The sequence below is a fragment of the Tepidicaulis sp. genome (assembly GCF_965222285.1).
GTDB lineage: Bacteria > Pseudomonadota > Alphaproteobacteria > Parvibaculales > Parvibaculaceae > Tepidicaulis.
Window position 1 is genome coordinate 3,286,261 of record NZ_OZ244942.1, and the last position, 57,076, is coordinate 3,343,336.

Annotated in this window: 51 protein-coding genes, 1 tRNA gene and 1 pseudogene (2 of these 53 running past the window's edge); 28 read left to right on the forward strand and 25 right to left on the reverse strand. The window is 60.2% G+C overall.

Annotated features, from left to right (window positions below; all coding sequences use genetic code 11):
- The 6 genes from ACOQOT_RS15740 to ACOQOT_RS15765 all read left to right on the forward strand — a co-directional run.
- On the forward strand, positions 1-281 hold the 3' end of the coding sequence (locus ACOQOT_RS15740; RefSeq protein WP_420560135.1) for a hypothetical protein. Its footprint begins 388 nt before the window's first position; only the last 281 of its 669 coding nucleotides appear in the window; its start codon lies off the left edge, out of view; its stop codon occupies positions 279-281.
- Between the two features lie 200 nt (positions 282-481).
- Positions 482-1,120, forward strand: a complete 639-nt coding sequence (locus tag ACOQOT_RS15745) for a hypothetical protein (protein WP_420560136.1) — start codon at positions 482-484, stop codon at positions 1,118-1,120.
- Positions 1,121-1,316: 196 nt separating this feature from the next.
- Entirely contained in the window at positions 1,317-1,907 is a 591-nt protein-coding gene (locus ACOQOT_RS15750) for an RNA methyltransferase (protein WP_420560137.1), read from the forward strand.
- Positions 1,908-2,192: 285 nt separating this feature from the next.
- Complete coding sequence (locus ACOQOT_RS15755) at positions 2,193-2,678, forward strand: invasion associated locus B family protein (protein ID WP_420560138.1); 486 nt, start codon at positions 2,193-2,195, stop codon at positions 2,676-2,678.
- Positions 2,679-2,891: 213 nt separating this feature from the next.
- Positions 2,892-4,067: a 23S rRNA (adenine(2503)-C(2))-methyltransferase RlmN gene (rlmN, locus tag ACOQOT_RS15760; protein ID WP_420560139.1), complete on the forward strand. Its 1,176-nt coding sequence runs from the start codon at positions 2,892-2,894 to the stop codon at positions 4,065-4,067.
- A gap of 110 nt (positions 4,068-4,177) precedes the next feature.
- Complete coding sequence (locus ACOQOT_RS15765; protein ID WP_420560140.1) at positions 4,178-5,068, forward strand: MOSC domain-containing protein; 891 nt, start codon at positions 4,178-4,180, stop codon at positions 5,066-5,068.
- 236 nt (positions 5,069-5,304) lie between these two features.
- On the opposite strand, the gene ACOQOT_RS15770 is transcribed toward ACOQOT_RS15765, so the two are convergent.
- Entirely contained in the window at positions 5,305-5,898 is a 594-nt protein-coding gene (locus ACOQOT_RS15770) for a 2-hydroxychromene-2-carboxylate isomerase (protein WP_420560141.1), read from the reverse strand.
- Between the two features lie 218 nt (positions 5,899-6,116).
- Here ACOQOT_RS15770 and ACOQOT_RS15775 point away from each other — a divergent pair, with 218 nt between their 5' ends.
- The 4 genes from ACOQOT_RS15775 to ACOQOT_RS15790 all read left to right on the forward strand — a co-directional run bounded on the left by ACOQOT_RS15775 (position 6,117) and on the right by ACOQOT_RS15790 (position 9,989).
- Complete coding sequence (locus ACOQOT_RS15775; protein WP_420560142.1) at positions 6,117-7,415, forward strand: DUF3422 family protein; 1,299 nt, start codon at positions 6,117-6,119, stop codon at positions 7,413-7,415.
- Positions 7,416-7,627: 212 nt separating this feature from the next.
- On the forward strand, positions 7,628-8,857 hold the full coding sequence (locus ACOQOT_RS15780) for an argininosuccinate synthase (protein WP_420560143.1): 1,230 nt from the start codon (positions 7,628-7,630) through the stop codon (positions 8,855-8,857).
- Between the two features lie 10 nt (positions 8,858-8,867).
- Complete coding sequence (ppa, locus tag ACOQOT_RS15785) at positions 8,868-9,413, forward strand: inorganic diphosphatase (protein WP_420560144.1); 546 nt, start codon at positions 8,868-8,870, stop codon at positions 9,411-9,413.
- A 159-nt stretch (positions 9,414-9,572) separates the two neighbouring features.
- Positions 9,573-9,989: a hypothetical protein gene (locus ACOQOT_RS15790; protein WP_420560145.1), complete on the forward strand. Its 417-nt coding sequence runs from the start codon at positions 9,573-9,575 to the stop codon at positions 9,987-9,989.
- Here ACOQOT_RS15790 and ACOQOT_RS15795 read toward each other — a convergent pair.
- The 5 genes from ACOQOT_RS15795 to ACOQOT_RS15815 are packed head-to-tail and all read right to left on the reverse strand — an operon-like array spanning position 9,986 to position 14,103.
- Complete coding sequence (locus ACOQOT_RS15795; protein WP_420560146.1) at positions 9,986-11,491, reverse strand: serine hydrolase domain-containing protein; 1,506 nt, start codon at positions 11,489-11,491, stop codon at positions 9,986-9,988. The two genes, ACOQOT_RS15790 and ACOQOT_RS15795, sit on opposite strands and share 4 nt — an antisense overlap.
- A gap of 31 nt (positions 11,492-11,522) precedes the next feature.
- Positions 11,523-12,512 carry an aldo/keto reductase gene (locus ACOQOT_RS15800; RefSeq protein ID WP_420560147.1) on the reverse strand — a complete coding sequence of 330 codons (990 nt, stop codon included), beginning with the start codon at positions 12,510-12,512 and terminating at the stop codon, positions 11,523-11,525.
- A gap of 36 nt (positions 12,513-12,548) precedes the next feature.
- Positions 12,549-13,445, reverse strand: a complete 897-nt coding sequence (gene folD, locus ACOQOT_RS15805; protein WP_420560148.1) for a bifunctional methylenetetrahydrofolate dehydrogenase/methenyltetrahydrofolate cyclohydrolase FolD — start codon at positions 13,443-13,445, stop codon at positions 12,549-12,551.
- Positions 13,446-13,456: 11 nt separating this feature from the next.
- The gene (locus tag ACOQOT_RS15810) at positions 13,457-13,813 is read right to left on the reverse strand and encodes a DUF167 domain-containing protein (RefSeq protein WP_420560149.1); all 357 of its coding nucleotides are present in this window, start codon (positions 13,811-13,813) and stop codon (positions 13,457-13,459) included.
- Positions 13,810-14,103: a YggT family protein gene (locus ACOQOT_RS15815; RefSeq protein WP_045443115.1), complete on the reverse strand. Its 294-nt coding sequence runs from the start codon at positions 14,101-14,103 to the stop codon at positions 13,810-13,812. The genes ACOQOT_RS15810 and ACOQOT_RS15815 overlap by 4 nt, the downstream gene beginning before the upstream one ends.
- Before the next feature lie 178 nt (positions 14,104-14,281).
- On the opposite strand from ACOQOT_RS15815, the gene ACOQOT_RS15820 reads away from it, so the two are divergent.
- From ACOQOT_RS15820 to istB (ACOQOT_RS15845), 6 genes are all read left to right on the forward strand, one after another.
- Positions 14,282-14,357 (forward strand) — tRNA-Ala (locus ACOQOT_RS15820).
- Positions 14,358-14,617: 260 nt separating this feature from the next.
- On the forward strand, positions 14,618-15,691 hold the full coding sequence (locus ACOQOT_RS15825; protein ID WP_158597267.1) for a helix-turn-helix domain-containing protein: 1,074 nt from the start codon (positions 14,618-14,620) through the stop codon (positions 15,689-15,691).
- The gene (locus ACOQOT_RS15830; RefSeq protein WP_121881939.1) at positions 15,684-16,142 is read left to right on the forward strand and encodes a hypothetical protein; all 459 of its coding nucleotides are present in this window, start codon (positions 15,684-15,686) and stop codon (positions 16,140-16,142) included. The genes ACOQOT_RS15825 and ACOQOT_RS15830 overlap by 8 nt, the downstream gene beginning before the upstream one ends.
- A 313-nt stretch (positions 16,143-16,455) precedes the next feature.
- Complete coding sequence (locus ACOQOT_RS15835) at positions 16,456-16,641, forward strand: hypothetical protein (protein ID WP_420560150.1); 186 nt, start codon at positions 16,456-16,458, stop codon at positions 16,639-16,641.
- Positions 16,642-16,829: 188 nt separating this feature from the next.
- Complete coding sequence (gene istA / locus ACOQOT_RS15840) at positions 16,830-18,356, forward strand: IS21 family transposase (protein ID WP_420559770.1); 1,527 nt, start codon at positions 16,830-16,832, stop codon at positions 18,354-18,356.
- Positions 18,346-19,137, forward strand: coding sequence for an IS21-like element helper ATPase IstB (gene istB / locus ACOQOT_RS15845; RefSeq protein WP_121881981.1), 792 nt, complete (start codon positions 18,346-18,348; stop codon positions 19,135-19,137). Before istA (ACOQOT_RS15840) ends, istB (ACOQOT_RS15845) begins: the two co-directional genes overlap by 11 nt.
- A gap of 133 nt (positions 19,138-19,270) precedes the next feature.
- Here the strand turns inward: istB (ACOQOT_RS15845) and ACOQOT_RS15850 are convergent.
- The 3 genes and pseudogenes from ACOQOT_RS15850 to ACOQOT_RS15860 all read right to left on the reverse strand — a co-directional run bounded on the left by ACOQOT_RS15850 (position 19,271) and on the right by ACOQOT_RS15860 (position 21,993).
- Positions 19,271-20,559: pseudogene (locus ACOQOT_RS15850) on the reverse strand (ISL3-like element ISPpu12 family transposase).
- Between the two features lie 21 nt (positions 20,560-20,580).
- Complete coding sequence (lspA, locus tag ACOQOT_RS15855; protein ID WP_004863699.1) at positions 20,581-21,093, reverse strand: signal peptidase II; 513 nt, start codon at positions 21,091-21,093, stop codon at positions 20,581-20,583.
- Between the two features lie 3 nt (positions 21,094-21,096).
- Entirely contained in the window at positions 21,097-21,993 is an 897-nt protein-coding gene (locus ACOQOT_RS15860; protein ID WP_004574643.1) for a cation transporter, read from the reverse strand.
- Positions 21,994-22,088: 95 nt separating this feature from the next.
- Between ACOQOT_RS15860 and cadR the strand changes: the two genes are divergently transcribed.
- The 6 genes from cadR to ACOQOT_RS15890 all read left to right on the forward strand — a co-directional run bounded on the left by cadR (position 22,089) and on the right by ACOQOT_RS15890 (position 28,860).
- Positions 22,089-22,496: a Cd(II)/Pb(II)-responsive transcriptional regulator gene (cadR, locus tag ACOQOT_RS15865; RefSeq protein WP_004364961.1), complete on the forward strand. Its 408-nt coding sequence runs from the start codon at positions 22,089-22,091 to the stop codon at positions 22,494-22,496.
- Positions 22,497-22,599: 103 nt separating this feature from the next.
- Entirely contained in the window at positions 22,600-22,923 is a 324-nt protein-coding gene (locus tag ACOQOT_RS15870; protein ID WP_121881947.1) for a MerR family DNA-binding protein, read from the forward strand.
- A gap of 119 nt (positions 22,924-23,042) precedes the next feature.
- Positions 23,043-23,360, forward strand: a complete 318-nt coding sequence (locus ACOQOT_RS15875) for a hypothetical protein (protein WP_121881949.1) — start codon at positions 23,043-23,045, stop codon at positions 23,358-23,360.
- A gap of 54 nt (positions 23,361-23,414) precedes the next feature.
- Positions 23,415-24,707 (forward strand): TolC family protein, encoded by a 1,293-nt coding sequence (locus ACOQOT_RS15880; RefSeq protein ID WP_121881951.1) that lies wholly within the window; start codon positions 23,415-23,417, stop codon positions 24,705-24,707.
- A 5-nt stretch (positions 24,708-24,712) separates the two neighbouring features.
- Positions 24,713-25,684, forward strand: coding sequence for an efflux RND transporter periplasmic adaptor subunit (locus tag ACOQOT_RS15885; RefSeq protein ID WP_121881953.1), 972 nt, complete (start codon positions 24,713-24,715; stop codon positions 25,682-25,684).
- A gap of 11 nt (positions 25,685-25,695) precedes the next feature.
- A complete protein-coding gene (locus ACOQOT_RS15890) occupies positions 25,696-28,860 on the forward strand; it encodes a CusA/CzcA family heavy metal efflux RND transporter (RefSeq protein WP_121881955.1) in 3,165 nt (1,054 codons plus the stop codon).
- A gap of 356 nt (positions 28,861-29,216) precedes the next feature.
- On the opposite strand, the gene ACOQOT_RS15895 is transcribed toward ACOQOT_RS15890, so the two are convergent.
- The 8 genes from ACOQOT_RS15895 to ACOQOT_RS15930 form a co-directional block, all read right to left on the reverse strand.
- Positions 29,217-32,342: an efflux RND transporter permease subunit gene (locus ACOQOT_RS15895; RefSeq protein WP_121881957.1), complete on the reverse strand. Its 3,126-nt coding sequence runs from the start codon at positions 32,340-32,342 to the stop codon at positions 29,217-29,219.
- Positions 32,339-33,856 carry an efflux RND transporter periplasmic adaptor subunit gene (locus ACOQOT_RS15900; protein ID WP_121881959.1) on the reverse strand — a complete coding sequence of 506 codons (1,518 nt, stop codon included), beginning with the start codon at positions 33,854-33,856 and terminating at the stop codon, positions 32,339-32,341. The genes ACOQOT_RS15895 and ACOQOT_RS15900 overlap by 4 nt, the downstream gene beginning before the upstream one ends.
- Positions 33,849-35,108, reverse strand: coding sequence for a TolC family protein (locus ACOQOT_RS15905; RefSeq protein ID WP_121881961.1), 1,260 nt, complete (start codon positions 35,106-35,108; stop codon positions 33,849-33,851). The genes ACOQOT_RS15900 and ACOQOT_RS15905 overlap by 8 nt, the downstream gene beginning before the upstream one ends.
- Before the next feature lie 92 nt (positions 35,109-35,200).
- The gene (locus tag ACOQOT_RS15910) at positions 35,201-35,623 is read right to left on the reverse strand and encodes a hypothetical protein (RefSeq protein WP_121881963.1); all 423 of its coding nucleotides are present in this window, start codon (positions 35,621-35,623) and stop codon (positions 35,201-35,203) included.
- Positions 35,624-36,004: 381 nt separating this feature from the next.
- On the reverse strand, positions 36,005-36,223 hold the full coding sequence (locus tag ACOQOT_RS15915) for a hypothetical protein (RefSeq protein ID WP_121881965.1): 219 nt from the start codon (positions 36,221-36,223) through the stop codon (positions 36,005-36,007).
- A gap of 53 nt (positions 36,224-36,276) precedes the next feature.
- Complete coding sequence (locus tag ACOQOT_RS15920) at positions 36,277-37,596, reverse strand: APC family permease (RefSeq protein WP_121881967.1); 1,320 nt, start codon at positions 37,594-37,596, stop codon at positions 36,277-36,279.
- Positions 37,597-37,839: 243 nt separating this feature from the next.
- Positions 37,840-38,961: an acyltransferase family protein gene (locus ACOQOT_RS15925; RefSeq protein ID WP_121881969.1), complete on the reverse strand. Its 1,122-nt coding sequence runs from the start codon at positions 38,959-38,961 to the stop codon at positions 37,840-37,842.
- 9 nt (positions 38,962-38,970) lie between these two features.
- Complete coding sequence (locus tag ACOQOT_RS15930) at positions 38,971-39,243, reverse strand: metal-sensitive transcriptional regulator (RefSeq protein WP_121882047.1); 273 nt, start codon at positions 39,241-39,243, stop codon at positions 38,971-38,973.
- A 54-nt stretch (positions 39,244-39,297) separates the two neighbouring features.
- On the opposite strand from ACOQOT_RS15930, the gene ACOQOT_RS15935 reads away from it, so the two are divergent.
- The 6 genes from ACOQOT_RS15935 to istB (ACOQOT_RS15960) all read left to right on the forward strand — a co-directional run bounded on the left by ACOQOT_RS15935 (position 39,298) and on the right by istB (ACOQOT_RS15960) (position 45,667).
- Complete coding sequence (locus ACOQOT_RS15935) at positions 39,298-39,741, forward strand: hypothetical protein (RefSeq protein WP_121881971.1); 444 nt, start codon at positions 39,298-39,300, stop codon at positions 39,739-39,741.
- Positions 39,742-39,809: 68 nt separating this feature from the next.
- The gene (locus tag ACOQOT_RS15940) at positions 39,810-40,529 is read left to right on the forward strand and encodes a DUF2231 domain-containing protein (protein ID WP_147446353.1); all 720 of its coding nucleotides are present in this window, start codon (positions 39,810-39,812) and stop codon (positions 40,527-40,529) included.
- A gap of 2 nt (positions 40,530-40,531) precedes the next feature.
- A complete protein-coding gene (locus tag ACOQOT_RS15945; protein WP_121881975.1) occupies positions 40,532-42,394 on the forward strand; it encodes a copper resistance system multicopper oxidase in 1,863 nt (620 codons plus the stop codon).
- On the forward strand, positions 42,391-43,188 hold the full coding sequence (locus ACOQOT_RS15950) for a copper resistance protein B (protein ID WP_121881977.1): 798 nt from the start codon (positions 42,391-42,393) through the stop codon (positions 43,186-43,188). Before ACOQOT_RS15945 ends, ACOQOT_RS15950 begins: the two co-directional genes overlap by 4 nt.
- A gap of 171 nt (positions 43,189-43,359) precedes the next feature.
- The gene (istA, locus tag ACOQOT_RS15955) at positions 43,360-44,886 is read left to right on the forward strand and encodes an IS21 family transposase (RefSeq protein ID WP_420559161.1); all 1,527 of its coding nucleotides are present in this window, start codon (positions 43,360-43,362) and stop codon (positions 44,884-44,886) included.
- Entirely contained in the window at positions 44,876-45,667 is a 792-nt protein-coding gene (gene istB, locus ACOQOT_RS15960) for an IS21-like element helper ATPase IstB (RefSeq protein ID WP_121881981.1), read from the forward strand. The genes istA (ACOQOT_RS15955) and istB (ACOQOT_RS15960) overlap by 11 nt, the downstream gene beginning before the upstream one ends.
- A gap of 152 nt (positions 45,668-45,819) precedes the next feature.
- On the opposite strand, the gene ACOQOT_RS15965 is transcribed toward istB (ACOQOT_RS15960), so the two are convergent.
- From ACOQOT_RS15965 to ACOQOT_RS16000, 8 genes are all read right to left on the reverse strand, one after another.
- On the reverse strand, positions 45,820-46,272 hold the full coding sequence (locus ACOQOT_RS15965; protein WP_420560151.1) for a hypothetical protein: 453 nt from the start codon (positions 46,270-46,272) through the stop codon (positions 45,820-45,822).
- Complete coding sequence (locus ACOQOT_RS15970) at positions 46,272-47,804, reverse strand: thymidine phosphorylase family protein (protein ID WP_420560152.1); 1,533 nt, start codon at positions 47,802-47,804, stop codon at positions 46,272-46,274. The genes ACOQOT_RS15965 and ACOQOT_RS15970 overlap by 1 nt, the downstream gene beginning before the upstream one ends.
- Positions 47,801-49,159, reverse strand: a complete 1,359-nt coding sequence (locus ACOQOT_RS15975) for an MBL fold metallo-hydrolase RNA specificity domain-containing protein (RefSeq protein ID WP_420560153.1) — start codon at positions 49,157-49,159, stop codon at positions 47,801-47,803. The genes ACOQOT_RS15970 and ACOQOT_RS15975 overlap by 4 nt, the downstream gene beginning before the upstream one ends.
- Before the next feature lie 55 nt (positions 49,160-49,214).
- The gene (locus ACOQOT_RS15980; protein ID WP_420560154.1) at positions 49,215-50,213 is read right to left on the reverse strand and encodes a ribose-phosphate pyrophosphokinase; all 999 of its coding nucleotides are present in this window, start codon (positions 50,211-50,213) and stop codon (positions 49,215-49,217) included.
- A gap of 153 nt (positions 50,214-50,366) precedes the next feature.
- A complete protein-coding gene (locus ACOQOT_RS15985) occupies positions 50,367-52,727 on the reverse strand; it encodes a phosphoketolase (protein WP_420560155.1) in 2,361 nt (786 codons plus the stop codon).
- A gap of 4 nt (positions 52,728-52,731) precedes the next feature.
- Positions 52,732-53,955: an acetate/propionate family kinase gene (locus ACOQOT_RS15990; RefSeq protein WP_420560156.1), complete on the reverse strand. Its 1,224-nt coding sequence runs from the start codon at positions 53,953-53,955 to the stop codon at positions 52,732-52,734.
- Between the two features lie 64 nt (positions 53,956-54,019).
- On the reverse strand, positions 54,020-55,351 hold the full coding sequence (locus ACOQOT_RS15995) for an APC family permease (protein ID WP_420560157.1): 1,332 nt from the start codon (positions 55,349-55,351) through the stop codon (positions 54,020-54,022).
- A gap of 23 nt (positions 55,352-55,374) precedes the next feature.
- Positions 55,375-57,076 carry the 3' portion of a heavy metal translocating P-type ATPase gene (locus tag ACOQOT_RS16000; RefSeq protein ID WP_420560158.1) on the reverse strand. The gene runs 578 nt beyond the window's last position, so 1,702 of the gene's 2,280 nt are visible here — the last part of the coding sequence; its start codon lies beyond the right edge, outside the window; it ends in the stop codon at positions 55,375-55,377.

Consider the following 57,076-nt stretch of genomic DNA (forward strand, 5'->3'; position numbering starts at 1 on the left):
ATCAGACCACCGGCTGGCAGGCCCCGCGCCCGACCGATCCGGAAGCTGTTTCCAACGTGACCATCGAAAACGCCGCGAAGGTGGATGTCTCCGCTCTTGCCGCCTCCAACGCCTTCGCGCTGGAAAGCAATGCGCAGGAAATCAACCTCACCAGCGCGCAGCTCAACAACTCGCTGACCACCGCCGTCTCCAATGTCAGCATCGGCTATACGAACGCGCTGAAAAGCTCGAGCGTGGCCATCGGCAATCAGGTCTCCATCGCCCCGATCGCCATCAAATAAACCGCCCGCTCTTCAAAGCGCGCAAAGGACCGGGAACCGCAAAGGTTCCCGGTTTTCTTTTGCCCAAATGCCCGTCCCAAATCGGGACTCGGCCCGGTTTTCCGCAGTTTCCCGCGCTTGGCATGGCTCTCGCAATACCGTGATCAAGCGCCGTTCTCAGGCTCATATTGAAACAGCAGCCGCCCGATTGGAGGCACGACATGAAACCGACCCGTCTTTTTCTCAGCGCCGTACTGGCAACGTTCTGCGCCGCGCCGGCTCTGGCCGGGGACCCGGACCACACCGTGCTGAACGGTCAGATCAACCTCAAAAACATCGTCGGTGAGCTGAACATCTATGTCGATGACGCAGGCTCGCTCGGCCAGACCGCAAGCGCCCAGGGCAACAGCTTCGAAGCGGAGCTCGACGGCTCCTCCGATGTCGACACCTATCAGATCAATCATTCCAACGTCGAAGCCGACCTCAATCTTGAAGCCGGCTGGATCGAAGGCGAGGCGACGACGGTCTCCCAGTCCTTCACGAACTCCGCCACGATCAAGGGCGACGGTACGGGCGGCGTAGCCGTGAACAATTATCAGGAAGCCGATCCGAGCTGCGATTCCTGTTATGACGATGCCAAGACCTTCATCGCCGTTGACGGCGTGGGCACGCTGGACAGCTCCACCACCGCCGTTGCCAACTCGCTGAACGTCTATAACAACGCGCCGGGAACGAATATCAATTCCCAGCAGATCAACAATTCCAAGATGAGCGCCGTCTCGAACATCTATGTCGGCTACGCGGGCAGCCTCAATGCCTCCTCGGCCGCCGTCGGCAACAGCGTGATCGTCGGCAAGTAATCCTGCTGCCAAGCAGGGGAATGCGGCGCGGATGCGTATCAAGCCGCCGCCGCTCAAGGGAACCGGAGATGCGGGGGGCGCGTCTCCGGTTCTTCTCGTTCGGCTATAGGCTCAACTGGAGGCCTTGGCCCTTCTTGCCAAGCCCCGCCCAAGCCCTTATCCCTTGCCGCGACGGAAAACGAGCAGGCAAGACGAGATGAACCAAAAGGGACCGAGAGGATATTTCGGCTTCGGCGTGGAAGGCATTTCCAAGCCGATGAATATGGGCAGCCTGATCCGCTCCGCCCATGCTTTCGGCGCGAGCTTCGTTTTCACCGTGGGCGCGGCGCACAAAGTGCGGGCCGCCAAATCCGACACCTCCAAGACCCCGCAGCACGTGCCTTATTATGAATGGGACCGTGCGGGCGACATGATCCTGCCGCGCGGCTGCCACCTTGTCGGAGTGGAGCTGACGGAGGAGGCGGTCGATCTGCCCAGCTTCCGCCATCCCTTGAATGCGGCTTACATTATGGGCCCCGAGCGCGGCAGCCTGTCGGAGGAAATGACGGCGAAATGCGATTTCGTGGTCAAGATCCCCACGAAATTCTGCCTCAACGTGCAGATCGCCGGCGCCGTCATCATGTATGACCGGCTGCGCTCCATGGGCAATTATGCCCCCAGGGCGCTGATGCCGGGCGGCCCGGTGGACGGCGCGCGCGAGCACACCCATGGCGGCCCCATCATGCGGCGCGGCGGCATCAAAATGCCCATGAAGCGCCCTTATGAGGAAGAAGAGGACGCGGACTAACCGCTCCCGGAAAGTTGAGGGTGCACAAAACAGCCGGAAGAGCGCCCCCGGGCGCGGACATATTTCCGCCGCATCCCGCCTGCAGTTTCGCATCTGAAAGTCTGTCCGGACGCCGCTTGAGGCCCGCCCGCACCAAGGCGGCGGCAGCGGACCGGGGACACAGGTGGAAATGTATGGGGGGCTTGGGTAAGCTGCGCCCGGACCCCACTGGAAGAATCGAGTCGGAAGAAGATGCGCAAACGAGAAAGAGCCTTCCTTAAAGGTACGATTTTAGCGGCCCTGCTAATGAGCGCGGCCCCGGCGCTGGCCGAAGCGCCCAAACTGCTCGGCAAATTCAACGATTGGACGGCTTATACCTATGGTTCCGGCAAGGACCGGATCTGTTATGTCATGTCGGAACCCAAGGAGCAGCGCCCGCGCGGCGTCAATCGCGGCGACGTCTTCATGATGGTCACGCACCGGCCGGGCCAGAACGTGCGCAACGAGATCTCCATGCGCGCAGGCTATGTCTTCGATGAAAAGAGCCGGCCTTATTCGGAAATCGGCTCGGACAATTTCCAGATGTTCACCGGTGTCAATGAAGGCGGGGAAGCGCGCCATTGGGCCTGGCTGGAAAACTCCTCCGATGAAAGCCGCATGGTCAACGCCATGAAGCGCGGCTCGGACATGATCGTGAAAGGCACCTCGAGCCGGGGCACGCTGACGACCGACACCTATTCGCTGTCCGGCGTCACCGCCGCTATCGGCAAGATCGACGACGCCTGCCGCTAAGCGCCTGAATTAAGGGCCTAAAAGCCCGCAAAAAGCCGCCGCGCCTTGAAAGCCATGTGCCTTGAAAGCCATGGGCCTTGAAAGATAGCGCGGCGGCCTTTTCTTGTGCTATAGCAGCCCCAGATTGAACGGCAGGCGCGCGGGCCCCGAAACCGGCAGAATTCCGGCAAAGCCCCGCCTCCCCAACTCCTCGAGAAAATGCCGGATAGGCAAATGAGCGTAACACTGGACATATCCCATAAGGCGGAAGGCGCGGGCGACAGCCCGGCGGCGAACGAGGCCGCCCGCACGGGCCTCATCGGCCTGCCGCGCCCCAAACTCCAGGAAGCGCTTGAGGCGGCGGGCATTCCCGCCAATCAGACCAGGATGCGCGCCGGCCAGCTCTGGACCGCGCTCTACCATCAGGGCCTGACCGACTTTGCCGATATCACCACGCTCTCCAAAGCGCTGCGCGACGAACTGGCCAAACGCTTTACCCTAGAGCGCCCGGAAATCGTCACCGAACAGATTTCCACCGACGGCACGCGCAAATGGCTGATCCGTCTTGCCTCCAGCGATCCGCGCGCGCCCGCGCCGGAAGTCGAGGCCGTCTATATTCCTGAACCCGACCGGGGCACGCTCTGCATTTCCTCACAGGTCGGCTGCACGCTCAATTGCACCTTCTGCCATACGGGCACGCAAAAGCTCGTGCGCAACCTGACTGCGGAAGAGATCGTCGCCCAGATCCTCATCGCCCGCGATGCGCTTGGCGAATGGCCGACGCCGAAGGAAGGGCGCAAGATCACGAATATCGTGCTCATGGGCATGGGCGAGCCACTTTACAATTTCGACAATGTGAAAGACGCCATCGACATTCTTTCCGACGGCGAAGGCCTTTCCATTTCCAAGCGCCGTATTACGCTCTCCACTTCCGGCGTCGTGCCGATGATCGAGAAAGTGGGCTCCGATATCGGCTGCATGCTCGCGATCTCGCTTCACGCGGTGAACGATCCCACCCGCGACATGCTGGTGCCGCTCAACAAGAAATATCCGATTGCGGAGCTTCTTGATGCCTGCCGGAATTTCCCCGGCCTGTCCAACGCCCGGCGCATCACCTTCGAATATGTGATGCTGAAAGGCGTGAATGACAGCAAGGAAGACGCAAAAGAACTCGTGCGGCTTCTGAAAGGCATTCCGGCAAAGATCAATCTCATTCCCTTCAATGCCTGGCCCGGCGCGCCTTACGAGTGCTCGGACTGGGAAGAGATCGAAACCTTCGCCGATATCGTCAACCGCGCAGGCTATGCAAGCCCCATCCGTACCCCGCGCGGGCGCGACATCATGGCCGCCTGCGGCCAGCTGAAGTCCGAAAGCGAACGGCTGAAGGCCAGCCTGCGCGCGGCGCAATAGGCCCCATCTTTCCATTCCGGCAACAGGTCCTTTCCCGATTGTGAGGCGACAGCACCCCTTTTCCCGCGTTACGCTCCGGCAAACGCGAAAAGAAAATGAGGGAGGCCGTCATGACCGCATTCACGGTAAAAGAAATATGGCGCTATCCGGTCAAGTCCATGCAGGGCGAGCGGCTGGAGGAAACCGTGCTCACGAAAGGCGGCATTCCTTTCGACCGGGGCTGGGCGGTGCGCGATGAACAGACCCAGACCATTCGCGGCGCCAAACATATTCCCGGCCTTTTGCATTGCTCGGCCCGCTATATCGAAGGCACCTCGGCAGACGCCGTGCCGCATGTGGAAATCACGCTGCCCGATGGCAGCAAAACGGGCTCGCAAGAAGAAGACGTTAACGCCCGCCTTTCCAAAGCATTGGAGCGGGAGGTAACGCTCTGGCCGCTGCAGCCCGCCGACGACAGCGCCCATTACCGCATCAATGAAACGGCAGCTTCCCAGGAAGAACTGGAAGCGAATATGCGCGCCATGTTCGGTGTGCGTGACGATGAAACGCTGCCCGATCTCAGCGCCATTCCGGGCGAGCTTTTGTCGGAAGTCATGGAATATGCAAGCCCGCGCGGCACCTATTTCGATCTTTATCCGGTGAACCTTCTCACCGAAGCCTCGCTGCGCCGCTTTCAGGAACTCACCCCTTTCTCGAAGCTCGATGTGCGCCGCTTCCGCCCGAACTTTCTGATCGCCGATGATGAAAAACTTTCATCGCTCGCCGAATTCGGCTGGGTGGGCAACAAAGTCACGCTCGGCGGCGCGGCGCTCGATATCGATATCGAATGCATGCGCTGCGTGATGACCACCCGCGAGCAGGCCCCGCACGGACAAGGCGCTATTCCGCGCGATCCGGAAATCATGCGCACGCTGGTACGCGAGACGAAACACAATCTCTCGGTCTATGCGAATGTCGCAAGCCCCGGTGCGGTGAAGGTTGGGGATGAGGTGAGGGTATAATCTTGCATCAGCGCTCGGCGCGAAGAACCTATGCAGAAGTTGCAATGAGAAGAGACGCCACATGGACCCCGGGACAAGCCCGGGGTGACAGCATCATTCAGATAACAGGCGTTGCCTAACTGCACACACCGAGTGTCACCCCGGCTTTATGCCGGGGTCCATACCAATGCTTGCCGCAAGTTCGAAAGCCGGCAGTGGCCTCCTACTTGGCCCCTGCATCACGAGGCATAGATGCTTCACTTCCCCTTCGCCCAGTTGAAGGCCTGCTCCATGCGGTCATGGCCCCAGAAAAGCTCATCGCCGACGGTAAAGCTCGGCGCGCCGAAAATGCCGCGCTCCCAGGCTTCATCGGTCTGCGCCCGCAAAGCGTCTTTGTTTTCCTGGGTGAAGGCGGCGGCAAAGGCCTCTTCCGGCTCAACGCCGACAAGATCGAGCACTTCGGCGAGCACCGCGTCATCCGAAATCGTCAGCCCGTCGACAAAATTCGCCCGGTAAACAGCACGGCTGAAATCCTCGCCCCAGCCTTCCTTCATACCGGTAAGCGCGAGGCGCGCGGCCTTCAGTCCGTTCTGCGGAAAGTGTGAGGGCTTATTGAAGGGCAGCTTATAGGCCGCGCAAAGCCGCTCAAGATCGCGCCACATATAGCGCCCCTTCACCTCATAAACATTGAAAGGGGAATCCTGCAGGCCCTGCTCGAAAAAGATCGGCCCGAGCAGCATAGGCCGCCAGATAACCTCCACCCCCGCCTTTTTGGCGAAAGCGTCCACCCGCATCGCCGCCGGATAGGAATAGGTGCTCGCAAACTCGTACCAGAACTCGATTTTCGCCATGTCCATCCCCGCGAAAGGCTCACTATTGCCCTTTTCCTAGCACGCGGAGCCCTGCGCGGCGATCCTTCAACGGCGCGGTCTAGCTTGCGGAAATGACAGAGAAAGCACCCGACGTCCACCCGGCGGCTCCAGCCCGCCCTTGCGGAAAGCGCCCGATCCGCTCTATACCGGCCTTTCCTTCAACCCCGCCGGCCTTCAACCCCACCGGAACACCTGCCTTGGTCAAACTCAGCCCGTTTCACGAACATCCCCAGCGCGAGAAGCTGACAAACGAGGTGCATTCGCGTCCGCCCGCCGAAGTGCCGGGGCCGATGATCTGCACCCATTTGGCGCTGCTCACCGGAGAAAACGGCTTTGAAGGCGAGCGCATTCACTTGCGTGAACTGGCCGCGCTTTTCGGCGCGAAGGCCCCGGAAAAGTTCGGCAACCACCTGGTGCTGGAGCTCGGCAACCGCAAGCTCGTCTGGGAGCGGCATACGGAATTTTCCACCTATACGTTTTTCGAATATCTGAGCGAAAACCGGAAACCGGAAGAAGCCTTCGCCCATCCGCCCTTGAGCGCGCTGCCGGAAAACTGGAAAGAGAAACTCTCCGGCGAATTGCTCGTCGCCATTAATCTCGCCGTGGTCAGCGCCCCGCCCGAAGAGATCGACCCGCATCTGAACGCGCTTTTCGATCCCCAGCGCCTCATCGGCGCGCGGGTGGCGGGCGGCGCAGCGGCGGCATGGACCGACTTCACACTGCATGAAGACGGGCTGTCGCGCATCCTCATCGCCAACCAGTCTTTGAAGCCGGGGCGCATGGGCCGCCTCGTGCAGCGGCTTTTGGAAATCGAAACCTACCGGATGATGGCGCTTCTGGCCTTTCCGCTCGCCCGCGCGCTCGCCCCTGAAATTTCCAACATGGAACAGGAGCTGGCCCGGATTGCGACGGAGACCGCCTCGATCAAGGGCCTGGCGGACGAGCAGCGCCAATTGCAGGAACTCACTTCGCTTGCCGCCCGCGTCGAGCAGCTGACCGCGCGCACCGATTTCCGCTTTTCGGCAGGCCGGGCCTATTATGATCTTGTGGTGCGGCGGATCGGCGAGCTCGACGAGCAAAAGCTGCCTGGCATCCAGCAAATCTCCACCTTCATGGAGCGCCGCCTAGCGCCCGCCATGAGCACCAGCGAGGCGATGGACCGCCGCCTCGACACGCTCTCCCAGCATATCGCGCGGGCGAGCGGCCTCTTGCGCACACGGGTGGAAATCGCGGTGCAGGAACAGAACCAGAGCCTGCTTTCCTCCATGGAAAGCCGCGTGCGCCTGCAAGTGCGCCTCCAGGAAACGGTGGAAGGGCTCTCCGCCGTCGCGATTTCCTATTACCTGCTCGGCATCATTCACTATGCGCTTGAGGCCGCTCATGAGGCGGGCCTGCCCGTCCACCCCAATCTGGCGGTCGGCATCCTCGCTCCCATCATGCTGGTGGCGGTCTATCTCGGCGTGCGCTCGGTGAGAAAGCGCCTTAAAGGCAGCTGAAACAGGAAAAAATGCGGCCCTTCGCCCCTTCCTCGCCGAAAGAATAACCAAAGGGCGCCGGAAAGGGGCGGAAACCCCTCGCGCCCCCTTGTCTATAAGGGGCTTTTGCCTATAGTGCGCCGCAACAAGGGGGGCCGCCCAGCGTCCCCGTTCCGGCCGGCCCGAAGGCCGGAAAGACCGGCAAGCCGCCACCCTTAGCGAGGGGACACGCCATGAGCGACAGCAAGAAAAACGTCAATAAAGTGGTACTCGCCTATTCCGGCGGGCTCGACACCTCCATCATCCTGAAATGGCTTCAGGAAGAATATGAGTGCGAGGTCGTCACCTTCACCGCCGATCTCGGCCAGGGCGAAGAGCTGGAGCCGGCCCGCAAAAAGGCCGAGATGCTCGGCATCAGGGAAATCTATATCGAGGACCTGCGCGAGGAATTCGTGCGCGATTATGTCTTCCCGATGTTCCGCGCCAATGCCCTTTATGAAGGCATCTACCTGCTCGGCACCTCCATTGCCCGCCCGCTCATCGCCAAGCGCCAGATCGAGATCGCGCGCGAAGTGGGCGCCGATGCCGTCTGCCACGGGGCGACCGGCAAGGGCAACGACCAGGTCCGCTTCGAGCTCGGCTATTATGCGCTGAACCCGGAAATCAAAGTCATCGCTCCCTGGCGCGAATGGGACCTGACCTCGCGCACCAGGCTCATCGAATTCGCCGAAAAACACCAGATCCCCATCGCCAAAGACAAGCGCGGCGAAGCGCCCTTCTCCGTGGACGCGAACCTTCTGCACATCTCCGCCGAAGGCAAGGTGCTGGAAGACCCCGCCGAAGAAGCGCCCGAATATGTTCATAGCCGCACCGTCGCCCCGGAAGAGGCACCCGACAAGCCGACCTATATCGAGATCGGTTTTGAAAAAGGCGATCCCGTTTCCATCGATGGGGAAAAGCTGTCCCCCGCCGCCCTTCTCACCAAGCTCAACAAGCTGGGCGGGGACAATGGCATCGGCCGGCTCGATCTCGTGGAAAACCGTTTTGTCGGCATGAAGTCCCGCGGCGTTTACGAAACGCCGGGCGGCACCGTGCTGCTTGCCGCCCACCGCGGCATGGAAAGTCTCACCCTCGACCGCGGCGCCATGCACCTGAAAGACGAGATCATGCCGCGCTATGCCGAGCTCATCTATAACGGCTTCTGGTGGAGCCCGGAGCGCGAGATGCTCCAAGCGCTGATCGACAAGAGCCAGGAAATGGTGACGGGCTCCGTGCGCGTCAAACTCTATAAGGGTAATGCGACGGTCGTTGGCCGTTCTTCGCCCTACTCGCTCTATTCCATGGAGCACGTCACTTTTGAAGAAGACAGTGTTTACGACCAGCGCGATGCGGAAGGCTTCATCAAGCTGAATGCGCTGCGCCTGCGTCTTCTTCGCTCCCGTAACAACCGCGTAAAGTCATAGCAGAGGTATCATGCGTCTAGACGCCATCCCGATTGGCAAGAACCCGCCCTACGACATCAATGTCGTAATCGAAGTCCCCCATGGCGGCTATCCGGTGAAGTACGAGCTTGATAAGGCATCGGGCGCACTGGTGGTGGACCGTTTCCTCCACACCTCCATGAACTATCCCTGCAATTACGGCTTCGTGCCGCACACGCTGTCCGATGACGGCGATCCGGTGGACGTGCTTGTCGTCTCGCGCATTCCGGTCGTGCCCGGCGCGATCATGCGCTGCCGTCCCATCGGCGTTTTGATGATGGAAGACGAAGCAGGCCAGGATGAAAAACTTCTCGCCGTACCGGTCGAAGCGCTCAATCCTTATTACAAGAATGTCGCTTCCTACGAAGACCTGCCGGAAATTCTGATCAAGCGCATCGCCCATTTCTTCGAACATTACAAAGACCTCGAAGACGGCAAATGGGTGAAGATCAACCGCTGGGGCGGACCGGAAGAAGCCGCAAGCCTCATCGTCAGCGGCATCGAAGCGGCAAAGAACGCAAAAGAAGCTGCCGAGTAAATCGGGCTTCCTTAAAAATCGCAAAACCGGCTCCTCATAAAGCGGGCCGGTTTTTTGTTGCCCGTCCCCGCACTTGCGTTTTTGCAAAACTGAACCGTCCGCCCCCTTGCGCGCGCCGCCGCTCCTTGCGCATGCTGGCCCCCTGGAAGGGAGAAAACCATGCCGCAAAGCGCCGAAGAGACCTACAAACTCTGGCATCAATTCGTGGAAACGGGCGATGCGAAATTCCTGCCCGCGCTCTTTGCCGAGGACGCGGTGCTGCGTACGCCGGTTTACTGGAAAGAGCGCAAAGGCATTGAGGTTTTCGTCATCATGAGCTGCGTGCCCGAAGCGCTCGGCCCCATCACTTATGTGCGTGAATGGATCGACGGCAAGGACTGGGCGCTGGAATTTTCCGGCAAGATCGATGACATTGAATTCAAAGGCATCGACCTCATCACGCTGGGCGAGGACAACAAGATCAAACTGATCGAGGTCATGCTGCGCCCGCCAAATGCCGGCGCGCTTTTCCGCGCGCGCATGGAAGAGCTGGTGACAAAGGCAAAGGCGGCGCTCGAAAAAGGCGCAGCTTCTTAAAAGGGAACGGCGGCAGCGGGCAGTTCCCATCCGGGCTGAAGACCCAGCACCTGGCCTGCCACTTCCTGCGCAAGCTTATCGCCATCGGATGAATTGGTGAGAATGACGACGCCGCCCCGGCGCGCCGGGTCGATCACCATAAGCGAGGCGAACCCCGGATTGGCGCCCCATTGCCAATATGTCTTGCGCCCTTCCGCTTCCCGCATGCCGATCCCGAGCCCCCATTCGACATTATCTGTCACGGGGACGGTTTCGCCCATCATCCGCTCGCGCCACTCACTCCCGAGACGGCGCGCCTGAATGAAGCCCGCCATGAAGCGTCCGAGATCGCCCGCCGTGCTGCGCAGGGAACTCGCCGCATTGAGCTCGCCCGCCGGCATGCGCGGCACCGGGATGTGCTGGCTCAAAATTCCCACGCTGAGGCCGATGGCAATGAGAAAGGAGACGGTACTGACAAGCCGCCCGCTTCCCTCATCCCCGCGCGACAGTGTGCCGTCGCGCGGCCCGTAAAAGCCGAAAAGTCCGGCCAGAAAACTAACAATGAAATAAAGCACCGCCAGAGCGGCAAGATAAGCGACCGTGACGATCAGAATAAACGGCATGCGCCCCGTGCCGATATAGGGCCAGACCAGCGCCACTGCCGTGACAAAGGCAAGTCCGGCAGGCGGCAAAGCGTCCGTCCAATAATATTTCGGCCGGTCGAGCGCGAAGCGATAAAGCGCCCAGCCCGCGCCGATGAAGACGAGGCTCAGCGCGAGGAACGGCAGAAGAATGATCAGCACCGGCTGCAGCACCGGCACATAGCCGCGCGCCATGTGCTCCAGCGCGCCGGATGGCAGCGCGAAATAACTCTCGCTCATGCCGAAAGGCGCAAAAACGAGATCGCGCATCACGGTTTGAAAATCCGCCGCCGCGATTTCTTCCACCGCGTGCTGGAGATACATATAGCCGATGCCGGAATAGGAAAACCTGCGCCCCGGCGCAAAAGCAAGCTCGCTATCGGGCGCGGCGATATTATTGCCGAGACCGGATGTGTGGGCGAGCAATTGGCGCACCGTCAGCGCGGAAACATCCCCCCCTTCCATCGGCCAGGGCCGGGGCAGCGCTTTTTCGAGCGGCGCATCGAGCGGCAGGAAACCCTCCCGCGCCAGAATGAGAATGCCGTAAGCGCTGATGCTTTTTCCGAGCGATGCCGCCTCGAAAAGCGTTTCCTTCCGCACCGGCGCGCCGTTCCATGTATCGGCAACACCGAACGTGCCTTCATAGACAAGCTGCCCGTCCCGCACCACGGCAATCGCCGCGCCCGGCACATCGAGTTCGGCAAGGCGGCGGGGCACGTAAAGCTCCATCGCCTGCACCATTTCTTCCTGCGGCCAGGAGAGCATGCCTTGATCGTCGCGGTAGCGGTCGGCTACAGCAGGAGAAAGGGAGAGTGAGAGACAAAAGAAAGCGAGGGCGGAAAGCGCAACCTCTTTGAAGACTGCCGAAGAAATCCGCCGCATAAGCCCCCTCATCCTTGCCCCCGGGTACCGTTCAATCGATCGGCATGCGCGGGATTTGAAAATTAAGCCGCAGCGCATCGATCTTCTGGCGCGGTTCCGGCTCAAGCACGCCTGCCTCCGCCGCCTTGGCGCAGGCGCGCAGCTCCTCGCGGTTCTTCACCCCAAGCACGACCGTATCCACCCCCTCCATGGAAAGCGCATAGCGGTACGCAATGATCGCCGGGTCTTCCCCAAGCTCCGCGCAAAGCTTGCGGAAGGGCGCGGCTTTTTCAAAATCGCGCACTTCCGGATGATCCGCCGGCAGCTCCCGGTCGAGCGCTTCGGTCAGCGCGCCGGCCTGTACCGCCCGGATGCCCATGACGCCCACACCGTTATTCTTGGCCGTGCGGATGATGTTGCGCGGCTCCGGCGGCTCGTCATAGCGGCGCATGGAGCCGGCGGAATCGAGAAGGTTGGTCACGGCCTGCACCGCGGCGGGTTTTTCATCATGGCGCAGCGCGTCCATGATGGATTTCGGCAGGCCCGTACCCGTAATCCCCCAATCCGCGATCAGCCCTTGCGCTTTCAGCTTCGCCATCGCCGGAATGACGGCATCGGCATAAAGGCTCCAGCGCGTCGCCCAGCGCGTCTGCGTTTCCGCATCGTGCTTATAGACGTAATCGTCGGGGCAAATATTCGTATGAAGGAAAAAGAGATCCACCCGTTCGAGCTTCATCGCTTCCAGGCTGCGCCGCAGCGAGCGCTCGAGTTTACCGTAAACATCTCCCGGTTCCGGCGAGCCCAGAAAACATTTCGTCGTCACCCGCGCGCCGCCCGGCAATTTGCCGCCAAAGGCCTCCCCGACCACGGCTTCCGCTTCTCCGCGCCCGTAAAGCGGGGCCATATCGAATAGCGTAATGCCGAGATCGACCGCCTCACGCGCTGTTGCCACCGCCTCTTTACGGTCCGTTTCGCCCCAGACTTGGCCTAGCCCCCCGCCCCCGAGGGTAAGCAGGCTGACGGGCCAAAGAGAACCGAGCATGCGCTGTTCCATATCGATAGGCCTTTCTCGACGGGGCTAAAGTCCTTCGGGCGCGGCGATCCCTGCCTGACGGCAGGCGGCAATGAGCGTGTTGTGCAAGAGGCAGGCAATCGTCATGGGGCCGACGCCGCCCGGCACCGGCGTAATGGCGCCGGCGACTTCTTTTGCCGCCGCGAAATCGACATCGCCCACAAGGCGGGTCTTGCCTTCGCCTTTTTCCGGCGCGGGAATGCGGTTCATGCCGACATCGATGACGGTTGCGCCGGGCTTCACCCAGTCGCCCTTGACCATCTGCGCGCGTCCGACGGCGGCAACGAGAATATCCGCACCCGCAGCCACTTTGGCGAGATCCGCCGTGCGCGAATGGGCGATGGTGACGGTGCAGTTTTCTTTCAAGAGAAGCTGCGCCACCGGCTTGCCGACAAGATTGGAGCGGCCGATCACCACCGCATTCTTGCCCGCAATATCCGCCATCACATCCTTGATCAGCATCAGACAGCCAAGCGGCGTGCAGGAGACAAGCCCGTCAAGCCCGCTGGCAAGGCGCCCGGCATTCACAGGGTGCAGCCCGTCCACGTCCTTATCCGGAGAAATCGTATCGATGACTTTCTGCTGGCTGATCTGATCCGGCACCGGGAATTGCACAAGAATGCCGTGTACGGACGGGTCGGCGTTGAGCTCGCGCACTTTCGCAAGCAAGTCCTCTTCGCTCGTGTCCGCAGGCAATTTGAACTCGAAAGAGTTCATGCCCACTTCCTTCGTCGCGATACCCTTGTTGCGGACATAGACCTCGCTTGCCGGGTCGTTGCCCACCAGCACCACCGCAAGGCCCGGCGTCAGCCCGTGGTCTTTTTGAAGCCGCGCCACATGCTCGCCGATACGCCCGCGCAGGCCCGCCGCATAAGCTTTGCCGTCGATGATCCGTGCCGTCATCCCGTCTTCCGTCATTTCTTTCTGGCGGCCGCCTCGAGCCGGGCTTGCAAAGCCCCGCTCTCTTCCAGCTGCGCATCTTCAATCAACACCACTTTCGTGCGGCCCGTTTCCCCGCTTAAAACACGAAGACGCCCGGCAGGCAGACCGAGCGACTTGGCAAGCAGTTTCAAAACGGCGCCGTTCGCTTTTCCCTTTTCCGGCGCGGCGCTGACACGCAGCCGCAGGAGAGGGGCCCCGTCCGCATCTTCCTCCCAGCCGTCTATCTGGCTGGCCTTTGCCCCCGGCACCACTTTTAAAGTAAGCGCAAGGCCGTCCGGGTGGGCGCGCAGGCCCGCGCCCTTTTCCTCTTCTCCGGCCAGCCCGCTCAATAGCCCATCAGCGCCGGGGCGACATAATAGGCAATGATGTCCTGCAGCAGGATAAGGCCCAGAATGAGCACGACGGGCGAGAGGTCGAGTCCGCCCAGATCCGGCAAGACCCGGCGGATCGGCCGCATGGCAGGTTCCGTCATCCGGTAGAGCATATCGGCCACCGTGAAGACGAAACGGTTCTGCGTGTTCACCACATTGAAGGCGATGAGCCAGCTTAAGATGGCGCTCGCAATCACGATCCAGATGTAAAGCTGAATAACGAGCATGATGATATTGAGAAAGGGCATATGCCGCCGCCTTGCGAATCTGTGAGAAAATCCCGAGGGTTAGATGTAAACGCGCTGGCCCCCTTGCGCAAGATGCCCGCCGCCGCAGGCCCGGCCCTTTCACCCGCCTGCGCGCCTCTTGACAGCTCCCGCCTCCCGGCCCTAAAGAACCCGCTCCAGGCGCAAACCGCGCCTTTGTGGGGCCGTAGCTCAGTTGGGAGAGCGCGTCGTTCGCAATGACGAGGTCAGGGGTTCGATTCCCCTCGGCTCCACCATATCCCCGTCGAACCGAACTTTGACACGACGATTCTAGCATAAAGGATCGTGGAGCCGACAAGCCCTAAATTAAGGGACGGCTGTGATTTTGGCTTAATGCTTTCCGAAAAGTAAAAACCCCGCAGCGGGAACTGCGGGGCTTTTGAAAAACGCTTTGAATGCGCTCTCGCTCATCTGTGAGTGCATTTTAGGCGACGGGATCCTGTTGTCAATTGCCTGATGGCAATGCGCAGGCAGTTAAGCCGATGCCGAAATGCATATGGAACAAGTAGCAGCAACTGAAACGCACGTCGGACACGAAGCTGTGCACGCAAGAGGCTTCGTCAAACGCGCGGAGAACTTCGAGAGCGTGAACATGCTTGCCGAACAATTCGAAGGGGATCCCCATTACGCATCGATCAGGGCAGGGTCGCTGGTCGGGTCAGCTTTTACGCTCGTTGAACCCGATCTGCCCGGCAAGGCCGAGAAGGTCCTGCATGTGCTTGTCCAGCACACGCCGCGCGAGGCCTGGAAGAGCGGCAAGGTCATCAAATGCACATTGAGCAATGCACGAATCGCGGGGCTGTGCGGAATCAACAAGCGCAGTGTCGTGCGGCTGCTCGCCCTGCTGGAAGAGCGCGGGTGGCTGGTGCGCCGCTATACCAGAGCGAATCAGCGCTATGGGGCGGGCGGCATAGATCTGCGTCCTTTTGCCCGGCGCCTGCCGGAACTCGAGGCGGCCTATGCGCGGTTCAATGACGAGCTAAGGGAAGAGCGGGAGCGGCTGCACGAGGAGCGTCTCGATATCCCGGCACCTGTGGATAGCATCGAGGATCCGGAACCCGGCAAGGTCACAAGTGCATCCAGACATGACACGAGCGACAACCTAAACCTCTACAATAAAACCTCTGGTCTTACAGACCTTGTACAAGAGCAGGCAGAAGGGTGCCGGCCGTGTCCTCCTCCGCTCCCCACTCAGGCCGAGCCTGAGGCGAGCGACAGGGACCTGGTTTGCCTCATGGCAGAGGCCTCCCCCACCCTGCAGCGGCAGCTTGCGCCAGCGCATCTGGAGGAGCTGCTTTGCGGGGAACCCTCACAAACGGCCCTGCAGGACGTCTCAAGATCCATCGGCTGGCTGGTGCGCCAATACGTGCGGATCAGGCCGGAGGCCTGGCAGAAGGCCGTTGAGCGGCATGGCTGGGCGGCGCTTGCGGCCGTTCTCGTGGCCGTGGACCGACAGGGCATCAAGAACCCCGGGGCCTATCTGTTCTCGATGCTGCAATCCTCGATCCTGCGACGAACGGTGCATCATAATCTGCGATCGCTCTGCAGGCAGGGAGGCGGCCATGCATGAGCTTGAGCATATGCTGCGCGTGGTGAACCCGCAGCTTGAGCTGATGCGGATGTTGGTGCTGACCTTCTTCAAGGTCTCCCGCTGGCAGTCAGACGATGAGTGGCATCTTTTGAACCTGCTGGTCACGCTCGAAAACGACCAGGAAAAGTGGCGCCGCCGGGACCTGATGATCCCCGCACGGCTTCGGTATTGGAGCGGGCTACACCGCAAGACACCCAAAGCGACTCGCCGCACACTGCGCCGTCTGGAGCGACGGCGATGGCTGAGATGCATCTACGATCAATCCGGCAAAAACCTTGTGGCTGTCGATCTGGACCCGGTTCTGCAGCGTCTTCCCCTGCTCTGGGCGCTTGAGGAGCCGCCCTCCGAGGAACGGGCAGAGGAAAAGGCGCGCATCGATGCCCTTCTGCGTGAGATGGCGCGGAGCGGGTCCGCAGGACCGGTCGGCTGATAAACCCTCATCCGGCCGATTGTCCCATGCCTCGCATATCCGGCGGCGTTCTGTTTGCCTCGATCCGGCGAGCAATTCCGCTGTCGGGCTCATGGCGCGGCGTCTCACATCGGGCTGTCCGTCCCGGCTTGTCTGCCTGGGCGTTCCCGTGCCGGTGCTCAACCCCAAAATGGCGCCCCGTGTTGCGGCCGTTCCGGCCGCTGCCCGCGCCAGGCGCCATTTTGAGGTCGCTCCTGCCGTCGCTTGATCCCCGTCCCGCTGGTCCGCCCTTCTGGCAGCCATAGACGGACAACCTCATTTGATGGAGACGAGCATGAGCAACAAACCGACACACCGCGTATTCCAGGTGATCGAAACCGGCAAGGACAAGAAGTTCTGGAACCGCATTGGCGGCGCCTGGGAACACGAAGACGGCAACGGCTTCAATCTGAGCCTGAACAGCATTCCCCTCGACGGCCGCGTTGTCGTCCGCCGCGTCGAGAAAGACGACGAGGAGTAATCTTGCCTTGGCCCCGGAGCTCGGTCTCCGGGGCGGCTTCTAGTCCCTCTGCGCAGCCAGATACGTGTCCCGCAGTGTTGATTGCCGCTGAGATCTGACCCGGTATTGGGGGATTTTTCCACTGAGATTTGACCCATGTTTGAACGCTATCCTGCTCGTTTTGGGCAGGAGATTGAGGAGTGTTGGACATGGCGTTTTTGAGCGTTATCCGGCGCTGGCATTTCCGGGATGGTTTTTCGATCCGGGAGATAGCACGGCGCACGGGTCTGTCCCGGAATACCATTCGCAAATATCTTCGGTCCGATACGGTTGAGCCGAAGTTCAAAGTGCCCGAGCGGCCGAGCAAGATCGATCCTTTTGCCGAGAAGCTATCGGGCTGGCTGAAGGCTGAGAGCCGCAAACCGCGCAAGCAGCGGCGCACAGTCAAGCAGATCCATGCCGATCTGGTCAGCCTTGGCTTTAAAGGTTCCTATGGTCGGGTGGCGGTTTTTGCCCGGCGCTGGAAAGAGGATCTCCAGCGCCAGCAGAACACCACCGGCCGCGGCGTGTTCGTTCCCCTGGCCTTTGAGCCTGGAGAAGCTTTCCAGTTCGATTGGAGTGAGGACTGGGCGCTGATCGGGGGCGAGCGGGTCAAGCTGCAAGCGGCCCATACCAAGCTCTGCTACAGCCGGGCCTTTGTGGTAAGGGCCTATCTGCTCCAGACCCACGAGATGCTGTTCGACGCCCACAATCATGCCTTCCGCGTGCTGGGCGGCGTGCCCCGGCGCGGCATCTACGACAATATGCGCACGGCCGTGGACAAGGTTGGCCGTGGCAAGGCCCGGCAGGTCAATGCCCGGTTCTCGGCCATGGCCAGTCACTTTGTGTTCGAGCCCGAGTTCTGCAATCCGGCCGCCGGCTGGGAGAAGGGGTTGGTGGAAAAGAACGTGCAAGATGCCCGGCACCGGCTTTTCCAGCCCATTCCGCACGCGAACTCGCTTGAGGAGTTGAACCTCTGGCTCGAGCAGCGGTGCAAGAGCTTGTGGGAGGAGACCTCTCATGGCGTCGAACCGGGCACCATTGCTGATGCGTGGCGGGTCGAGACCCAGTTCCTGATGGCTGTGCCAAGGCCCTTTGACGGGTTCGTCGAACACACCAAGCGTGTTTCCCCAACGTGCCTGATCCACCTGGAACGCAATCGCTACAGCGTGCCGGCCTCTTTCGCCAACAGGCCGGTCAGCGTCAGAGTCTATCCGGCGCGCATCGTCGTTGTCGCCGAAGGACAGACGATCTGTGAGCACTTACGGATCATCGACCGCCATCATGGAACCGGGCATACTGTTTATGACTGGCGCCATTACCTAGCCGTGGTCCAGCGAAAGCCCGGTGCCCTGCGCAATGGTGCACCCTTTGCCGACATGCCCGATGGATTCCGGCAGTTGCAGCGCCATCTTCTGAGCAAACCCGGTGGCGATCGCGAGATGGTCGATATCCTGGCCCTGGTTCTCCACCATGATGAACAGGCCGTGCTCGCCGCGGTCGAGATGGCCCTTGAGACCGGGGTGCCCACCAAGACCCATATTCTGAACCTGCTGCACAGACTGGTCGATGGCAAATCGACCGCGATCGCGCCCGTCGAGGCACCACAAGCCCTTGTCCTGGGCAAGGAACCGCAGGCCAATGTGGAACGCTACGATACCCTGCGTGCGGACAAGGAGGTGCGCCATGCGTCATGATCCGGCAAGCGCAGCTCTGGTCATCATGCTCAAAAGCCTCAAGATGACAGGCATGGCCCAAGCGATCAGCGAGCTCACCGAACAGGGGTCTCCGGCCGTCCAGGCAGCCGTTCCGGTTCTCTCCCAGTTGCTCAAGGCCGAGATGGCCGAACGGGAGACAAGATCGATTGCCTATCAGCTCAAGGTGGCACGGTTTCCAACCTACAAGGACCTGGCCGGCTTCGATTTTGCCAGCAGTGAGATCAATGAGGCCCTGGTGCGCCAGCTTCATTCAGGGGCTTTCATCGACAAGACCGACAACGTGGTGTTGGTGGGCGGGCCGGGAACCGGCAAAACCCATATCGCCACAGCGCTGGGCATCCGGGCCATCGAGCATCACCGCAAGAGAGTGCGCTTCTTCTCGACCGTGGAACTGGTCAATGCGTTGGAACAGGAAAAGGCTCAAGGCAAGGCCGGACAGATTGCCAACCGGCTTGTCCATTCCGATCTGGTCATCCTCGACGAGCTTGGATACCTGCCCTTCAGCGCATCAGGAGGGGCATTGCTATTCCATCTGCTGAGCAAACTCTACGAGCGCACCAGTGTCATCATCACCACCAATCTCAGCTTTGCCGAATGGGCCAGCGTGTTTGGCGACGCCAAAATGACAACCGCGCTGCTCGATCGGCTCACCCATCACTGCCACATTCTCGAAACCGGAAACGACAGCTTCCGCTTCAGGAACAGCTCGGCCCAGGCCGCAAAAACCAAAAAAGGAGAAAGCACCGACTTGACCATCTAACCAAACCCAAATCATATCCACGAGGCGGGTCAATTCTCGGTGAAAATACCGGGTCAGATCTCAGCGGCAATCAACAGGTATACGGATTTAATGGTTGATGGGGCACCTTCACCCCATCAATCTGATACCACCCTCAGATGGTTGATAGATCGACTCCGTAGTTGAGTTCCTCTGCGAAGTCCGGCAGTCCGTAACCGATGGTTTTCTTGTAGAAAGGAGAGACCTTCGCAGTCGGTGCCTTCTTCTTGTGCTTCGTGGTGTAGAGCATTCGTGCCCGCATCACCTCGAAGGAGTAACCGCGCCCTTCACGGTTCTTGTCCTTGGCCAGTCGGTTGATGGACTCCGTGTAAGCGTTGGTGACGGGCATGTCCGTCTCGAAGTAGGTCATGGTCTCTTCGCGCCAGTTTCCCACTGCCCTGACCAGATCGCTCCAGACTTCCTTTTGGCCCTTCGGGATGGTGGCTATCCACTCGTCCAGGGCGGCTTCTGCCTGGAGCCGTGTGGTGGCGTCCCAGATGCCGTAGAAGCGCTCCTTGTGCTCGTAGGCGGCCAGCAGTTGCGGGAACGCGCCTGTCCAGGTCTCCATGATGAGGCGCTCCCGGTCTGAGACTTCGTGAGCGCGTTTCAGCAGGATTTTCCGGTCTCCCTTGAGAGTCCGGCTCTGGGACGGTTTCAGCTCCTTTCTGAGGCCCTTGCGCACTCTCTCTAGGGCATCGTTGGCCATGCGCACCACATGGAACTTATCGACCACGATACGGGCCTGGGGCAGCACAGCCTTGACCGCTGCCCGGTAGGGGTTCCACATGTCCATGCTGACGATCTCGACCTTCTGCCGGTCTTTCAGCTTCTCAGGTAGTTGGTCACCACGTCCTGGCGGCGGGTGGCCAGCAGGTCGAGCAGGGTTCGCTCCTCAATGTTGGTCAGAATGCAGCGGTAGCGCTTGTTCAGGTATAGCTCGTCAATGCCCAGGATGCGGGGCGTCTCGAAGCGGTGCCAGCGCCCCAGGAACTCGGCGCGGGCGTTGAAGATGTCGCGCACCGTCTTCTCGTCCAGGCCGGTCTGTGCCGCCACAAAGGTGTAGGGGTGGTTGAAGGATTCCTTCTCCACGTACTCATGCAGCCGCAGTGTCATACGGAATCCGTCCACCATCTCCGGTAGCTGGGGCCTGAATGTTGTCTTGCAGGCCCGGCAGGTGTATCGGCGGCGGACCACCCAGAGAGTGACCCGCTTGCCGTGGATGGGCAGATCACGATAGGGAACGTCACGCTTGCCGAACCGTACGAACTCACCCTGCACGCCGCATTCCTCGCAGGCGATGGGATCGGGCACGTCCACCTGGAAGTGCATTTCGTCGTCGGTTGATTTGCAGCCCAGTACTTGGTATTGCGGCAGGTGAAGGATGTTGTCGGGAAGTTCGGTCATGGTGTTGTATAGGCGTAGGTGTCAGTCAGATCCATCCGGCTCGGCATTGGTGTTTGCTTTTTTACCCAACAAGCTGCTGGAAACGAAAAGTAAGGCACCGAGGACAATTGCAATATCAGCCAGGTTGAAGGCCGGCCAATGCCAGTCTCGCCAATAGAAATCAAAGGAATCCACAACATAGCCGCGAAAGACCCGGTCAATCAGGTTGCCCATGGCGCCACCGAGGATAAGACTGTAAGCGATGGCTTCTCCTTTATGACGATTTTCAAGGATCAGCTTGATCAGAAAAATCGAGACCACTACCGCGATTCCGATAAAAAAGTAGCGCTGCCAGCCTCCACCATTCGCAAAAAGACTGAATGCGGCACCGGTGTTCCATAGGTGCACCCAGTTAAAGAACGGGGTCACCGAAACATACTCGCCATAGGCCATTGATTGCTGCACCAGCCACTTTACAGCCTGATCAGACGCTGCCAGCAGGCCCGATATGGACAATAGGGCATACGGCGAGAGCTTTTTGCCAATAATGAGCATTATTTAACCCTTCAACGCCAAAATGCGTCTGGCACCGTTAAGTACAATGCCCCCCGCGATGGTGCCGATAATCAGATCCGGATAATTGGAACCGGTCCACGCGACCAGGGCGCCGGCGGTGATGACCCCCAGGTTGATCACCACGTCGTTGGCCGAGAATATCCAGCTTGCCTTCATGTGCGCCCCGCCTTCCCGATGTTTGGATATGAGCAGCAGACAACTGGTATTGGCAATCAATGCGACGAATGCGATAGCCATCATCACCAGCGATTCAGGCTCACTACCGAATACAAAGCGTCTCACCACCTCTACGAGCACGCCCACAGCCAAGATCAGTTGCAGTACACCAGCAAGATGCGCGGCACGTACCTGCATTTTCACGCTATGTCCAACCGCATAAAGGGCAAGCCCGTACACCGCCGCATCGGCAAAATTGTCCAGGGATTCTCCAATCAGGCCGGTGGACTGGGCGATCAGACCGGCAGTCATTTCCACCACGAACAGAAGTGCATTGATGCCGAGCAACCAGCGCAGGGTCCCGGATTCTTGCTTAGCAGAAGCTGCCGAAAACTCGGCGGCCTTGATGGTCTCCGGATTTGCAGCGACGGTTTCCTGAAGCGAGGCGCCTAGCCCCAAGGTCTTCAGTTTCGAGGTGACGGGCTCGACCTCGCCGTCATGCACGACCTTCAGCCGGCGGTTCGACAAGTCGAAGGACAGCGCCCGAATCTCCTCAAAGCCGTTCAGGGCTAGGCGAATCATTCGTTCTTCTGATGGACAGTCCATCTTCGGCACGGCATAAACACTGACCCATCTCCCTGGCGCCTCGGAGGAGGCCTGTATATCGGTATCCGCTGCGGACGTTGCATCACCGCCACAGGCGCCACCACAGGATTTGCTCATGATACGACTCCACTTGAACAATGTTGTGGTACCATTTAAAACTATAAAGCTACTATAAGGTCAATAGAGTAAAGAATCCGTTGGGGAGGAGGCTGATGCGCATTGGTCAGTTGGCGCAGTTGGTAGGGGTCGAAACACAGACGATCCGCTTCTATGAACAGCAGGGCTTGTTGCCGCCGCCTGATCGGCAGGACAACGGTTACCGTGTCTATACCGAGAAGCATGGTGAGGGGCTGGCCTTCATCCGTCGCTGCAGAATCCTGGGCCTGTCACTGGCTGAGATTCACGAACTACAGAGCTATCAGGACGACCCTCATCAGCCTTGTACCGCCGTCAACGCCTTGCTCGATGATCACATCTCTCATGTGCGGTCGCAGATAACCGCTCTGCAAGCGCTTGAGAAACAACTCGTTTCACTGAGAGCGAGTTGCAACGATGACCGGGAAGTTGAGGCGTGTGGGGTTCTTGCTGGAATTAGCGAAGGAAACATGCACCAGCAGTAGGTGAAGCATCAACCAGATAATCCGATGAGATGCCGGTCTGTCTCACTCTCATGCAAAGGTAAGATCAACCATTTAATCCGCTTACCCTGAAAAAATAGGGCTACTGGCCAACCCCCGCCGCACCACGGCAAACTACCGCGCCTATGAACGGAAGCATCTTGATCGCCTGCGCTTCATCCGGCGCTGCCGCAACCTTGGCTTCACTTTGGAGCAGGTACGCGACCTTCTTCGTTTATCCTCAGACGAACAGCAGGACTGCGCAGAGGTTGATCGTATTGCAGCCCAGCACCTGGCAGCCGTAGAGCGGAAAATCGGCGACCTGAAGCGGCTCGCCAGCGAGTTGCAGCGGATTAGCAATCTCTGTCAAGGCGGCGGCCTAACTGCCGACTGCCGTATTATCGAAGCGCTGTCACCAGACAGCAAATAGACTGCGTTGGGTCTGATAACCAACCGTCGGAATGGCTCATGAAACCGCAGAAATGCGGCTGATGGTCACGGCGAGGGACATGTATTGCTTTTGCGTATCCGCTGCGCATAATGACAGCGATGATTAAGTTCACGTCCAAAATCATGATATTCAGCATTGTGTTCAGCCTGCTGTCGCTGGCCGTCACACATGATTTGACGTTGGACCGCGCAATGTCCGGCTTGACGGTCAGCAGTGAAAGTGTTGACCACAGCGACGATGCCCCCGGCCCCGACAAGTGCGAAGTCTGCCATGTATTCCAGCACATGGACGTGCCTGCCCCGCATTTTGTTCGCATCTTTTCGGGCCAGGATCGTTTAAATCCAGGCAGGGCAACAGACGTTGAAAGCCTTGCCCTCACTCCCGATGGGCCCCCTCCTCAATATTTGATCGCCTGAATGAACCGCGCCCCGTGCCGGGCGCTCCGATATCCGTCTATCTACAGGTGATCCATGAGAGCCAATACCCGCTTGCTGCGGCAGGGGATGCTTTGCGCATGCCTGCTTTCTGCGCAGACATTTCCCGCGCTGGCGGCAGACCCCGTCACTCTCTCCGAAGCCGTCCAGATTGCCCTCACTCAGAACCTGTCCATTGAAAGGGCAGCGCAGGGTCTTGAAGAACGCAAAGCGCTTTCCCGGCAAGCCGCCGTGCTGCCTAACCCCGAAATCGGGGCGGAGGCAGAAAATATGCTCGGCTCCGGTCCTTATGAGGGCATAGACGAAGCCGATTTTACCGTGAGCCTGTCCCAACGCATTGAGATTGGCGGCAAACGCGCGGCGCGCGTCGAAGCCGCACAACAGGCCGAAGCCGTCTCGCAAACGGCACGAAACGCAACCGAACGGGTCCTCCAGAAAGATGTTTCGATAGCCTTCAATCATCTGCTTGCCGCTCAGGAACAAATAAAAGCCGCCAAAGATGCCGCAGAGGCTATCCGGCATCTCTTGCCTGCCTTACGCGAAAAGGTGGAGCGGGGTGCATCTTCGGAAGCGGACTTGAACCGGGGTCAGCTCGCGCTCGATCTGGCCGAAATCCGGGTATCCAAAAGCGAAACACAATTGCGAACGGCGCAGCAGGCGCTTCTGGCGCTTTGGTCCGAGCCAGCCTACCGTCCGGTAGAAGCGGCAGGGACCTTTGGTGTTCCGGAAACTCCTCTGCCCTCTTTCGCGGAACTGAATGCGCGCCTGGAGGAAAACCCTCTGCTTGAAAGCAGGCGCGCGGAAATCGATCAACGCCGGGCCGCTTTCGATCTGGAGCGGGCAAAGGCTGTGCCGGATCCTACGATCAGCGCGGGCACAAGATATTTCAACGCAACGGATGAAAGCGCCTTTCTGGTTTCCTTCTCGATTCCCCTCACCGTTTTCGACCGGAACAGAGGCAACATCGACGCTGCAGCAAGCCGCATTACCCAGGCGGATCTCAGCGCCCGCCTCTCCTATACCGAGCTGAGCCGGAAACTGCAGGAAGCCTATCAGGCTTATACCGGCCGGTGCGGTGAAGCCGAGCGCTTGAATCGCTCGGTCGTACCTGCTGCCAAGCAGACCTCCCGGACCATTCGTGATGGGTATGTGCGGGGACGCTTTGGCGTGCTCGATCTCCTGGGAACCACACAAACGGAGATTGAAAGCGAGATGCAGGCCGTAGAGGCCGTGCTCGCCTGCCGCAATGCCGCCGCTGAAATCGCCGGACTAACAGGTCTCGACCTTCTGAATACCGGCGCCGCACCCCGCCGCAAAGCCGGAGAGTAATTGACATGAAAAATTCCACCTCAAAGAAGATGTTCCTGTTCCTCAGCGTTCTGCTCCTTCTTGCCGCTCCGGCCTATGCAAGCGGGCCGCACGAAGAGGATGGCCGCCACGAGGGTGAGAAGCATGAAGAGGAGCACAAAGAAGGAGAGCATGAGGAAGAAACAATCCATCTCTCCGAAGATCAACTTGCAACGGCGGAGCTCGGCATCCGCCGGGCCGAGGCAGGAACAATCACACCCTCACTGAGTGTGTTTGGCCTCATCCGGCCCAATCAGGAGAAATTGGTTCACATCGTGCCGCGCTTTTCGGGAGTCGTGCTGGATGTGAAGAGACGTCTCGGCGAAAGGGTCGACGAAGGTGACGCCCTCGCCGTGATGGAAAGCAATGAAAGCCTGCGCGCCTATACCTTGCGCGCCCCAAGCAGCGGGCAGATCGTGCAATGGAATGTTGCACCGGGCCAATATGCGGGAACGAGCGACACCTTGATGGTGATTGCCGATCTTAGCTCCGTCTGGCTGGATATGCAGGTCCACACACATGATGCCGATCTCATTCGTGAAGGCCAGGCCGTCACTTTTGAAGGGCGCATGAATGAAAAACCTGTCACATCGAAAATCAGCTACGTCTCGCCCATCGCCGCGCAAGACACGCAAAGCCTGCTCGCGCGCGCTGTCGTGCCCAATGTGGAAGGCCATCTGAAACCGGGTCTCTATGTCACCGCCAAGGTGAGTTTGCAGCCTGCCGAAGCTTCCGTCGTGATTGCCCGCAGCGCGGTCCAATATGAGGGGGCTGACCCCATCATATATGTGCCTGCCGGGGAGGGAGAGTTTGAGGAGCGCCGGATCACAATTGGCCGCACGGATGACGCCCATGCCGAAATTCTCGGCGGCTTGGCATCCGGCGAGGCTTATGTGGCGGAAAACGCATTCATTCTCAAAGCTGAGGCAGGCAAGAATGCCGCCTCCCATGCGCATTGAGGGAGGCACGCATGATTTCCCGTATCGTTTCCTTCTGTGTGGCGCATCGCTGGCTGGTCTTGTTGACTACCGCATTCGTCGCCGCTGTCGGCATTTACAACTTCACACGCCTGCCTATCGATGCCGTGCCGGACATCACAAATGTCCAGGTGCAGATAAATTCCGCCGCGCCTGGCTACTCGCCCGTCGAAGTAGAGCAGCGCGTCACCTTTCCGCTCGAAACAGCCATGGGCGGGCTTCCGGGACTGGATTATACACGCTCCCTGTCGCGTTACGGTCTTTCCCAGATCACCGTTGTTTTTGAGGATGGAACAGATATCTACCGTGCACGGCAATTGATCGGCGAGCGCATTCAGGCCGTATCGGGCGAGTTGCCTACGGACGTCGACACCACCATGGGGCCCATATCGACGGGCCTTGGCGAAATCTATATGTACACGGTGGAGGCAGAGCCCGGCACCCTGACGGAAGAAGGCGCGCCTTATACTCTATCGGACCTCCGCGCACTGCATGACTGGGTAGTGCGCCCCCAACTGCGTACCGTGGGCGGCGTCGTCGAAGTCAATGCTATTGGCGGATATGAGCGACAGCTTCATGTCGTGCCCGACCCTTACAAGCTCACCTCCTACAATCTCAGTTTTCACGACGTGGTACGTGCACTCGAACAGAACAATGTCAATGTCGGCGCAGGCTATATCGAACGGAGTGGCGAGCAATATCTTATCCGCGTGCCTGGACAAGTGGAAAAGGTGAGCGAATTCGCGGAGATACTGCTCGGCACGCATAAGGGACAGCCCATCTATGTGCATGATGTGGCGGAGGTCACATTCGGTAAGGAACTGCGTACCGGCGCGGCAACCCACAATGGCCGGGAAACCGTGCTTGGCACCGCAGTCATGCTGATCGGTGAGAACAGCCGTGATGTAGCGGCGGATGTCGGAAGAAAACTCGAAGCAATTCAAAAAAGTCTGCCGCCTGGCGTAAAGATCGCAACGCTATATGACCGGACCTCGTTGGTTCAAAAAACCATTGCTACGGTGCGCACCAATCTCGTGGAAGGCGCTATCCTTGTCATTGTTGTGCTCTTCGTGCTGCTGCGCAATTTCCGAGCCGCACTGATCACCGCGGCCGTCATTCCCCTTTCCATGCTCATCACGGTCAGCGGCATGGTTGAATACAAGATAAGCGCAAACCTGATGAGTCTTGGCGCCATCGACTTCGGGCTGATCGTGGACGGCGCCGTTATCATTGTCGAAAACTGCCTGCGGCGTTTGTCAGAGGAGCAGAAGCGATTCGGCCATGCGCTGAGCATGAAAGACCGCTTTGCTGTTGTGACGGATGCGACACGTGAGGTGATAACACCGGCCATGTTCGGGTCGTTCATCATCACGGTGGTCTATCTGCCCGTACTGACTCTCACCGGCGTTGAAGGCAAAATGTTCACCCCCATGGCGCTCACCGTCGTAATCGCGCTTCTTTCAGCCATGGTTCTGGCGCTGACCTTCGTACCGGCAGCCATCGCCATTTTCATTCGCGGCGATGTAGTGGAGAAAGAAAGCCCGGTGATGCGCTGGGCGCAAAAGGCGTATGATCCTGCGCTCGGCTGGGCGATGCGGCATCAGAAAGCCATCGCAGCTGGCGCCTCCGTGCTCGTCATTCTTGCCGGGCTGGGCGCCACCCGCTTCGGCACGGAGTTTATTCCCCGCCTTGATGAAGGGGATGTTGCCGTGCAGGCACTGCGCGCGCCGGGTACCAGCCTCACCCAATCCGTCGAGATGCAGCAGAAAATCGAAAAGGCGTTGCTAAAGCTGCCAGAGGTGCGGGAGGTCTTTGCGAGAACCGGCACGGCGGAGGTGGCAACGGATGCCATGCCGCCCAGCATCTCCGATGGCTATGTCATGATGAAACCAAGAGACGAATGGCCGGACCCCGGCAAATCCAAGGAAGCCCTGCTGGAAGAGATAGATGCGATCCTGGCCACGCTGCCCGGCAATAACTATGAAATCTCTCAGCCTATCGAGCTACGCTTCAATGAGCTGATTTCCGGCGTGCGCGCCGATCTCGGCATCAAGATCTATGGCGATGACATGGACACGCTGCTTGCCTCGGCCAATGAAGTGGCAGCGGTCATCCGGCAAATCGAAGGCGCTTCGGGCGTGAATGTGGAACAGGTTTCCGGCCTGCCTGTGCTCTCCATTGAGATCAAGCGGGACATGGCGGCCCGCTTCGGCCTCAATGTGGCGGATATTCAGGATGTGGCGCGTGCCGCCATGGGAGGGGCGCGGGCGGGCACCCTTTATGAAGGAGACTGGCGCACGCCGGTCATAGTCCGTCTTCCCGAGAATCTTCGGGAGGATATCGGCAGGCTGAAAGACTTGCCCATTCCCCTGCCGCCGGAGCATACGGACGAAACGGCGCAGCCCGCCTCCTATTCGCCGTTTGACGGGGCAATGCCGCGTGTCGTGCCGCTTCAGGCCGTGGCGGATATCCGCCTCGTACCTGGCCCCAACCAGATCAGTCGGGAAAACAGCAAGCGCCGCATCACCGTGTCGGCCAACATAAGAGACCGCGACCTGGGCTCCTTTGTCGAGGAAGCGCAGGCCGCCGTAGATGCCGGAGTAAACCTTCCCCCCGGCTACTGGGTCGAATGGGGCGGGCAGTTCGAGCAACTCGTCTCGGCGGCGCAACGCCTCAGTATCGTCGTCCCGGCGGCGCTGGTGCTCATCTTTGCGCTTCTTTTTGCCAGCCTTGGCAACGCAAAGGACGCAATGCTGGTCTTCTCCGGCGTGCCCTTCGCCCTGACCGGTGGGCTTGCCGCCCTCGCCTTGCGTGGTCTGCCGCTTTCCATCTCGGCAGGGGTCGGCTTTATCGCGCTTTCTGGCGTTGCCGTGCTTAACGGCCTCGTCATCATCAGTTTCATCAACAACTTGCGCCAGCAAGGAAAGGGACTGGATGAAGCGATCTGGGAAGGCGCCTCCAAACGGCTCCGTCCGGTGCTGATGACAGCGCTGGTCGCCTCGCTCGGCTTCGTCCCCATGGCGCTTGCCACAAGCGCAGGTGCCGAGGTGCAACGCCCACTCGCCACCGTGGTAATCGGCGGCATCATCTCCTCTACGCTGCTCACGCTGCTCGTGCTACCGGCCATCTACCGGCTGGCCCATGCCAGGGAAACTTGAGTAATTTAAGGGAGGGCCAGGTTAATTGACCTGGCCCTCCTGTTCGATTCGCGCGGCCTTTGACAAGCAGCCAATCCATCTAAAATCACTCACCACACTAAGTGTTTGTTTTTTCTATGCATTGCACGATTGCAGGAAAAACTGCATGAGTTTGTATGAGATTGCACGTCTTTGCACGAGATTGCACAAAATTTCCCTGTCGTAGCGGGGGCAGGATATGGCAGGTGCATGCACCTGCCGCCGCTGAAGCGTCATCCTGCTTATTCGCACGGCTGCGCCGCGCTCAACGATTACAACGACAGGCCTGTCCGCAGAGACAAACGGTTTCGCATTCTCAAGGAGGCGCTCCTTGTCTCTCAGACGGGTTCCGTATCCCGGCTATGCCACCAGACATAGATTGCCGGAATGACCAGGAGCGCGAGGGCTGTGGCGCTCAAGATGCCGCCGATCATGGGCGCGGCGATGGGCGCCATCACCTCTGTGCCTGTGCCGCGCGTCACCATGACGGGCAGGAGCCCTGCAATGATGGTCAGAAAGGTCATCGCGATGGGCCGCAGCCGGCGCAGGGCGCCTTGCCGCACCGCGTCCTTGACCTCTTCCGGCGTTGGCGGGCGGCCCGCGCTTTCCGCCCGGTCTTTCAGCGCCTGCACTTCCTGGCGCAGATACATGATCATCAGGACGCCGACCTCGATGGCCACGCCCGCCAGCGCGATAAAGCCGACGGCCACGGCAACGGAGAGGTTGAACTGCAACAGATCGACCAGCCACAGCCCGCCGACAAGCGCAAAGGGGAGCGTGCCCAGGATAATGAGCACGTCGCGCACATCCTTGAAGGCGAGATAAAGCAGCCCGGCAATGATGAAGAGCATGAGCGGCCCGAGCAGCGTCAACCGTTCCTGTGCGCGCAGCAGATATTCATATTGCCCGGACCAGGAGAGAGAATAGCCGGGGGGCAGGTCGAGCCCGGATGAGAGCGCTCGCCTGGCTTCGTCCACATAAGAGCCGATATCGCGGCCGCTCACATCGACATAGATCCAGCCATTGAGGCGCGCATTCTCGCTGCGGATCATACCGGGCCCGTCCGAGACGCGGATGTCCGCGACCTGGCCGAGCGGCACATGCGCGCCTGCACTGGTGACGATGGGCAGCATGCGCAATTTGCCCGGCGTGTTCCGTACCTCTTGCGGGTAGCGCAAATTAATGGGAAAGCGTTGAAGCCCTTCCACGCTTTCGCCAAGCGCCATGCCGCCAATGGCCGTACGCACCACCTCGTGAACATCGGCGATGTTGAGGCCGAGGCGTGCGGCTTTCTCACGGTCGATATCGATATCGACGAAACGCCCGCCCGTCACGCGCTCGGCATAGACCGACGCCGTGCCATCGACCTCGCGCAGCAATGTCTCGATGCGCGCGCCGATATCGTTGATGACGCCGAGATCCGGTCCGGCGACCTTGATGCCGACCGGCGTCTTGATGCCGGTCGCAAGCATGTCGAGCCGGTTCTTGATTGGCATGATCCAGACATTGGTAAGGCCCGGAATGTCGACAATCCGGTCAAGCTCCTGTTTGAGCTTTTCCATTGTCATGCCCGCGCGCCATTCGTCACGCGGTTTGAGGCGGATCACCGTTTCGATCATGGACAGGGGAGCCGGATCGGTTGCCGTCTCCGCCCGGCCCGCTTTGCCATGTACGGTTTCCACCTCCGGAACCGTTTTGATGAGCTTGTTGGTCTGATGGAGAAGATAGGACATGGTCCCTGGCGAGGCGGCCGGGAAGGCACTCGGCATATAAAGCAGGTCTCCTTCATTGAGTTCCGGCATGAACTCCGTGCCGAGACGGGAATAAGGTACGGCCGCGCTGATCAGCACAAGGCCGGCAACCCCCAGAATTGCCGCCGGCCGGTTGACGGCAAAATTGATCAAGGGCCTGTAAAGCGCAGTCAAAAGCCGGTTGGCGGGATTGCTGTTTTCCGGGGCAATCTTTCCGCGCACCAGAAATCCGATCAGAACCGGCACCAGCGTCACGGAAAGCGCTGCCGAAGCCGCCATCGCATAGGTTTTCGTATAGGCCAGCGGCGCGAACATGCGCCCTTCCTGCGCTTCCAGCGCGAGGATGGGAAGAAAGCTCAACGTGATGATCAGCACGGAAAAGAAGATGGGCGGGCCCACCTCCGCGCAGGCCTCGCCGACGGCACGCCATCTCTCCGCCGGATCGAAGTGATGTCCTTCGAGTTTCTTGTGCACATTCTCGATCATCACGATGGCCGCGTCGACCATGGTGCCCACGGCAATGATGATGCCGCCCAGAGACATGATGTTGGCGTTTATGCCTTGCAGCTTCATCACGATGAAGGCGGCCAGCACGCCCAGAGGCAAGCTGATGACGACGACGAGCGAAGAACGCAGATGGAAGAGAAAGAGCGCGCAGACAAGCGCGACGATGACGAATTCCTCGATAAGCTTTTCTTGCAGCGTGGAAACTGCGCGCGCGATCAGGGCGGAGCGGTCATAGGTCGTCACGACCTCGACCCCCTCAGGCAGGCCTGCCTTGAGATTTCCGAGTTTTTCTTTGACGCGGGCAATCGTGGCGAGCGCGTTCTCGCCATACCGCATGATAATGACGCCGCCCACGGCCTCTCCTTCGCCGTTCAGCTCGCCGATGCCGCGGCGCAGGTCCGGCCCGAGGCGCACGTCGGCGACATCGCGCAGAAGGATGGGCGTGCCCCGCGTGTCCGCCACCAGCGGAATGCGCTCAAGGTCCTCCACCGAGCGGACATACCCATTGGCGCGGATCATATATTCAGCTTCCGCCATCTCGAGAATGCGCCCGCCGGTTTCCTGATTGCCGCGTTCGATGGCCGTGCGCACCTTGGAGAGCGGAATGTTGTAAGCGCGTAGTTTGTCCGGATCGGCAATCACCTGATACTGCTTGACCATGCCGCCAATGGTGGCGACCTCCGAAACGCCTTCTACCGTTTGCAGCTCGTATTTCAGAAACCAGTCCTGCAGCGCGCGAAGCTGGGCTAGATCGTGCTCTCCGCTCCGGTCCACCAGCGCATATTGATAGACCCAGCCAACCCCGGTCGCATCTGGCCCGAGCGAGGGCTGTGCCGCATCCGGAAGACGCGGCGCGGCCTGGCTGAGATATTCCAGCACGCGGGACCGCGCCCAATATAGGTCCGTGCCGTCTTCGAAAATCACATAGAGGTAGGAGTCGTTGAAAAACGAATAGCCACGCACGCTCACGGCGCCGGGAACGGATAACATGGCCGTGGCAAGCGGATATGTGACCTGGTCCTCCACGACTTGCGGTGCTTGGCCCGGATAGGTCGTTTTAACGATGACTTGCACATCCGAAAGATCGGGGATCGCATCGAGCGGCGTGGTCCGCACGGCGGCGAACCCGGCCACGGCAAGAAAGAGGGCGCCGATCAGCACAAGAAAGCGGTTGGTGATCGACCAGTGGATCAGATTTGCAATCACTCCATGTCCTCCGGTCCCGTTCCGCTCTTCATGGGATGGATGGCCGTTGCCTCATATCCCGTTTCGATTTTCCGGAAAGTGAAGTGAACGCGCATGCCGGGCTTCAATCCGTCCAGGGGGATGCCGTCGGCAACGGAAAAGCCCATGATCATGGCGGGCCATCCGAGCCCCGGAACCGGCTCGTGATCGAGGGTGATCCGGCGTTCGGCAGGGTCGAGGGATTGGATGGTGGCCATTGCCTCATATGCGGCATCACCGCCGGGCATATCCCCCGTCATCTCTTCGCCGGCCTCCATTTTGTCCGACGCAAGCCGTAGAAGCCCCGGCTCCAGGCTTGCTTCGGAATCGATGAGAAAATGCGCGGAGGTGACGACTTCTTCCCCCTCCTGAAGGCCGTTCATGATCTGAACGCGGTCATTTGCTTCAAGGCCCGCCGTGATCGCGGCCGGGCGGAAGCGGCCGCTGCCGAGTGAAAGCACGGCGCGTTCTTGCGTGCCCTGCCGGATGATGGCCGAGGCGGGAACGGTCAGCGCGTCTTCTGCTGCCTCGCTGCGGATTCGCACATTTGCGAACATCGCCGGCCGGAGACGGCGCTCCGGATTTTTCAGGCGCAGCCGCACAGGCACAGTGCGCGTGCGCGGGTCGGCGGTCGGATAAACATAATCGACTTCGCCCTCCCATGTATCGCCTGGAAAGGCGGGCAGGGTGATGGCTGCATGCTGACCTTCCGCAATCCGGCCAATTGCTGTCTCGAATATATCCGCCATGATCCAGACGGATGACAGGTCGGCAATACGCATGGTCCTGTCGGATGGCTGCACGAACATGCCCTCGCGCACCTTCAGGGCAAGCACGGTTCCCGATTGCGGCGCATAAATGCCGACAAGCCGCTTTGCTTTGCCGTCACGCTCGATTCCGGCAATCTGCCGTGCGTCCATACCGAGCGCGATCAGCCTCTCCCACGCCGCTTCGGTCAACCCTTTTCCGCCGAGCTTGCGTGCTTGCAAATATTCGCGCTGCGCAGCGACGAGGCCGGGCGAATAGAGCTTGAAGAGAAGCTGTCCTTTCTCCACCCGTTCGCCTGCCGCGCGCACCGCCAGTTCCTCCACCCAGCCTTCGCTGCGCAGATTGATGTCCGACAGTTTTTCCTCATCCGGGCTGACGAAGCCGACTGTTTCAACATCAAGAAGAAGCGGGCCGCGCGTTACCGGCGCCGTGCGCACACCGAGCATGTTGACGACCGCCGGATCGATACGCAGCGCAGGTTCGTCCTCCTGCGCCTTGGCGTCCCCGGCATAAACGGGAACGAGGTCCATCCCCATGGGTGATTTGCCCGGGGCGTCGCGCCGGTAATTCGGGTCCATCGGCGCGACCCAGTAAAGGATTTCGCTTTCTTCCGCGGCGGCGGCCTTTTCGGCGCCGGGCGCGGTTCCGCTTATCCGCCCGGCAAAAAAACCCGCTGCAAGAGCAAGAACCGGCACGCCGGCAGCCAGAATCAGAAACGGCTTATTCATGATTGTCTCCTGTGAGGTAAGCGATGGCGGCCCAGGCTTTGGCTTGATCCACCTGCACCGCAAGAAGGGCGAGTTCGGCTTCGAACACGGCAACACGGTCCCGGACGATTTCGGGAAAATCGGCCGTGCCATTCGCATAGGCATTGACGGAGGCCTGAGCCGCTGCGCGCGCCCGTCCCGTAACGGCGTTCTCATAGAGCGCGCGCCGTTTTTCGAACTGGCGCCAATCGGCAAGCGCCGTCTCAAGATCGCGCGCCAGGTCCCGCAAAAGGGCCGCCCGGCCAAGACGCGCCGCCTCGCGCTCCTTCATGGCAGCCGATAGCCGCCGGTCCTGCCGGTTTGCCGTAAACAGAGGGATCGAGAGCGTCACCCCGATGCTGGCAAAGTCCGCCTGGCCGCCAGCTCTGTATCCATATCCCGCCTCTATGCCCCAGGCGGGCTTGTAAGCTTCTTCGGCAATGCCGATCTCGGCCTCCTCCCGGCGGATAGCGGCTTCCTCCGCCTTGACCGCGGGATGCGCGGCAAGCGCCTCTTTCAAAATGTCCGGGGAAGCAGGTGCGCCAAGAGCGGGAAGTCCGGCAGGGAGCGGACGGGCCGCATGTGCGCCGATATAGCGCCCGAGCCGGGCTTTCGCCTTCTCCTGGCTCTGCGCCAGCGCGGAGAGACGTTCTTCCATCAGGGCGATTTCAAGTTCGGCCCGGAAGATGTCTTGCCCGCCGGACCGTCCGCTGGCAAACGATGCGGTTTGCGCGCCGGCCAGTTCGCGCAAGGCGCCGAGATTTTCCTCGGCAATATGTTTGGCTCTTTCGGCAAGAAACAGATCGAGCCAGGCGCGCCGCACGTCGAAGACGATCTGCCGTCTCAAAAGTCCCTTTTCATGCTGCGCGATTCCAGCTTCGGCCTGGCGTTCCTGTCCTTTAAAGGAAAGCGTGTCGCCCGGCGGAAAGTCCTGCCGCAGGCCGATCTGATATTGCGTCATCGGCTCCTGCGCATCGCGGAACGTATCGGTTGGAAAATTCAAGAATCCTGCCCGGAGCTTGGGGTCTGGCAGCGCGGCGTCGGCGACGGCCAGATCTTCCAGTGCCCCGGCGCGGGCATGAAGGCGTGCAAGTGACGGGTCAGGCGCGTCCGCCGCAAGACGGGCGGCTTCTTCAAAACCCAGTGCCGCAGGCTCGGCGGAAAGCGCAGGCGCAGCCGCAAGCGGCAGGAGGAGGGCGGCAAGCCGTCCCGCCCAATGAAAAATTGGTCTCATGAGAATCCGGTCTCTTCAAACAGGTCAAAGCGCTCGTCCGGCCATAATGTCCGGACGGCAGGCTCACCTCTGCGGCAAAGCGCAGAGTCCTGTCAGAGACGGGGAGGGGGCGGATCGCTGCCCGGAACGGAATAAAGGACAGCTTGAGCTGCAGGGAGGCGCATCCATTCATTGCAGGCGAAAGCAAGAAGACCCGAGGCCGGGAGGTTAAGTCCCGTGAACGATCCCGTGCTGCAAAGAGAAAGGCAGAGTGACTTGCAATCGGACATCATGTCCTCAACGGCTCCGGTGCCGTCCTCATCGCAAGCCGACATGCAGTCATCGCAATTCTGCGGGCCGGCGATTGCCAATTGTGCCGCCGGGCCGCCCCGGTCCATATGATGTGCCGGCATATTGGAATCGGCACTTTCCGGCGCATGGCCCGCCGCAAAGGCAGCCATTCCCGCATCGAAGGCTGGAATGGGCGCCAGAACCAAGGCGAGGGCCACCAGGAAATATGCCATCCGGACAATCATGCGGCGTATCGTATCGAACGGGAACGCGGCGTCCAGCGAATTTCCGGCATGCTTCGAAGTCTCATCGATATTTGCAACCCCCTTTTATTAGGCTCTTGGTTGTGCTGGGCTAGGGGTCCTGATAGCTCCTCAGTAGTCAGAAATTTTGGTACCGCTATGACTCGATCACATCCAGCTAAGGTGAGCTCTCCCGGCTGCTAGTGACGAACAATATGAACTGTGCCTTTGACATTGGAATGGGCCGGAAACGGTAGTTGCGTCATCTCCCCGGCAGCCATATGATCCGCCCATGCAGCGCTTTGTCGTAATGATCATGATGGCGTTGCCTACCGAAGCAGGCCCATTGAACGCTACGAACGGGCGCTTGCCCGGGCGCACAAATTATGAAGAGGCATTGCGCTCAACACTTTTTTGTGCGGGCCATCTGGCGAAGGCCAGAAAATAGATCAGGGCGATATTTGCAATGGGCACGATGGACAACAGCCCCAACATACCCGGGTAGCCCGCCTTTTGACAGATGCGCCAGAAGGGTATGACAATAATTAGCCCCAGGAGAAGCATCCAGATCAGATGCGGGCCTGCCATGTTTCCTTGCATCATTGCAAATTCTCCCTCTTTGGACGCTGTTTTTACCGCTCCGCGCGAGGCTCCTGCTATTGGGGCCCGTCGTTCTTGCGGTGTTTCAAAAAGATCGCCTCGGAAACAAAGATTACCGTCATCGCGCCTAAGGCGACACCTATTACGGTGACATCGGACCCGACTTTAACCCAGACAAAGCCACCGAGAACGATGAGATCAAGCAGGATAGCGGATATGAGGATCAAGCTATTCGCGCCGATTTCCTTGCGCAAATATCTCAGGATGCCCCAATGCACGGCAATATCCATGATCAGATAGAAGATGATCCCCAGCGCCGCAATCCGGGTGAGATCGAAGAAAGCGGTGAGAAAAATACCCAGAACCACCGTGTAAACGAGAGTGTGTTTCTGGATGCTGCCAGGCATGCCGAAATGGCTATGAGCGACCAGACGCATTTGCGTAAGCATGGCAAGCATGCGCGACACTGCAAAGATGCTGGCGATAATACCGCCAGCCGTTGCCGCCATGGCCAGGAGGACGGTGAACCAGAGACCGAGATCGCCGAGTGCCGGGCGGGCTGCGGCGGCAAGAGAATAGTTTTTAGTTTCTATGATTTGATCGATCGACAAATTGCTTGCCACGGCAAAGCCGACCAGCGCGTAAATCACGACGCATAAGGCAATGGAGATCAGGATCGCCCGCCCCACATTCTTATGGGGTTCGGTAAGCTCCGAGCCGCTATTCGTGATGGTTGTGAAGCCTTTAAAGGCAAGAATCCCAAGCGCGGTAGATGCCAGAAACCCTTCCCATGAGACGCGGGGGTCCGCCTGAGTGAAGTCCGCAGCAATATCTTCCGCCAGCCATACACCGACGGCGCCGAAGAGTACGATACCAGCAAGCTTGAGTATGCCAATGAATGAAGCGACGGCTTCGATGATCTGATTCTTTGACAGGTTGATCAGGAAAGCCGCAATCAGAAGTGCTACACCGAGGACCGGTACCCAAATGCTGTTATCAGGCATATCGAAAAGCTGCAGCGTGTAGGCGCCGAATGTGCGGGCCAAGAAACTTTGCGCGATAACCATGGAAAAATACATCAGCAGGGCATTGAAGGCCGTAGGTAATGTATCTCCATAGGCTTTGTGCAAATACATCGCGATGCCGCCTGCCGAGGGATAAGAGGCGGACATTTTCACATAAGAATAAGCACTGAAGAGAACGACGATGGCGGCAGAAAGAAAGGCAATTGGAAATAACGGACCGGAAAGTTCGGCCATCTGCCCGGTCAGGGCAAAAATGCCCGCGCCGATCATCACGCCCGTTCCCAGCATGACTGCGCCGGCGAGCGTCAAACTGTTTTTTGCGTAACTTGGAGAACGGTCTTCGTTGTTCATTGCCTGATTGTCCGATTTGCTTGCTTAGCGAGTCCAAAGCCTGACTCACGCACGATTTAATTCCCGCTTCAACACAGAAGAGAGATTTTTTCTTTATCAAACGGTTCTGTAAACGCCTGCGTTCTCGTTATGGAGTCGGTATGGATACAAAAGCGAGGCAGATTGCTCGGCGTCTGAAGCGGGAATTGCATCCCATAAAAATTGGATCTGCACCGGGTGCGAGCAATCTAACCAGCAATCCCATTATATCCATCGCATCAGCTTTCGGCTGGCAAGCCATCTGCCCAAACGTCTCAGCCGCGCCGCAGCATCACCCTTTTTCGCCATTACAGGCTTTTCTACAAGATGCCAAGACAGGATTGCAGCGGGCAGCACCGCAGCCAGAGTAACAGCGAAGAGATGAAGTGGTGTCAGGTTCGGCATGGTCAGCACAAGCGCTTGCTGAACCGGGTAGGCATAAATGTAGAGACCATAGGAGTAATCCCCAGCTTTATTGAAATTCCTGATCCAGCCGCTGGGAATATAAGCCAGCCAAAATGCACTGTAAGCGGTGAGAAGGTAGAAGCTCAACGGAAAAACAGCGTAAGGCCGCATGGCCACGGTGAGCAGGAATAAAAACACGACACCAGCCCAATGAAGCGGGATTTGCGCGCGGTATTCATAGGCCAGTACGCCCAGCCCGAAGCACAGGCCAAACCGCACGAAGTGGCCAAGGATCGTGTCATCGGCATAGGCGATGGGGAAAAGAGACAGAGCGGCGAGGGGCAGGCCGATCACAAATGCCGTGCGGATCAGCCATTTGCGCCGCGCGAGGATACCGCTCATACCCAAAAAGGCGAGAGCCGCGTAGCACAGCACTTCGTATCTGAGTGTCCAAAGGGAGCCGTTGACCTCATTGGCAACCGGCGTCGTAAGGAACGTACCGGGCAATGTGCCATCCGGCGAGACAAGGCTGGCGGTCAGGATAACATAGGAAAAGGTCTCGAAAGACGAGAAGTAGCCTGCAGCGGACGTATTGCTCAATGGCGGCAGCAGCACAAGAGCGGTCAGCATCACGCATACGGCAAGAGCCGGGTAGATGCGCAAGGCGCGGGCCACGGTAAAATCCAGTAACGAACTCCGGCGCATCCAACTTTGCGTGACCAGAAATCCGCTGATGACAAAAAAGATGTCAACGGCGTGATAGCCGATGGAAAAGCCTGTCGCCTTCATGAGCGGGCGGCTTTCCGGATCGCCCGTGACAAGTAAGAAGCTATGGGAAAGCGCGACAGTAGCGGCGGCGAGAAAGCGGAGCAGATTGAGATTGTTGTCGCGGTTTTGCGCAACGTCCCCCAAAAACACTGTCTTTCCCCGCAAGCGTGCCATGTTACTCCGTCATTTCCGGATCTGCTCGAATAGATCGATAAGTTCCGCGAACTTCTCCCGTTGTTCTTTCGCCGAGCCGCTCTTGATGGCGTGTTCGACGCAGTGACCGGTGTGCTGCTTCAGCACTTCGCTTTCCACTTTTCGCAAGGCAGCCTTGACCGCCTGGATTTGCCGGAGAATGTCTATGCAATACCGGTCCTCTTCCAGCATCCGGGTGACGCCCCGGACCTGGCCTTCGATCCGTTTCAGACGGTTTACAGTCGTGCGCGAGGCAACCTCCATTGACGGATACTCCATAGGGGTATAAGAAAAAGGTTAAGTTTAAGTGAGCGGAATATGGCACGTAGAAACCCGGCCGTCAGCTTTATGGCAGTATTTATGCTGGCCCTTGTTTGGGGCACGGGCGCCTTTGGTGCATGTTTTCCTCTCGGCGGCGCAGCCCATGCGGCGCTGGCAGGACACGTTATGTCCGGTCACGCGCATCAGGAGCGTGCTTATGATGCGGTGGCACCTGCTTTCCACGGACACGAGGCCGCAAACGCACAGGAAGATGGCCACGAGCTGGTCAAATGCTGCAACTCTACAGAGTTGCGTGCGAGCGCGCTGACAGCGGCAAGGGCTTTTTCCCCGTTTGAAATGTCACCGAGCCTTGCTGCGCGCGCTGTGCCGGTTGCCTGGCCGTCCTCGCTGCTCTGGCAGCACATGCCAGCTATGGTGCAAACCGGGCCACCCCTTGTTGGGGCAACGCCGGTCGGCCTGCACAATCTTCTTTTGATTTAGCTCTTTTGTTTGATTGAGGGCTGCCTTCTTGAGGCGGCATGTTGCTCATTCAAAACGGAAGAGATGAAATGATTCACAGATTCTCCATTTTTGCCGTCACGGCGGGCCTATTTCTGGTGCTCGCCATGACGGGCAGCGCCTATGCGCATGGTGACGAAGTACATGAGAGGCCATCTGGTCAGGCGGATATGCCCGTACCGGCGCAAGACCGACACGGCGCGCAAGCGTTCGCAAACGCCAAGGCCGGTTCGCCTGCACCGATGCAGGACGAAGGCGGGCACGATCACAGCGCCCATGCAGGCTGGGCCGATACCGGCTTCGAGCGTTTTCTAAGCTGGATCGGCAAGCTTCATCCTGCGGCCACGAACTTTCCGATCGGGTTGTTGATGGGCGCGGCGCTGGCCGAGGCGTTGCGATTCCGTTACCGGGCCGCCCTTTTGCCCAATGCGGCGCGTTTCATGCTTTGGGCAGGGACCGTCTCCGCCGTGGGCACGGTGGTCCTGGGCTGGTTCTTCGCCGGATTCTCCGTGAGCAGCGACGGGCCGCTTCTTGCCTTTCACCGCTGGAACGGCACGGCCGTTGCCATCCTCGCGCTTGCTGTTCTCTGGCTTGGCGAGCAGCACTGGCGTGAGCAATCCGGGCCAGGCCTTTACCGAACCGGACTTTTCGTCCTGGCCGTCCTTGCCGGTCTCAACGGCTATCTGGGCGGGCGCATGCTTTATGGCGCCGATCATTACGCCTATCCGGCGGCGCACACCCATTCACCCCACTCTCACAAGGAGCACTGAACATGCTGACACGGCGTCACCTCCTGAAGTCGTTTTCATCAGGCGCGGCCATGCTTGTCGCCTCCGGCCTCCTGCCTGCCTGGGCGCGTTCACCACGTTCCCTGTCCGAGGCAGGCATCACCGCTCTTTCCGGCAACCGGTTCGATCTGGATATTGCCCGCAGCGTCATCAGAATAGACGGGCGCACCGGTGAGGCGATCACGGTCAACGGCACCTTGCCCGCGCCTCTCTTGCGCTGGAAAGAAGGCGAGCAGGTCACCATGCGCGTGACCAATCACCTGGACGAGGATACGTCCATTCATTGGCATGGCATGCTGGTGCCCTTCCAGATGGACGGTGTGCCGGGCGTGACGTTCCCCGGCATCAATGCGGGGGAAACATTCGAATACACATTCCCGGTGCGCCAGTCTGGCACCTACTGGTATCACAGCCATTCGGGGTTGCAGGAGCAGCTCGGCCATTATGGGCCGCTTGTCGTGGACCCGGCCGGCAGCGATCCGGTGGGCTATGACCGGGAATATGTGGTGGTGCTGTCGGACTACACATTCGAGGGGCCGCACCGGGTCTTTGCCAAGCTGAAGAAGATGTCGGACACCTATAATTTCCAAGAACGCACCGCCGGTGATTTCATGCGTGACGTTTCCCGGATGGGGCTTGGCGGGACCGTCGAGGAGCGTCTGATGTGGGGCGACATGCGCATGAGCCCGACCGACATCGCCGACGTGACGGGGGCTACCTATACGTTCCTCGTTAACGGGCATGGGCCGGGCGATAACTGGACAGCGCTGTTCGAGCCGGGCGAGCGGGTGCGGCTGCGTTTCGTCAATGCCTCGGCCATGTCGATATTCAATGTGCGCATTCCGGGCCTGCCGATGAGCATTGTGCAGGCGGACGGGCAGAATGTGCGTCCGGTGGAGCGGGACGAGTTTCAGATCGGCGTGGCCGAAACCTATGATGTGGTCGTCACGCCCCGCAAGGACCAGGCTTACACGCTGATGTGCGAATCCATCGACCGGTCCGGTTACGGGCGGGCGACGCTGGCGCCGCGTCCGGGCATGGAAGCGGAGGTGCCGCCGCTGCGGCCCAGACCGCTCTTGACCATGAAGGACATGGGCATGGCCGGACATGGAATGAGTCATGGCGGTATGGATCATGCCGCGATGGACCAAGGCGAACCGGCCGGTCAGAAGAGCGGTGAAATGGACCACGGGTCCATGGATCATTCCGCCATGGGGCACGGCGCCATGGATCATGGGGCGATGGGCCATGGAAGCGCCCCGGCCGGAGCCATGCAAAAGGACGGCATGGAGGGCATGGGCGCGATGGAGACGCACAACCACCCTACCGGACCCGGCATTGCCAACACAGCGATGCAGCCGCAAAACCGGCTGGGCGAACCGGGCATTGGCCTTGAAGATGTGACGCACCGGGTTCTCGTTTACACGGATCTTGAAAGCTTGGCACCCAATCCGGATACGCGCGCGCCGGGCCGGGAGATAGAGCTGCATCTGACCGGAAACATGGAACGTTATATGTGGTCGTTCGATGGCAAGAAGTTTTCGGAGGTGACGGAGCCCATCATTTTTCACTATGGCGAACGTTTGCGCCTGACAATGGTCAACGACACGATGATGCCGCATCCCATTCACCTGCACGGCATGTTCTTCGAGCTGGTGACGGGCGCGGGGGATCACAAGCCGCGCAAACACACCATCGTGGTCAAGCCCGGCGAGAAGATGTCTTTCGACGTGACGGCGGATGAAGAGGGCGACTGGGCCTTTCACTGCCATCTCCTCTATCACATGCATGCGGGCATGTTTCAGGTGGTTTCGGTACGTAAAGACATGGCGGAGGCGTCTCAATGAAAACGGTAACTCTAATGTCCGGGCTGGCGGTGTTCGGTGTGCTTGTGGCCGGTCCGGCATTCGCGGCGGAAGATGAATTCGGCTACAGCGCCGCAGACGAACACTATGACGCGGAAGAAATGGCGGCTGCCCGCCGTGCGCTGAAACACGAGACGGGAGGGCAGACCAACTTCATGCTTATGGGCGACCGGCTGGAATACCGCAGCAATGAGGGCGAACCAGTGCTCCTCTGGGACATGCAGGGCTGGCTCGGAGGCGACATCAACAAGGTCACGGTCAAGACGGAAGGCGAATATCTTCTGGACAAAGATCAGGCCGAAGGTGTCGAGGTGCAGGCGCTCTACACGCGCACCATTTCGTCTTATTTCGATGTGCAGGCGGGGGTGCGTCACGATTTTCGCCCTCATCCCTCGCGCAGCTTCGCCGTTCTGGGGGTGCAGGGGCTTGCGCCTTACTGGTTCGAGGTGGACGGGGCCGCGTTCCTGAGTGAGGACGGCGACCTCTCGGCCCGTTTCGAGGCGGAGTATGAGTTGTTGCTCACGCAGCGGCTGATCCTGCAGCCACGCGCGGAGTTCGATTTTGCGGTTCAGGATGTACCCGAGCTTGGTATCGGGTCGGGGTTAAGCACCGTGGAGACGGGACTGCGTCTTCGATATGAGGTGGTGAGGGAGTTCGCCCCATATATAGGTGTCTCCTGGGAGAGCGCCGTGGGCGAGACGGCGGATATAGCCCGCGCTAGCGGCGAGGATGTTGATGCTGTGTCGCTGGTGACAGGGGTTCGCTTCTGGTTCTGATTTTCAGTGGTTCGTTTTACACTAGAGGTCGCGGGTTCCGCGTTTGGTGTGCTTATACTGTTGATTGCCGCTGAGATCTGACCCGGTATTGGGGGATTTTTCCACTGAGATTTGACCCATGTTTGAACGCTATCCTGCTCGTTTTGGGCAGGAGATTGAGGAGTGTTGGACATGGCGTTTTTGAGCGTTATCCGGCGCTGGCATTTCCGGGATGGTTTTTCGATCCGGGAGATAGCACGGCGCACGGGTCTGTCCCGGAATACCATTCGCAAATATCTTCGGTCCGATACGGTTGAGCCGAAGTTCAAAGTGCCCGAGCGGCCGAGCAAGATCGATCCTTTTGCCGAGAAGCTATCGGGCTGGCTGAAGGCTGAGAGCCGCAAACCGCGCAAGCAGCGGCGCACAGTCAAGCAGATCCATGCCGATCTGGTCAGCCTTGGCTTTAAAGGTTCCTATGGTCGGGTGGCGGTTTTTGCCCGGCGCTGGAAAGAGGATCTCCAGCGCCAGCAGAACACCACCGGCCGCGGCGTGTTCGTTCCCCTGGCCTTTGAGCCTGGAGAAGCTTTCCAGTTCGATTGGAGTGAGGACTGGGCGCTGATCGGGGGCGAGCGGGTCAAGCTGCAAGCGGCCCATACCAAGCTCTGCTACAGCCGGGCCTTTGTGGTAAGGGCCTATCTGCTCCAGACCCACGAGATGCTGTTCGACGCCCACAATCATGCCTTCCGCGTGCTGGGCGGCGTGCCCCGGCGCGGCATCTACGACAATATGCGCACGGCCGTGGACAAGGTTGGCCGTGGCAAGGCCCGGCAGGTCAATGCCCGGTTCTCGGCCATGGCCAGTCACTTTGTGTTCGAGCCCGAGTTCTGCAATCCGGCCGCCGGCTGGGAGAAGGGGTTGGTGGAAAAGAACGTGCAAGATGCCCGGCACCGGCTTTTCCAGCCCATTCCGCACGCGAACTCGCTTGAGGAGTTGAATATCTGGCTCGAGCATCGGTGCAAGAGCTTGTGGGAGGAGACCTCTCACGGCGTTGAACCGGGCACCATTGCTGATGCCTGGCGGGTCGAGACCCAGTTCCTGATGGCTGTGCCAAGGCCCTTTGACGGGTTTGTCGAACACACCAAGCGTGTTTCCCCAACGTGCCTGATCCACCTGGAACGCAATCGCTACAGCGTGCCGGCCTCTTTCGCCAACAGGCCGGTCAGCGTCAGAGTCTATCCGGCGCGCATCGTCGTTGTCGCCGAAGGACAGACGATCTGTGAGCACTTACGGATCATCGACCGCCATCATGGAACCGGGCATACTGTTTATGACTGGCGCCATTACCTAGCCGTGGTCCAGCGAAAGCCCGGTGCCCTGCGCAATGGTGCACCCTTTGCCGACATGCCCGATGGATTCCGGCAGTTGCAGCGCCATCTTCTGAGCAAACCCGGTGGCGATCGCGAGATGGTCGATATCCTGGCCCTGGTTCTCCACCATGATGAACAGGCCGTGCTCGCCGCGGTCGAGATGGCCCTTGAGACCGGGGTGCCCACCAAGACCCATATTCTGAACCTGCTGCACAGACTGGTCGATGGCAAATCGACCGCGATCGCGCCCGTCGAGGCACCACAAGCCCTTGTCCTGGGCAAGGAACCGCAGGCCAATGTGGAACGCTACGATACCCTGCGTGCGGACAAGGAGGTGCGCCATGCGTCATGATCCGGCAAGCGCAGCTCTGGTCATCATGCTCAAAAGCCTCAAGATGACAGGCATGGCCCAAGCGATCAGCGAGCTCACCGAACAGGGGTCTCCGGCCGTCCAGGCAGCCGTTCCGGTTCTCTCCCAGTTGCTCAAGGCCGAGATGGCCGAACGGGAGACAAGATCGATTGCCTATCAGCTCAAGGTGGCACGGTTTCCAACCTACAAGGACCTGGCCGGCTTCGATTTTGCCAGCAGTGAGATCAATGAGGCCCTGGTGCGCCAGCTTCATTCAGGGGCTTTCATCGACAAGACCGACAACGTGGTGTTGGTGGGCGGGCCGGGAACCGGCAAAACCCATATCGCCACAGCGCTGGGCATCCGGGCCATCGAGCATCACCGCAAGAGAGTGCGCTTCTTCTCGACCGTGGAACTGGTCAATGCGTTGGAACAGGAAAAGGCTCAGGGCAAGGCCGGACAGATTGCCAACCGGCTTGTCCATTCCGATCTGGTCATCCTCGACGAGCTTGGATACCTGCCCTTCAGCGCATCAGGAGGGGCATTGCTATTCCATCTGCTGAGCAAACTCTACGAGCGCACCAGTGTCATCATCACCACCAATCTCAGCTTTGCCGAATGGGCCAGCGTGTTTGGCGACGCCAAAATGACAACCGCGCTGCTCGATCGGCTCACCCATCACTGCCACATTCTCGAAACCGGAAACGACAGCTTCCGCTTCAGGAACAGCTCGGCCCAGGCCGCAAAAACCAAAAAAGGAGAAAGCACCGACTTGACCATCTAACCAAACCCAAATCATATCCACGAGGCGGGTCAATTCTCGGTGAAAATACCGGGTCAGATCTCAGCGGCAATCAACACCATCCACATGCTGCGCTTGCGGGACGCCGCGACCCCGTGTAGGCGGCTGCCCGTACACTCGCAAGCCCGAAGGAGTCACGAGAGAACTTTCCGAGGCTCCGCCCACCAGAGAGCGATGATCGGCAGGACGATCCATTGCGCGATGGGAGAGAGGCCGGCACCGATCACGGGGATGACCGGCATCAGGTCACTATAGGCCCAGGCTTCCCGGACCTCGATATTGAGCCATTCGCTGAATACGGTGTAGCAGAGACCTGTCAGGACGGTGGCTAGCCCCACACGACGATAGTTTGCCTCCGGCCACTGGCTGCTTCCGAACAGCACCAGCGCGGCCAGGAGCGCGCTCGTCGCGATCAGGACATCGCCCCCGGTGCAGTGAAGTGCAGCGAAAGCTATTTCGCGCGGAGTGCCGGTTTCCCACAGCGTGTAAAGCGGCATATGGGCGAACTCCCAGATCAGATTCCCAATCGCCATGGCGATCAGGTAGCGTCGCAGAGCGTTCAGCCATCCAAGCTCGACAGCGACCATTACGACGAAAGCTCAACTTCGATGATGTCCGGACTCCTTTGCGCGTATTCCAGCGCATAGGCCAGTTCGCCCGCGGTTTCCGCGTGGATGTCGAGCAGCGCTTGGCCATTGTCGATCTCTTGGCCGAGGCTCACGTTCAAGTAGACGCCCGCTGCCTTGGCTTCCGGCGCGCCGGCGAGCTTGGCGAGCCTTGCGAGCTTGCGATTGTTGATATGAACGATGCGACCGGCACGCGGTGCGATCAGCGGATGAACGTGGGACGCCCGCGGCGGCGTGCGCATACCTCCTTGCGCCGCGCAGATGGCCTGGAACTTCTGCCAGGCTCGCCCGTCCGCAAGGATCGCAAGCGCATCAGCTGCTCCTTCCCCCTTGGCGGCCTTCCCGCCAATCTCCAGGGCGGCGCCAGCCAATGCCGTTGCGCGTCGGCGCAGGTCATCCGGTGCATCGGGCGCACCACGGAGAACCGCGAGGACATCGAGCGCTTCCAGGGCCGGGCCAATTCCGCGACCGACCGGTTGCGACCCGTCGGTCAGGATGCAAGTGGCCGAGAGTCCGAAACGCGCTGAAACGGAGTTGATCCGTTCCGCGAGGTGACGCGCCGACGCCTCGCTGCGGACCTTGGCGGTAGGTCCGACCGGGATATCGATGACGACGTGCGTCGAGCCGGCTGCAATCTTCTTCGACAGGACAGACGCGATGAGTTGTCCCTCGGTATCGACATCGAGCTCACGCTCTATGCGGACGAAAATATCGTCGGCGGGGCTCAGATGCATCGCCCCGCCCCAGGCGATGCAGCCGCCCTCGGCTTCCACGACGCGTCGGAGCGTTGCGATATCAAGGTCAACCGGAGCAAGTGTCTCCATGGTATCCGCAGTACCTGCAGGCGATGTGATTGCGCGCGACGAGGTCTTGGGGATGACGAGCCCTTGCGCAGCAACAATCGCGACGACGATCGGGGTGGTACGGTTGCCAGGGAGCCCGCCGATGCAATGCTTGTCGACTACGATCAGGGAATCCCATCGCAAGCGCTCGCCGACCTCGACCATGGCGCCGGTCAGATCGACGGTCTCCTGCTCGTCGAGAGGAAGAGCCGCGCTCGCCGTCAGGAAGGCCGCCAGATGCACATCAGTGTAGCGGCGTGCCGCGACGTCCCTGACGATCGACCCAACGGCACGCGCGTCGAGCCGGTTCCCGTAGATCCGGCGGCGGACACTGGCGAGGGATTCGAGTGCTGGCGCATGCGTGACGGTGACTTCCGTGCCTTCTTCGACGCACAAGATCTGCCACGCTGTTTCTGTGAGGGCAATCTGATCGATGGCGAGCAGATCGTCCCCCTCGACCTGGAACAGGGTCGCCTGCACCTCCCGACCGCCAGACGAAACCACCACCTGCGACCTGGACGCCAGACCTTCCGCGCGGCAGACATGGCAGTCGGTCCGCATGATGACCACCGCCTGGTGCTGTGTGTGCAGGCGAAAGCGGGTGGCGCGAAGCTTCGGTGTAGCGGGGAGTTCGGCGTCACCTTGGTTCATAGGTCGAACGCCTGATCCTGGCGGGGAACGGTCGCATTCCATCCGAGGTCCTTGCCGATGCGGACGCGCAGTGCCTCGGCAGCTTCGGCCTCACCATGAACGATGAAGGTGCGGGCCGGCGCATGATTGAAGCCGGAAAGCCAGCGCATCAACTCATCAGAGTCTGCGTGCGCCGAGAGTGCGGGCAGATCGGCGATCTCTGCCTTGACCGGTATCCACTGTCCGTGGATCTTGATCTCGCGGGCGCCCTGCAGCATGGCCCGTCCACGGGTTCCAGCAGCCTGAAAGCCCGAGAACAGAATGGTGTTCTTCTGATCGGGTGCAAAGGCCTTGAGATGGTGGAGAATGCGGCCACCGGTTGCCATGCCACTGGCAGAGATCACCACCTTGGGATAGGGGCTCGCGGTAATTGCCTTGGATCCTTCGACGTCCCTCGTGTAGGTGGCGAGGCCGCAGACCGTGTCGCAATCCTCCGGTGAAAGGCGATGATCCTCGCGATGGGCGTGGAGCAGGTCCGTGGCGCTGATCGCCATCGGACTGTCGAGGAAAATCGGGATGGATGCCAGGCGACCAGCCTGCTTCAATTGCCAGAGGTGATAGAGCAGCGACTGCGCCCGGCCAACGGCGAATGCCGGAATCACCACGGTCCCGCCGCGCTGAACCGTGCGCTCGATGACGGAACTCAGCATCTCGGTTGGATCGCCCGTTTCATGGATGCGGTTGCCGTAAGTGGATTCAATAACGATATAGTCGGCCTCCGGGACAGGAACCGGATCAGGCATGACGGGATCGCCATAGCGGCCGAGATCACCCGAAAATATGATCCGTTTGCCGCCCCATACGATATCGGCGGTGGCAGCACCCAGGATGTGGCCGGCATGCCTGAACATCAGGGTCGCCCCGGCGGGAAGCTGAACAGCCTTGTCGAACGGAATTGACGAGAAGCGTTCGAGGGCGTGTTCCGCATCGTGAAGACCGTAGAGCGGCAGGGCGGGCTTGTGCTTGGAGAACCCCTTCCGGTTCGCGTATTCGGCATCTTTCTCCTGGAGGTAACCGCTGTCCTTGAGGATCAGCTCTGCAACGTCGCGGGTCGCGTCCGTCGCGAAAATTTCACCGTGGAATCCGTCCTTCACAAGTTTGGGTAAATAACCCGAATGGTCGAGATGCGCATGGGTCAGAACGACGGCATTAATACTCGAAGGGGCTATCGGCAGTGGCTGCCAATTCAACTCGCGCAGGTTCTTTAGGCCTTGGAACAAGCCGCAGTCGATCAGAATCCGCTTGCCGTCGTGGTCGAGGAGATGTTTCGAACCGGTGACAGTGCCAGCGCCGCCGAGGGATGTGAATTTTAGCATGACTGCCTCCTGGTCGAATTCATGTGCCTGGTCGCCAACTGTCGGAGTTCGCCGCTCATTCGACGCCGCCTGTACAGGGCGGCGCATCGCTGGCGGGAAACGAATCCATGCCTGCCTGTTCGACCTCGTCGTAAGGTTCGGGCGGACGACGGTGCCGAATTTTGTCGTCCGGAGCCTCCTTGGCGGACGCGATCATCGCAGCGATCAGCGGCGCAAGCCGAATGGCGTTGCTCTCATGTGGAATGGAGTCGCTGGAAACTATTCTGTCGGTGAGCACCCTCAGGCGCGCATAGGAATCTTCAGCGAATACACCGTGGACAACCGCGCAGACAGGTCTCCGGAAGCCCTGGAGCGGCAGCTTCTTTGCCGCTTCGATAAGCGTTTGCCCGGACGAGGCGATATCGTCGACGAGGACCGGACAGTGGGCCGTCCATTCCGAGAGGTCGGGAAGTTCGACATCGACGTTGCGGTCGCCGTGCCGGATCTTGCGCAGGACGGCATAGGGAGCGCTGATGCGCTGGGCAATTGCCGACACCCACTGTTCGCTCTCCTCATCCGGGCCGATGATCAGCGGTTGGTCGACCTCCGCGGCGATCCAGTCTGCCAGCAAAGGTGCCGCGTGTAGGGTATGGGTCGGGATCGTGTAGAGCGCGGAGAGCGCAGGATACCGGTGCAGGTGGGGGTCGACTGTCACCAGCCGGTCGAAGGTCGAGGACAGAACCCGCGCGAAGGTCTTCGACGTTATAGCCTCGCCCGGTTGGAAGCGTCGGTCCTGTCGCATATAAGAGAGGTAGGGCGCGATCAGCGTCACCTCATTCGCGCCAAGCGCGCGGGCGGCGTCGGCGGCGAATGCAAGGCGGAGGAAGCCATCGTCCGGCCGTGCAAGCGTGCAGACCAAATCCACCGGCCGATCGGCGACATCCGAAAGAATGCGGACATAACTCTCGTCATCGGGGAAACGCCGGATTTCGATGTGCCCAAGCTCCCATCCTCCGGCTTCAGCAAGATGACGGGCGAAGGTTTCGTTGCCGGGCAAAGGCAGTATCAGCCGCATGTCAATACTCTTTCAGTTTATACAGGGAGCCCCTAGTGGATGGATTCAGACGGATGGAACCCTTGAAGCGGCCATTGAAGCTTGGAAATGCGCGCTTTTGGCCGGACTCTTCCGTCTGAAACGAACCACTAGTGCCGCCCGTAAAATTCCAGGTCACCCTTCGTTCGCTCCCCATTTCCAATTGCGGATCTCCGGCATGTCCTCGCCGTGTTGCCGGATGTAGCGCTGGTGATCGATGAGTTTGCTTTCGATGAGCTGTTCGAAATTGGTGGCGCCCGGACCCAATCCCGGCACCCGGTCAATGACGGCCCTGGCCAGATGGAACCGGTCCAGTTCGTTGAGCACGACCATGTCGAAAGGTGTCGTGGTCGTTCCCTCTTCCTTGAACCCGTGAACGTGCAGATTGTGATGGTTGGTCCGACGATACGTCAGCTTGTGAATCAACAAGGGGTACCCGTGGTAGGCAAAGATGATGGGTTTGTCCCTGGTGAACAGGGCATCAAATCCCTCGTCGCTGATCCCGTGCGGATGCTGGCTCTGCGACTGCAACGTCATCAGATCGACCACGTTGATGACCCGGATCTTGAGGGCAGGAAAATGCTGTCGCAGCAACTCCACCGCAGCCAGCGTCTCCATGGTCGGCACATCCCCGGCACAGGCCATCACCACGTCAGGCTCGCTGCCTTCGTCGTTGCTGGCCCACTCCCAGATGCCCAGCCCGGCGGTGCAGTGCTTGATGGCTGCGTCCATATCGAGCCATTGCGGCGACGGCTGCTTGCCGGCGACAATGACGTTCACGTAATTGCGGCTGCGCAGGCAGTGATCCGTCACGGAGAGCAAGGTATTGGCGTCGGGCGGAAGATAGACCCGGATAACCTCGGCCTTCTTGCTCATGACATGGTCAATGAAGCCGGGGTCTTGATGGCTGAAACCGTTGTGGTCCTGCCGCCATACGTGAGACGAAAGCAGGTAGTTCAGAGATGCAATCGGCCGTCGCCATGGAACATGGTTTGCAACATCGAGCCATTTGGCGTGCTGATTGAACATCGAATCGATGATGTGGATGAAGGCTTCGTAGCATGAGAAAAAGCCATGGCGGCCTGTGAGCAGATAACCTTCAAGCCAACCTTCGCATTGGTGCTCACTCAACACTTCCATCACCCGGCCGTCCGGGGCGACGTGGTCATCGCCTGGAATGATTTCCGCGGTCGAGCACCGGTTCGTCACCTCGAACACCGCACCCCAGCGGTTCGACGCGGTTTCGTCCGGGCTGAAGACCCGGAAAGTCTCGGGATTCAGCCTCACCACATCGCGGATCAATTCGCCCTGGATCCGTGTGGCCTCGGCACTCACGCGGCCCGGCTTCGGTATTGTCACCGCGTAGTCGCGGAAATCGGGCAGGTGCAGGTCGCGCAACAGGAGACCGCCATTAGCGTGCGGGTTGGCGCCCATGCGGCGCGTGCCGCTCGGGGCCAGTTCCGCGAGCTCGGGACGTAGCCTGCCGGTCTCGTCGAAGAGTTCGCGGGGACGATAACTCTCAAGCCACTCTTCCAGAATCCTGACATGTCCCGGGTGGTTCATGTCACCCATCGGCACCTGGTGCGAGCGAAACGTGCCCTCGGTCTGTTTGCCGTCAACCTCCTTCGGGCCCGTCCAGCCCTTCGGCGAGCGCAGGATGATCATGGGCCAGAGCGGACGCTGCTTGAACCCGTTGGCGCGGGCGTCGTGCTGGATATGGCGGATGCTCTCGACCACGGTATCGAGCGTCGCAGCCATGAGCTGATGCATCTCCACCGGGTCGTCGCCCTCGACGAAGTGTGGCGTATAGCCGTAGCCGCGAAACAGGGAGTCGAGCTCGTCACGGGGAATGCGGGCGAGCACCGTGGGACCCGCAATCTTGTAGCCGTTCAGATGCAGGATTGGCAGGACCGCTCCGTCGTGCACCGGATTGAGGAACTTGTTCGAGTGCCAGCTGGTGGCGAGTGGAGCCGTTTCAGCCTCGCCATCGCCCACGACGCAGGTGACGAGAAGGTCGGGATTGTCGAAGGCCGCGCCGTAGGCATGTGACAGGCAATAGCCGAGTTCACCGCCCTCATTGATGGAGCCCGGGGTTTCCGGCGCGACATGACTCGGGATGCCGCCGGGAAAGGAAAACTGCGTGAACAGCTTTTTCATCCCCTGTTCGTCCTGCGAGATGTCCGGGTAGACCTCGCTATAGGTTCCCTCGAGATAGGTGTTGGCCACCAGGCCCGGGCCGCCGTGCCCGGGGCCGGCGACATAGATCACGTTCAAGTCATGCTCGCTGATGACGCGGTTCAAATGCACGTAGATGAAATTCAGTCCCGGTGTGGTGCCCCAGTGGCCAAGCAGTCGGGGCTTCACGTGCTCGAGACGCAAGGGAATTTTGAGCAACGGATTATCATAAAGATAGATCTGGCCGACCGAGAGATAGTTGGCCGCTCGCCAGTAGGCGTCCATCTTCTGGATGAGGTCGGACGAAAGCGACTTGTTCATGGTCCTACTCCTCCAGATGGGCGTGCTGGCCGGTTTCGGCGCCGGAAAGCATTCCGAAAACTGCCCTTGCGATGATTACATCTTCGTCGGTGCGAATGACGCGCACCTGGACGTTGCCCAGATCGGCCGAGATGACTGGCTCGCCGGCAGCGTTCTGGTTCTCGTCAAGTTGGACGCCGAGAAAGCCGAGACCCTCGCAGATGCGTGCCCGGATCGCGGGTGCGTTCTCGCCGATGCCGCCCGAGAAGACGAGCGTGTCCAGTCCGCCAAGCGCGGCGGCAAAGGCACCGATCCACTTCCTCACCTGGTAGCAAAATAATTCAACTGCTTCGGCAGCCCGAACGTCGCTCGCCTCGCGGCCCAGCAAATCCCGTAGGTCGGAGCTCGTTTCCGACACACCCAGCAACCCGGATTCCTGATTCACCATCTGGTGAAACTGCTGCGCGGTCATTCGCTCGGTTTGCGCCAGGTACCAGACCAGCCCAGGATCCAGGTCACCGGAGCGAGTGCTCATCGGCAAGCCCGCCGCGGGCGTAAAGCCCATGCTGGTATCAACGCTCTTCCCGTCGCGGACCGCTGCGAGGCTCGACCCATTTCCGAGATGACACAGGATCACCCGCCCTTTCGCAGCCTCAGCGCCGGCCAGGCGCGCGAGCTCTTCCATGAGGAACTCGTAGGACAGGCCATGAAAGCCGTAGCGCTCGACCCCCTTGGCCGCAAAACGCCGGGGAATTGCCAGAGCCTTGGCGACCCGAGGCATGTCCCGATGAAATGCCGTATCGAAACATGCCACCTGTGGCAGACCCGGTATCCGCTCGTCGACCAATTCAATCATGTTGATCTCGGAAGGCAGATGCTCCGGCGCATAGGCGCTGACACGGCGCAGTTCCCGAAGAACTTCCTGCGTGATTTGATGCGGTTCACGATACCTGGCGCCACCGTTTACGACGCGGTGGCCTACTGCCGCAATCGACGAAAGACCGATCTGCTCGGCAAGCCAGTCGAGCAGGAAATCTGTCGCCGAACGATGATCGAGCTCACCGATGCCGCGATCATCCTGCTGCTTCCGGGTGGGGTCATCGAAAGTGAAATGGGTTCCCTGCAGGCCGATGCGGTCGATCTTGCCGCGCAGGCCCTTCCGGGGCTGGTCGCCGTCCATCCTGTACACCGCGAACTTGATGCTCGATGAGCCCCCGTTGATCGTCAGGATGCACGCGCCGGGTGACATCAATCGAACCCCTCTTGCGCATGTAGCCCTGCGTAGGTCGCCCGCGCTGCTGAATGCGCCGAAGTCATGATCTACCGGCTCCATGCTCCGCGTGGCCGACGCCACGCGTTGCGGTCCATTGACCGAGGTAGATCCGCAGGAAGCCGAATACCGCGCCGATCGCGATCGCGGCGTAGAGGACGATGGCGGGATCGCTTTGCAGCTTCATCGCAGTGAAGGCCGCGAGCACCGCCGCGTCGGAGCCAATCGCCGCCAGCAGCACAGCGCCCGCGGCGCCGATCTCTTGCCGCCGGTACCGGAACACGCCCCAATGGATGGTCATGTCCATGATCAGGTAGAAAAATGCGCCCAGCGACGCGATGCGGCCCAGATCAAAGAATACGGCCAGCGCCGAAGCGATGACGACAGTGTAGATCAGCGTGTGGCGCTGGATTGGACCCGACATGCCGAAATGGCTGTGCGGGATCAGCTTCATGTCGGTGAGCATTGCCAGCATCCGCGACACCGCGAAGACACTGGCCAGCAGTCCCGAAGCGGTGGCCACCGCCGCGAGAAGCACGGTCAAGAGGAACCCCGCCTGGCCCAGGGCGGGCTCGGCGGCCTCGGCCAGCGAATAGTCGCGCGCTGCGATGATCCGGTCGATGGTGAGGCTCGATCCGACGCCGAAAGCCACAAGCAGATAGACGACGACGCAGAGCGCGATGGAGATCATGATGGCCCGGCCGACGTTGCGGTTCGGTTCGGTGATCTCGGAGCCGCTGTTGGTGATCGTGGTGAAGCCCTTGAAGGCGAGTATGGCCAGCGCCACAGAAGCGACGAAGCCGGTCGCGGTGAAGTCCCGGCCTGTCTCGGACGCTGCGGCGAAGGAAAATCCGCTCGCCCACAACGCCGCAATCCCGAAGAGCGCGATGCCGCCGATCTTGAGCGTGGCCATGACCAGCGAGAACAGCCCGACCGACCGGTTGCCGGCAATGTTGACGAGGAACGCGAACAGGATCACCGCAACTGCGAGGATCGGCACGAGCGGCCCGCCCGTTATGTCGAACGGTCGCAGCACATAGGTCGCGAAGGTGCGCGCAACCAGGCTTTCGGCGATGACCATGCTGAGCGCCATCAGCAGCGCCGCACCGGCGGTGACCGCTCCCCGCCCATAGCACTTCTGCAGGATCATCGCGATTCCGCCCGAGGAGGGCCAGGCGTTCGACATCCTGATGTAGCTGTAGGCGCTGAGCGCGGTCACGATGGCTCCGGCGATGAAGGACAGCGGAAACCAGGGTCCCGCCAATTCGGCGATCTGACCGGTCAGGGCAAAAATGCCTGCGCCGATCATCACGCCCGTGCCCATCGCGACCGCACCGTGCAAGGTGATGCTGTTTGCCTTGTACTGCCCTCGCATTCGTGGCTGGCCCGTCGACGGAGTCATAGTTTTGCGCGCTTCAACAGTTGCGCGTTGATGGCCACAACCACCGTGCTCGCGGACATCAGGATCGCGCCCACCGCGGGTGTCAGCAGTATGCCCCAGGGCGCCAGAACGCCGGCGGCAAGGGGTATGGCGAAGATGTTGTAACCCGCCGCCCACCAGAGATTCTGGATCATCTTGCGGTACGTGGCGCGGCTCAGGGTGATGATGCGGGGGATATCGCGGGGATCGGACCGCACCAGCACGATATGCCCGGCCTCGACGGCAACATCCGCGCCCGCGCCGATCGCGATCCCGATATCGGCAGTGGCCAGGGCCGGGGCGTCGTTCACGCCGTCGCCAATCATCGCGACCTTCTTGCCCTGCGCCTGAAGCTCGCGGACCTTCGAGGCCTTGTCCTCGGGGAGCACTTCCGCAAACACGGTATCGATGCCCAGCTCCCTCGCGACGGCATCGGCCACGGCCTGCGCGTCGCCGGTCAGCATGGCAACCTCGATCCCCCGTTTATGCAGCGCCGTAATGGCTTCGCGGCTCTCCTCGCGGATCGCGTCCGCCACGGTGTAGACGGCCAGGGCCTTGCCTTCGCGGACGAGATAGATGGCAGCCCGTCCACTGTCGGCCGCCGCCTTGGCCGCCTCCAGCAGCGCCTGCGGCACCTGCACATTCTCGGCCTTAAGCAGAGCCGGGCCACCCATGTGGTATTCGGTGCCGGCGATCGTCGCCGCCACCCCCTTGCCGGTGATTGCGCGGAAGCCTTCGGCGACGGGCACGTCTATGCCCTTGTCCTGTGCGGTCTTCACGATGCCCCGGGCGATCGGGTGCTCGGATTCGGCTTCGATGCCGGATGCGATCCGAAGCGCCTCGTCCTCGGCCAGCCCATCCGCGACGGACATCGCCACGACCCGGAACTCGCCAAGCGTCAACGTGCCGGTCTTGTCGAAGATCACGGTGTCGAGGTTTCTCGCCTCCTCGAGTCCGCGCCGGTCGCGCACCAGAAGCCCGTTGCGGGCGCCCAGCGTCGTCGAGATGGCCACCACCAGCGGCACGGCCAACCCAAGCGCGTGCGGGCAGGCGATCACCAGCACCGTCACCATCCGCACCACGGAGAAGTCGATCGCTGCGCCGACAGACTGCCACACCACGATGGTGATGGCCGCGGCGGCGATCGCGACGAAGGTCAGAAGCCGGGCTGCGCGATCTGCAAGGTGCTGCGCTCTGGACTTGGACTTCTGGGCATCGGCCACGAGTCGCATGATGCCGGAAAGCTTGGTTTCCTCTCCGGTGCCGGTGACCTCGACGCGCAGAGACCCTTCTCCGTTGATCGTGGCGGCGATCACCTCGTCGCCTTCCCGCTTTTTCACCGGCCGGGACTCGCCGGTGATCATGGCCTCGTTGACGTCGCTCTCTCCCTTTCGCACGGTCCCGTCGGCGGGAATGCTCTCCCCCGGATGCACCAGAACGAGGTCTCCGTTCCGCAGCGCGCTGACGGCGACCTTCTCCTCGCCCCCGTCGGTGATCCGCGTCGCGGTATCCGGAAGGAGCTTCGCGAGTTCCTTCAATGCGCCTTCGGCCTGATTGATGGACCGCATCTCGATCCAGTGGCCAAGCAGCATGATCGTGACCAGCGTCGCCAGTTCCCACCACAGGGCACTCGCCTCGATCAGCCCGAGCTGAACCACCCAGGAAAACAGGAAAGCGACG

Excerpts from the sequence above, each read along its gene's own strand:
- ACOQOT_RS15745 (WP_420560136.1), top strand. The coding sequence starts at position 482 with ATGAAACCGACCCGTCTTTTTCTCAGCGCCGTACTGGCAACGTTCTGC.
- ACOQOT_RS15750 (WP_420560137.1), top strand. The coding sequence starts at position 1,317 with ATGAACCAAAAGGGACCGAGAGGATATTTCGGCTTCGGCGTGGAAGGC.
- ACOQOT_RS15755 (WP_420560138.1), top strand. The coding sequence starts at position 2,193 with ATGAGCGCGGCCCCGGCGCTGGCCGAAGCGCCCAAACTGCTCGGCAAA.
- rlmN (WP_420560139.1), top strand. The coding sequence starts at position 2,892 with ATGAGCGTAACACTGGACATATCCCATAAGGCGGAAGGCGCGGGCGAC.
- ACOQOT_RS15765 (WP_420560140.1), top strand. The coding sequence starts at position 4,178 with ATGACCGCATTCACGGTAAAAGAAATATGGCGCTATCCGGTCAAGTCC.
- ACOQOT_RS15770 (WP_420560141.1), bottom strand. The coding sequence starts at position 5,898 with ATGGCGAAAATCGAGTTCTGGTACGAGTTTGCGAGCACCTATTCCTAT.
- ACOQOT_RS15780 (WP_420560143.1), top strand. The coding sequence starts at position 7,628 with ATGAGCGACAGCAAGAAAAACGTCAATAAAGTGGTACTCGCCTATTCC.
- ppa (WP_420560144.1), top strand. The coding sequence starts at position 8,868 with ATGCGTCTAGACGCCATCCCGATTGGCAAGAACCCGCCCTACGACATC.
- ACOQOT_RS15790 (WP_420560145.1), top strand. The coding sequence starts at position 9,573 with ATGCCGCAAAGCGCCGAAGAGACCTACAAACTCTGGCATCAATTCGTG.
- ACOQOT_RS15795 (WP_420560146.1), bottom strand. The coding sequence starts at position 11,491 with ATGCGGCGGATTTCTTCGGCAGTCTTCAAAGAGGTTGCGCTTTCCGCC.
- ACOQOT_RS15800 (WP_420560147.1), bottom strand. The coding sequence starts at position 12,512 with ATGCTCGGTTCTCTTTGGCCCGTCAGCCTGCTTACCCTCGGGGGCGGG.
- folD (WP_420560148.1), bottom strand. The coding sequence starts at position 13,445 with ATGACGGCACGGATCATCGACGGCAAAGCTTATGCGGCGGGCCTGCGC.
- ACOQOT_RS15815 (WP_045443115.1), bottom strand. The coding sequence starts at position 14,103 with ATGCCCTTTCTCAATATCATCATGCTCGTTATTCAGCTTTACATCTGG.
- ACOQOT_RS15825 (WP_158597267.1), top strand. The coding sequence starts at position 14,618 with ATGGAACAAGTAGCAGCAACTGAAACGCACGTCGGACACGAAGCTGTG.
- ACOQOT_RS15830 (WP_121881939.1), top strand. The coding sequence starts at position 15,684 with ATGCATGAGCTTGAGCATATGCTGCGCGTGGTGAACCCGCAGCTTGAG.
- ACOQOT_RS15835 (WP_420560150.1), top strand. The coding sequence starts at position 16,456 with ATGAGCAACAAACCGACACACCGCGTATTCCAGGTGATCGAAACCGGC.
- istA (WP_420559770.1), top strand. The coding sequence starts at position 16,830 with ATGGCGTTTTTGAGCGTTATCCGGCGCTGGCATTTCCGGGATGGTTTT.
- istB (WP_121881981.1), top strand. The coding sequence starts at position 18,346 with ATGCGTCATGATCCGGCAAGCGCAGCTCTGGTCATCATGCTCAAAAGC.
- lspA (WP_004863699.1), bottom strand. The coding sequence starts at position 21,093 with ATGCTCATTATTGGCAAAAAGCTCTCGCCGTATGCCCTATTGTCCATA.
- ACOQOT_RS15860 (WP_004574643.1), bottom strand. The coding sequence starts at position 21,993 with ATGAGCAAATCCTGTGGTGGCGCCTGTGGCGGTGATGCAACGTCCGCA.
- cadR (WP_004364961.1), top strand. The coding sequence starts at position 22,089 with ATGCGCATTGGTCAGTTGGCGCAGTTGGTAGGGGTCGAAACACAGACG.
- ACOQOT_RS15875 (WP_121881949.1), top strand. The coding sequence starts at position 23,043 with ATGATTAAGTTCACGTCCAAAATCATGATATTCAGCATTGTGTTCAGC.
- ACOQOT_RS15880 (WP_121881951.1), top strand. The coding sequence starts at position 23,415 with ATGAGAGCCAATACCCGCTTGCTGCGGCAGGGGATGCTTTGCGCATGC.
- ACOQOT_RS15885 (WP_121881953.1), top strand. The coding sequence starts at position 24,713 with ATGAAAAATTCCACCTCAAAGAAGATGTTCCTGTTCCTCAGCGTTCTG.
- ACOQOT_RS15890 (WP_121881955.1), top strand. The coding sequence starts at position 25,696 with ATGATTTCCCGTATCGTTTCCTTCTGTGTGGCGCATCGCTGGCTGGTC.
- ACOQOT_RS15900 (WP_121881959.1), bottom strand. The coding sequence starts at position 33,856 with ATGAATAAGCCGTTTCTGATTCTGGCTGCCGGCGTGCCGGTTCTTGCT.
- ACOQOT_RS15905 (WP_121881961.1), bottom strand. The coding sequence starts at position 35,108 with ATGAGACCAATTTTTCATTGGGCGGGACGGCTTGCCGCCCTCCTCCTG.
- ACOQOT_RS15910 (WP_121881963.1), bottom strand. The coding sequence starts at position 35,623 with ATGATTGTCCGGATGGCATATTTCCTGGTGGCCCTCGCCTTGGTTCTG.
- ACOQOT_RS15915 (WP_121881965.1), bottom strand. The coding sequence starts at position 36,223 with ATGATGCAAGGAAACATGGCAGGCCCGCATCTGATCTGGATGCTTCTC.
- ACOQOT_RS15920 (WP_121881967.1), bottom strand. The coding sequence starts at position 37,596 with ATGAACAACGAAGACCGTTCTCCAAGTTACGCAAAAAACAGTTTGACG.
- ACOQOT_RS15925 (WP_121881969.1), bottom strand. The coding sequence starts at position 38,961 with ATGGCACGCTTGCGGGGAAAGACAGTGTTTTTGGGGGACGTTGCGCAA.
- ACOQOT_RS15930 (WP_121882047.1), bottom strand. The coding sequence starts at position 39,243 with ATGGAGGTTGCCTCGCGCACGACTGTAAACCGTCTGAAACGGATCGAA.
- ACOQOT_RS15935 (WP_121881971.1), top strand. The coding sequence starts at position 39,298 with ATGGCACGTAGAAACCCGGCCGTCAGCTTTATGGCAGTATTTATGCTG.
- ACOQOT_RS15940 (WP_147446353.1), top strand. The coding sequence starts at position 39,810 with ATGATTCACAGATTCTCCATTTTTGCCGTCACGGCGGGCCTATTTCTG.
- ACOQOT_RS15945 (WP_121881975.1), top strand. The coding sequence starts at position 40,532 with ATGCTGACACGGCGTCACCTCCTGAAGTCGTTTTCATCAGGCGCGGCC.
- ACOQOT_RS15950 (WP_121881977.1), top strand. The coding sequence starts at position 42,391 with ATGAAAACGGTAACTCTAATGTCCGGGCTGGCGGTGTTCGGTGTGCTT.
- istA (WP_420559161.1), top strand. The coding sequence starts at position 43,360 with ATGGCGTTTTTGAGCGTTATCCGGCGCTGGCATTTCCGGGATGGTTTT.
- istB (WP_121881981.1), top strand. The coding sequence starts at position 44,876 with ATGCGTCATGATCCGGCAAGCGCAGCTCTGGTCATCATGCTCAAAAGC.
- ACOQOT_RS15965 (WP_420560151.1), bottom strand. The coding sequence starts at position 46,272 with ATGGTCGCTGTCGAGCTTGGATGGCTGAACGCTCTGCGACGCTACCTG.
- ACOQOT_RS15970 (WP_420560152.1), bottom strand. The coding sequence starts at position 47,804 with ATGAACCAAGGTGACGCCGAACTCCCCGCTACACCGAAGCTTCGCGCC.
- ACOQOT_RS15975 (WP_420560153.1), bottom strand. The coding sequence starts at position 49,159 with ATGCTAAAATTCACATCCCTCGGCGGCGCTGGCACTGTCACCGGTTCG.
- ACOQOT_RS15980 (WP_420560154.1), bottom strand. The coding sequence starts at position 50,213 with ATGCGGCTGATACTGCCTTTGCCCGGCAACGAAACCTTCGCCCGTCAT.
- ACOQOT_RS15985 (WP_420560155.1), bottom strand. The coding sequence starts at position 52,727 with ATGAACAAGTCGCTTTCGTCCGACCTCATCCAGAAGATGGACGCCTAC.
- ACOQOT_RS15990 (WP_420560156.1), bottom strand. The coding sequence starts at position 53,955 with ATGTCACCCGGCGCGTGCATCCTGACGATCAACGGGGGCTCATCGAGC.
- ACOQOT_RS15995 (WP_420560157.1), bottom strand. The coding sequence starts at position 55,351 with ATGCGAGGGCAGTACAAGGCAAACAGCATCACCTTGCACGGTGCGGTC.